Raw genomic sequence first — 55,435 nt, 5'->3', positions numbered from 1 at the left:
GGGGTGGCCGGCGATCCGGCGAGTCTGTCCCGATCATACTAATATACTAGTAAGACGGACAAGCCCTAATGATGGAAGGCCGGACATTTCACCGGGCGGAGAATGCGCGACAAAATCGCGGGAATGCCGTGCCGGCCGGATCCGGCAGGGTGGCCGCGTTGCGCCTGGGCCCGATCTAATATATTAGTGAAGAGGTGATTTCCGGAGACCATGCCCATGACCGCCCAGCAGCCCCGCAAGCGCATCGCCCTCGTCGCCCATGACGCCCGCAAGGCGGATCTCATCGCCTGGATCGGCGCCAACATCGCGGCACTGGACGGCCACGCCTATTGGGCGACCGGCACCACCGGCCAGACGGTGCGCACCGCCCATCCCAACCTGGACGTGACCCCGCTGAAGAGCGGCCCGCTCGGCGGCGACCAGCAGATCGGCGCCATGATCGCGGAGGGACGGATCGACCTGCTGGTCTTCTTCGTCGATCCGATGACCGCCCAGCCGCACGACGTGGACGTGAAGGCGTTGACCCGCCTTGCCACGCTGTACAACATCCCGATGGCCTGCAACGAGGCCACCGCGGACATGATCGTATCCTCGCCGCACTTTGCCGGCGGCTATGTCCCGCGCGCGGCGAGCTTCACCGCCTACGAGACGCGGACGGTGTGAGGGTGGCCGACCGTCTCCCGTTTCGCCGCAGTCGGTTGGTGAATCAGTTGGTGAAATAGTGGGGATTGGTCCGCTGGACGTCGGCGATGCCCAGCTGAAGGTCGGTCAGGTGACGGCGCAGTTCGGCGACGGCACGGTCGGGATCGCGGGCGGCGATGGCCTCGACGACGGCGCCATGTTCGGCAAGGGCCTTCTTCATCCGGCCGGCGACCGGAAGGGTCAGGTGGCGGTAGCGGTCGACCTGCCGCTTCACCTGCTGGGTCACCGTCCAGAAGCCGGGATAGCCGGATATCTCCGCCAGCAGCGCATGGAACTCCTCGTCGGCCTCGTGGAAGCCGTCGAAATTGCCGGCCTCCTCCATTTCCCGCTGCAGTTCCAGGTTGGCGCGCAGGCGGGCGACCTGGCTGCCGGTCGCCTGTTCGGCGGCATAGCGCACCGTCGCCTCCTCCAGCGCGCGGCGGATGGCGATGGCCTCGGGCAGGGCGCTGAGCGGGATGCGGGCGACGAAGGTGCCGGATTGCGGGAACACCTCCACCAGCCCTTCGTCGGCGAGCTTCAGCATCGCCTCGCGCACCGGGGTGCGGCTGACGCCATAGGTATCCGCCACTTCCTTCTCGATCAGCGGTTCGCCCGGCTTGCGGCGCAGTGAAACGATGTCGTCGCGCAGGTCGCGGTAGATGGTGCCCGACACGGTGGCGCCGCGGTTGGCCGGCCTTGCGGTGGCGCTGGCGGGCCGGCGGCGGCGGCGGCGCGCCGGAGCGGTCGCATCCGCCAGAGTCATATCGCCCGCGTTGGAGTCCATGTTCGATCCGTTCCTGTCAGCGGCGTGACGCCGTGCTTACTAATATATCTCTTGCGCTCCTCTTGCGGAAAGTCTTTTGCCGACGGAATTGCACGTCTGTCTTGTGCGGTCGGGAAGAGGGAACGGCACATCGCCCCAGCTTCCCGACCGCCTGCAGCATTACAGCTTCGCCGCCGCGTCGAACACCGCGTGGCTGTAGGCGCCCTCCGGCTTCTTGGAGATCACCGGCGCCGACGCGCCCGACATCAGGATGCCGACGGTGCGGTCGAAATCGGCCGGGTCGAGATAGCCGGTGCCCTTGGCGCCGCCCTCGATCAGCTTGGCGACCTCCTGCATCATGGTGGTCTGGTGTTCCTCGGTCTGGGCGCCGGTGGTGTCGTTCTCCAGCACGATCTTCACCGCCTCAGCCTGGTTCTTGGCGGCATATTCCCAGCCCTTGGCCGAGGCTTTGACGAACTTCGCCAGCTTCTCCACCGTCTTGGGATCGGACAGCGATTTTTCGGTGGCGTAGAGACCGTCCTCCAGCGTCGCGACGCCCTGGTCCTGATATTTGAAGACGGTCAACTCGCTGGCCTTCATGCCGGCCTCGATCAGCTGCCAATATTCGTTGTAGGTCATGGTGGAGATGCAGGCCGCCTGCTTCTGCAGCAGCGGATCGACGTTGAAGCCCTGCTTCAGCACCTTCACGTCGGGGTTGGAGCCGGAGGTGGAATAGCCCAGCTTGCTCATCCAGGACAGGAACGGATATTCGTTGCCGGAGAACCAGACGCCCAGCGTGTTGCCCTTGAAGTCCTTCGGATCCTTGATGTTGGCGTCCTTGCGGCAGGTCAGCATCATGCCGGACTTCTGGAACATCTGGGCGATGTTGACCAGCGGCACGCCCTTTTCCCGGCTGGCCAGCGCCGACGGCATCCAGTCGACGATCACGTCGGCGCCGCCGGCGGCGATGATCTGGGTCGGGTTGATGTCGGGGCCACCGGCCTTGATGGTGACGTCCAGCCCGGCGTCCTTGTAGAAGCCCTTGGCCGCGGCGACGTAATAGCCGGCGAACTGGGCCTGGGTGACCCATTTCAGCTGCAGAGTCAGCGGATCGGCGGCGGCGGCCGGCGCACCCCAGCCGGCGAGGCCGGTGAGCGCGGTGGCGGCGAGCAGGACGGCGGAGGCAAGGGTCTTCATCGCGGTCGATCCTCTTCTGGCTGGGGTTTGATCTGGCTTGAAGGAAGGCGGTCAGCGTTTGCGCAAAGACGGGTGCCAGGCGGTGACATGCCGCTCCGCCAGCGCCAATGCGCCGTAGAGCAGCGATCCGGTGAGTGCGGCGACGGCGATGGTCGCCCACACCACATCCAGATTCATCCGGGCGACCTGGGTGGAGATGCGGAAGCCCATCCCCACCACCGGCGTCCCGAAGAACTCGGCGACGATGGCTCCGATCAGGGCCAAGGTTGAGTTGATCTTCAGTCCGTTGAACAAAAAGGGCAAGGCGCAGGGAAGCCGCAGCATTGCCAGCGTGCGCCAATAGCCGGCGCCGTAAGACCGCATCAGGNGCAGGACCGAAATCAGCACCGTCTGGCGGAAATCGTCCCACAGATCGGCGGCATGGACGGCGAAGGCGGACAGCACCGCACTGGGCGGCGGCAGCAGGATGGTCGGCACCTGGAAGCCGCGGGTCAGGATCTCCCACAGCATCACCAGCGCCAGCCCGAACAGGGCGGGGCCGGCCAGCCGCGCCGGACCGCTGACCTCCGCCAGCAGGGCCAGCACCCGCCACAGCAGCAGGGTGGCGCCGGCCACATAGACCCACAAGCCGCCGGCCTGGGCGAGGCCATAGCCCTGCTTCAGCAACACCAGCGGTGCGGCATAGGCGGCGGCGACCCCGGCCAGCAGGAGCAGGGCCTCCCCCAGCGCGCTGCCGGGCAGGCGGCGGCCGAGGATCGTCGCAATGGTCAGGGCGAACAGGGCCAGCGCCATGGGAAGCTGCGGCAGGAACAGGGGGGTGCCGTCCAGGCCGGCGAAGGGCAGCAGCGGGGCGGCCAGCATGACGAGCGGCCAGGGCGCCATGGTCGGACGCTTCATCGTGCACCTCCCCGGCCGCCCGGCACCAGCGCCCGTTCGGCGAGGCCGACCGCGGCCACCAGCGTGACGCTCAGCAATGCTGCCATCACCAGGGCGCTCCAGATCTGCACGGTCTGGCCATAGTAGGAGCCGGACAGCAGCCGCGCGCCCAAGCCCGCCTGCCCGCCGGTCGGCAGTTCCGCGACGATGGCGCCGACGACGCTGGCGGCGACCGCGATCTTAAGGCTGGTGAACAGGTAGGGCAGGGAGGCCGGCAGGCGCAGCAGCCGGAAGGTCTGNGGCTGGCGCAGGTCGTGGCTTCGGCGGAGCGCAGCCCTTTCACCATGCCGATGGTGATCGGGAAGAAGCACAGATACATGGCGATGATCGCCTTGGGCAGCAGGCCGGTGAAGCCCATATTGCCGAGGATCACCACGATCATCGGCGCAATCGCCAGGATCGGCACGGTCTGCGAGGCGATGACCCAGGGCATCAGGCTCGATTCCAGCGTGCGCGCCTGGACGATTCCCGCCGCCAGCGCCACCCCCAGAACCACCCCCATGCCGAAGCCGGCCAGCGCCGCCCCGGCGGTGACGCCGGTGTGGTAGAGCAGGTTGCGGATGCTGGTCACCGGATGGCCGGTCAGGGAATTGTAGAGGTCGACCGCCACCTGATCCGGCGTCGGCAGGATCGGCCGCTTCATCGCCAGCGTGGCGCGGATCAGGTCGGCGGTTGTCCAGCTTTGGCCGGCGCGGTTCAGCGCATCCGTCGCCATCGGCGCGTTCAGCCAGACGGCGCCCGCGTACCACAGCACCAGAACCGCCAGCGCCATCACGGCGACCGGAAGGGTGGTTTTAGTCGTCATAGCTGTGGCCCTCCATCAACCCTTCACGGACGCGGTGGGCGATCCGCTGGAACTCCGGGCTTTCGCGGATGTCCAGCGTGCGCTCGCGCGGCAGCTCGCGGTCGCAGTCGATGACGTCGAGGATGCGGCCGGGACGCGGGNTGCCGCAGCCGCTGGGGCCGATCAGCGAAATGAAGTCGCCCTTTGAGATGCACAGGCTGACGTCGCTCAGCGCGTAGACCGGATGGTCGGCGGCCTGATAGGTCAGGGTCAGGTTGCGGATGTCGACGATGGTGCGCGGCGCCGGTTCGGCGGCCGGCGGAACCAGAGTGAGCGGTGCGGGCTGGGCGGCTGGCACGGCGTTCGTCCCTTCGCGTTGGCGTCTCTCGCGGGGGACTGGAGCAAGAAGCGAGCCAGCCCGGCCGATGGGGCTGGCATCGCGTGGCAGAACGTTGTTTTCACTGCGGGAAAACCTGTCTGATGGGACAGGAACTGACGGGACGGACAATCTGCGGACCGGGCGCTGTTCCGGCAGGCGCACAATTTTCGGGCCGAGTCTGTCCGGCTGGTCAATTTTCAGGCATTGGCGGAAAAAGACCCTCTCCCGTCGCGGGAGAGGGCATTCACACAATTCCAGGCATCGCTCAGCTTCTGAGACAAAAGGAACTTTGCGTCATCCCCGCGAATGCGGGGATCCAGGAAACTCCGCAGATCAGCGGTGGATGTGGCTGGATTCCCGCCTTCGCGGGAATGACGGCCGACAAAATTGCTTTTCGCCCTCTCCCGTTGCGGGAGAGGGTTTGCCGTCAGCCTACCTCGACCATCAGGCTGGTCGGGTAGCCGGCGTCCTTCATGCGGGCGATCAGGGTCTCGACATGGGTCTGGTTGCGGGTTTCCAGAACCACGTCGACCTCCGCCATCTTCACCGGCACATTGTGGAACAGGCGCTGGTGGTGGACCTCGACGATGTTGGCGCCGGCCTCGCCCAGCAGGCGGGTGACGCGGGCCAGTGCGCCGGGGGCGTCGGTGATGCCGATGCGCAGGCGGACGATGCGCCCTTCATAGACCAGCCCGCGCATCAGAACCTGCGCCATGATGCGGGAATCGATGTTGCCGCCCGACAGCACGATGCCGACCCTGCGGCCGCGGTAGCGCTCCGGTTCCTCCAGCACGGCGGCCAGCGCCGCGGCACCGGCCCCTTCGGCGACCTGCTTCTGCACGGTGGCGAGGCGGTAGACCGCTTCCTCCAGCCGGGCTTCCCCCACCTCCACCACGTCGTCGACCAGGGCGCGGATGATCGGCAGGGTCAGGGCGCCGGGCGCCTTCACCGCGATGCCCTCCGCCACCGTGGCGCCGCCGCAGGTGATCGGCTGGCCGGCCAACGCCTGCCGCACCGCGGGGTAGAGGCTGCACTGGACGCCGACGATCTCAAGGTCCGGCCGCAGCGCCCTGGCCGCGGTCGCCATGCCGGCGATCAGCCCGCCGCCGCCGATGGGGACCACCAGCACGTCGAGATCCGGCACATCCTCCAGCAGTTCCAGCGCCGCGGTGCCCTGGCCGGCGGCCACCAGCGGGTCGTCGTAGGGATGGACGAAGGTCAGCCCGTCGCGCGCGGCGAGGTCTTGGGCGAAGGCGGCGGCCTCGCTCAGCGTCTCGCCATGCAACTCGACGGTGGCGCCGAGAGTCTCGGTGCGCTCCACCTTGGTGAAGGGGGTGAAGGCGGGCATGACGATGGTGGAACGGATGCCGAGCCGCGTGGCGTGGCAGGCCACCGCCTGGGCATGGTTGCCGGCGGACATGGCGATGACGCCGGCGCGGCGCTCCGCCTCGCCCAGCGACAGCAGCTTGTTCAGCGCGCCGCGCTCCTTGAAGGAGGAGGTGGCGTGCAGGTTCTCCAGCTTCACATGCAGCCGGCATCCCGCCATGTCCCCCAGGCGGGGCGCCTCTACCGTGGGCGTCCGGGGCAGGTGCCCCGCGATGCGCGCCGCCGCGGCGCGCACGTCCTCCAGAGTTATGGTCATTCGTTGCGTGTCCCGGTGTTGCGTGGTGTGAGTGTCAGCACCTCCGCCCCTGCCGAGATCAGCGTGCCACGGTCGCCGGCCAGACGCAACGCGCCGCCGTCGCGCCACATCTCCACCAGATCGCCCCAATGGCGGGACCAGATGTTGCCGGACTGGCCGGTGGCGATCACGAAGCGCGAATTGTCCAGGTCGGCCAGATCGTAGACCGCGCGGAAGCCGGCGCCATGGACATGGCGGAACGGATTCGTGGAACTGCGGATGGTCGTCGATCCGCGGTTGACGGTGAAAAAGTCGCCGTCGGTCTCCACCGACACATCCGCCATCCCGCCGATCACCGGCAGGCGGCCCAGCATCCGGTGGGAGAGATCGGCCTTGTGGTCGTCGCCCCAGCGCCAGCTCTTCGGGCGGGAGCCGTGGCGCTCGGCCAGCGTCGCCACCGCGGTCTCCAGCGACCGGCCGATCATGTCGGCGCAGCTTTCCTTCTGCGCGGTGGTGACGTCGTCGCACCAGTCCGGCCGGTCGTGGATGACGCGGCGCAGCGCTTCCGGCCGCAGATCCCAGTAGGCGGCGAAATCGGCGCCGAGTTCGTCGGCGAAGACCGCCCGCACCAGCTCCCGCAGCCACATGGTGAAGATCAGCGGTTCCGGCCGCTCGCGGTCCATCCGCCCGTCCCAGCCGCGCAGCAGCGCCGCCGCGTCGCTCGCAAGTCCCGGAGGCGTCGGGTATTTCAGCAGCTCCGGCAGGAAATCGCGGGCCGGCAGCGAGATGATGTCCATCTGCTGGCGCGCGACATCCTCGACGGAATGGCGCCCGGCGCCCAGCATTTCGACGATGCGCTTGGCGCGCGACGGGTCCGGCCAGTCGGTGGCGAGGCGGTAGGGATAGTCGTGCCCGACCACCGCGTTGTTGGCGTTGACGAACTGGCCCGACGGCGGATTCACCGCCTGCGGCAGCGCGTAATAGGGCAGGAAGCCGGTCCAGTCATACTCGCCGGTCCAGCCCGGAACCGGCACGCGCCCGTCGCCCTTGCGGCGGATCGGCACCCGGCCGGGGGTGATGAAGCCGACCTCGCCGGTCACGTCGGCATAGACGACATTCTGCTGCGGGGCGACATGCAGGCGCAGCGCGTCGCGCGCCGCTTCCGCTGTTGCGGCGTGGTTCAGGCGGTAGAGCGCCTCGGCACTGGTGTCGTCGTCGGCAAGGCCGGGGAAGGACAGCGCCAGCACAGGGCCGCCGGGTGCGGCCCCGCCGGCCGGCGGGGCGTCCAGGTCGGAGATGACGGGGCCGTGGCGCGTGCTGCGCACGGTCAGCGTCTGCGACGGCTCGCCGGCAATGGCGATGGTCTCCGCCCGCGTCTCGAAGGGTTCGCTGCCGTCGGGGGTCAGGTAGCGGCTCGGATCCTGCGGGACGGGCTTTTCGACGAACAGGTCCTGGGTGTCGCTGTGGGTGGTGGTGAAGCCCCAGGCGACCTTGCCGTTGTGGCCGAGGATGGTCAGCGGCACGCCCGGCACGGTGGCCCCGGCGCTGGTGAAGCCCGGCGTCACGATGCGGGCGAGATACCAGAGGATCGGCGCCTCCAGCCCCAGATGCGGGTCGTTGGCGAGGATCGGCTTGCCGGTGGTGGTGCGCGCACCGGTCAGCACCCATTCGTTGGACGCGGTGTCGAAGCCCATCTGCGGCAGGGCCGCCAGGGTGCGGCGCACCATGTCCCGCATGTCCATGCCGCGCAGCTCGCCGGCCAGCGTGGTGGGCGCACCGGGGAGGTCGGACGGGAACAGGTCGTCGATCTGCTGCGGCGACAGCCGCTCCAGCACGCGGGAACGGAACAGCTCGTCCCGGTAATTGGCGGACAGCTGCAGCGCCATCAGCTTCGCCCAGACCAGGCTGTCGGCAACGGTCCAGGGCTCCGGCGTGTGGCGCAGAAGCTGGAATTCGAGCGGCAGCGCTTCGGAGCGCGTTTCGAGATAGGCGTTCACGCCCTCGGCATAGGCGTCGAAGGCGGCGCGGGCGTCGGGCGACAGGGTGGCGGCCATCGCCTCTGCCGAGCGACGGACCCCCAGCGTGCGCATCAACCGGTCGCTGCGCAGCGCGAAGTCGCCGTACTTGACGCCGATCAGCTCGGCCAAGCGGCCGGCGCCGGCCCGGCGCATCGTCTCCATCTGCCACAGCCGGTCCTGGGCATGGGCATAGCCGAGCGCACGGTAGGCGTCGCGCTCGGTCGCGGCGAAGATGTGGACGACGCCCCGGTCGTCGCGGACGATCTCCGCCGGGGCGCCGCTGCCGGGGATGGCGACGGTGCCGCTGGTCTGCGGCTGCTGCGCCCGCATCCACAGATAGGTGCCGAGCAGAGCCACCGGCGGCAGCAGCACCAGGACTCCCGCCACCGCCGCGACCTTGCCCCAGCGCCCGCGCGGCAGCCGCAAGCGCGGCCGGTTCGGCGGAGGCGGGGCATAGGGCGGCTGCGTGCCGTAGGCCGGCTGACCGGCATAGGGCGGAATGGGGGGCGCAACGGGCTGTTGCGGATAGGGAACGCCGGGATGGGACACGCCCGGATACTGGACCGGTGGCTGCTGCGTCGGGTGCGGCGGATAGCCGGCGGGGGGAGGCGCGGCAGGTGGCGGGGCGGGGCGGGACAGCGCACGCGCCAGGGCGGCGCGGAGATGGAAAGCGCAGGTCTCGCCGGCGCGGATCAGGGAACGGCGCAGCATCACGGTCCGTGGGAGAGAATGGGGCGGCGGCGGGCGGGGGCAGCCGGGGGCTCGTTCGGGTGGCGGATGCTAGTTCCCGGCCGCGGGCGCGTCCAGGGCTGCATGGGTGGAGTGGAGCGCTTTTTCGGACCTGCACCCACGAGGCCGCGTCTCAGGCTGCCGAAGTCAGGATTTCCCGCAGCATCGGGGCGGACACCGGCTTGTGGACCAGGCGGTGGCCGCTGCGCTGGACCTCGGCGATGCGGGCGGGGTCGGTGTCCCCGGTCAGCACCACGGCGGGAACGCGCACGCCGCAGACGCCATAGATGTCGCGGATCGCCTCCACGCCTGTCCTGCCTTCGCGCAGGCGGTAGTCGGCGACGATCATCGCCGGCTGGCGTCCCAGGTTCAGCAGCGATTGGATCGCCTCGTCGGCAGACACCGCGGCGACCACGTCGTATCCCCATTCCTCCAGCATCGCCCGCATGCTCAGCAGGATGATGGTGTCGTCGTCGACCACCACGATCAGGCCCTTGGCGCGCGCCGGCTCCACCGGCAGGCGAACCGGCTTCGGGATCGGGCGCGGCACCGCCGCCGGCAGGTCGAGGAAGAAGCCGCTGCCCCGCTCCGGCGTGGAACGCACGGTCACGCCATGCTCCAGCAGCCCGGCAAGCCGCCGCACGATGGCGAGGCCGAGTCCCAGGCCCTTGCGCCGGTCCCGCTCCGGGTTGGCGAGCTGGGTGAACTCCTGGAAGATGTCCTCGGTCTTGTCGGCGGGAATGCCGATGCCCTGGTCCAGCACCGCCAGCCGCAGCCCGCCGCCGCGATGCAGGCAGCCGATCAGGATTTCCCCCCGTTCGGTGTAGCGGATGGCGTTCTCGATCAGGTTGCGCAGGATGCGCTCCAGCAGGGCGGGATCGCTGCTGATCCAGGCCGAGGTCGGGACATGGCGCAGCGTCAGACCGGATTCGCCGGCGCGGATGCGGTATTCCTCCGCCAGCCGGTCCAGCAGCGGGCCGAGCGCGAAGTCGGTGACGCTGGGCTTCACCACCCCGGCATCCAGGCGCGAGACGTCCAGCAGGCTGTCCAGCATCACCCGCAGGCCGGTCAGCGATTCGGTCATGCTGGCCAGAAGCGGGGCGGTCGGGTGGCCCTCCAGCTTGTCCGACAACGCATGGGCGAAGAAGAACAGCGACTGCAGCGGCTGGCGCAGGTCGTGGCTGGCGGCGGCCAGGAACTTCGTCTTGGCGCGGTCGGCGCGCTGGGCGTCGTCGCGGGCGTGCACCGCCTCGATCCGCGCGGCCTCCGCCTCGTCGCGGGCGCGCAGGATCGCCTCCTCCGCCGCCTTGCGGGCGGTGATGTCGCGCATGATCCCGGTGTACATGCGCCGCTTGCCGACATGCCATTCGCCGACCGACAGGTCGAGCGGGAAGGTGCTGCCGTCCTTGCGCAGCCCTTCCACCTCGCGGCCGATGCCGACGATCCGCCGCTCTCCCGTGCGGTGGTAGCGGTCGAGATAGCCGTCATGGGCGGTACGGTAGGGCTCCGGCATCAGCATGTTGACGTTGCGGCCGATCACCTCGTCGGCGCGGTAGCCGAAAGTCTTCTCCGCGGCGTGGTTGAAGGACTGCACGATACCGTGGTCGTCGATCAGGATGATGGGGTCGACCGCGGTGTCGACGATGGCGCGGTAGCGCGCCTCCTGCTCCGCCGAACGGTCCGCCTGCTGCCGGCGGTCGAGCAGCGAGGACAGCAGGGCGAGGCACAGAAGCAGCAGCGTCCCCAGCCCTGTCATCACGGCCAGAAGGGTGGAGGACAGCGCGTGTCCCTGGTCGGTGACGATCATTTCCGGTTGGTGCGCAGCCCGGTGGGCGGGCGCCAGGGCCGGTCCGCCGGCACCCAGCTCCGTCACCGGCTCCATGCCCGCGGCGGCCATGCCGGTATAATGCATCGCCACCACGCCCAACCCCAGCAGGACGGCGCCGGCGGCGCGCTGCAGCGGGCGCCGGGTGCGGAAGGCCAGCCACAAGGCCACCGTCGAGGCGACGATGGCGATGACGATGGAGACGGCGACCAGAAGGAGGTCGTAGGACAGTTCCATGTCCATGCGCATGCCCGCCATTCCCACATAGTGCATGCTGACGATGCCGAGACCGGTGAGTGTTCCGGCGACGCCGAGGGTGAAGCGGCGCGGCCGGTTGCGGGCCACCGCGAACAACCCGGCACCCGATACCGCGACCGCCAGCAGGAAGGACAGCGCCGTCAGCCCGGCATCGTAGCCGATCGGCACGTCGCTGCGGTAGGCCAGCATGCCGATGAAGTGCATCGACCAGATCCCGGCGCCCAGCGCCAGCGCCGCACCGGCCAGCCGCCGCACGTCGCCGCGCATCTCCCCATGGCCGCCGCTCTGGAGACCGCCGTCGCCGACACGGGCGTGATTTGCCAAATCAAGGGCGACGTAACCGCCGAACACGGCGATGACGTAGGATAAGGCGACGAGCAGTGGATCGTATTGGCCGGGCACGGGAGTCGTGGTGGGTTGTACGGACTGGTCGGGTTTGTAGCGATATCGTTTGCATATGTGCGGAGACAATTGAGGGGACAGTGCCAGCCCCTTCCTACGAACGAAAGGCTCGCCTTGGTGGTAGACTGCGACCTACGACGTCCGTCGGGATATGACGGATGAACGGGCCCTCCTCTTCCGGGAGGCCGAACGCCCCCGGCCCATCCGACCGGCCGACTCCTTTGCGCTCCCGTTCCGGCTCGGCGGCAGGCCGCCTTCTGCGTCCGGTGGGAACCCTGGCGGCCCTGCTGTACTTCCTTCTGGATGCGCTGGCCTACTGGGTGGTGCGGCCGGTCCTGCACCGGATCGCGCAGCTTCCGGTCTTCGCCCGCATCGGCCGCCGGATCGGCGCCTGGATCGCCGGGCTGGCCCCCTATCCGTCGCTGCTGCTGGTCCTGGTGCCGCTGGCCCTGCTGGAGCCGGCGAAGCCGGTCGGGGCCTGGCTGTTCGCCATCGGGCGGCCCTGGTCCGGCGCCGCCGTGATCGCCGGGGCGGAGCTGGTGAAGATCACCCTGGTGGAGCGGCTGTTCCACATCGCGAAGCCGAAGCTGCTGACCATCGGCTGGTTCGCCCGCGGCTACGGCCGGGTGACCGCATGGCTGTCCTGGCTCAAGGAGACCGCCCCTGTCCGTGCCGCCCGCCGCCTGCTGCGCGGGCTGCGCCGGATCGCGCGCCGCTTCTCCCTGATGGTGCGGCGGGCAGCGGGGAGGTGACGGATCGGACCGGAGAATCAGGCCAGCAGCGCCAGCACCAGCGCTCCGCCGATCAGCAGACCGCAGGCTCGACGGTAGAGCGCCAGGGCGCGGCCGATGTCGGTCGGAGTCGCGGCGGTGCGGCCGGCGCCGAGCCAGACATCCTCGATGCGGGTGGCGCCATAGACGCGCGGGCCGCCCAGCCGCAGGTCGAGCGCGCCGGCCATCGCCGCCTCCGGCCAGCCGGCGTTGGGGGAGCGGTGGCGGTGGGCGTCCTGCCGTACGGACCGCCACGCCTGCCGCGGGTCGGCCCCCTCCATCATCCGGGCCGCCCCGACCAGCAGCAGGGCGGTCAGGCGGGAGCCCGGCAGATTGACCAGATCGTCCAGCCGCGCCGCAGCCCAGCCGAAGGCCTCGTGCCGCGGCGTGCGGTGGCCGATCATGCTGTCGGCGGTGTTGATCGCCTTGTAGAGCGCCAGTCCCGGCAGGCCCCCCACCAGCAGCCAGACGGCCGGCGCCACCACCCCGTCGGAGAAATTCTCCGCAAGGCTTTCGATGGCGGCGCGGGCGACCGCCGGCTCGTCCAGCGTGGCGGGGTTGCGGCCGACGATCATCGACACCGCCTTGCGCGCCCCCTCCAGCCCGCCGCTGCGGAAGCCGTCGGCGACCGCCGCCACATGGTCGTGCAGGCTGCGCTGGGCCAGCAGGGTGGAGGCGAGCGCCGCCTCGATCAGCCAGCCGAAGGGCAACAGCCGGCAGGCCCAGGCCACCGCCACCGCCACGCCGCCCACCGTCAGCAGCAGCACCGCCAGCGCCAGCACGCCGAACGCCTTGCGCCGGGCGAAACCGTCATTCTCACGGTTGAGTGCGCCGTCGAGCTGCGCGATAAGCGCACCGATCCACACCACCGGGTGGCGGATGCGGGTATAGAGTGGGTCCGGATAGCCGGCCACCGCCTCGATCACGAGCGCGGCGGCGAGCAGGAAGGGATGAAGCGGCACGGCAGGGACGTTCCAGTGGATGGGGCGGCCGGCAGGCCGCGCGAGGGTGGAAGCAAGGAGGCGCGATCATGGCCGAAGACGGCACGGCGACCAAGCCGCGCGTGACGGGTGGGGGCGGGGCGGGGGAAGGCGGCGTGCTGCTGCATGGCGGCGACCTGGACGGGGCCCGCACCGCCTTCCCGGCGGCGCCCGAGCCCTGGGTCGACCTGTCCACCGGCATCAACCCCTGGCCCTATCCGCTTCCCGCGGTCCCGCCGCAGGCCTGGACCCGGCTGCCCGGCCGGGCGGAGGAGGAGGCGCTGCGCGTGGCAGCCGCCGCTTGCTACGGCGCGCCGTTGGCGGAACTGGTGGCTGCCGCGTCGGGTTCGCAGGCGCTGATCCAGCTGCTGCCTCGCCTGCTGCCGCCCGGCCGGGTGGCGGTCATCGAGCCGACCTATGCCGAGCATGCCCGCTGCTGGTCGCTGGCCGGTCATGAGGTGCGCAGTGTGGAGGGCACGGACATCCCGATCACGGATGCCGTTGACGTTCTGGTCATGGTCAACCCCAACAACCCGGACGGCCGGCTCCTGCCGCCCGAACGGCTGCTGGAGCTGGCGGCGGCGCAGGCGGCGCGCGGCGGCTGGCTGGTGGTGGACGAGGCCTTCGCCGACATGGAGCCGGAGCAGAGCGTCGCCCGCTTCGCCGGACGGCCGGGGCTGGTGGTCCTGCGCTCCTTCGGGAAGTTCTTCGGGCTGGCTGGCCTGCGGCTGGGGATCGCGCTGGCGCCGGCCGGGCTGGCGCGGGCATTGCGCGATGCCGCCGGTCCCTGGGCGGTATCCGGCCCCGGCCTGTCCATCGCCACGGCGGCGTTCGCCGATGGGGAGTGGATCGCGCGGACGCGCGGCAAGCTGGACGACGCGATGGCGCGGCTGCGCCGGCTGCTGTCCGATGCCGGCCTGACGGTGGTCGGCGGCACCGCGCTGTTCTGCCTCATCGAGGATCGGCGGGCGCCCGACCTCTATCGTGCGCTGGGGGAGGCCGGGATCCTGGTGCGCCGGTTCGACCGGCGGCAGGATTGGCTGCGCTTCGGCCTGCCCGGCCCGGAGGAGGCCTGGCAGCGACTTGGCGTCGCACTCGGCAGCCATGGAAACCGGGGGCAAGGCGGGGACAAGGTCGGGACGATTCAATCAAGCAAAAAGTCAGCATCTTGAACAATCGCCGAAAATTTTATACGCTCAACTGTTTTTAGAAGTCCGGCCGGATCACTTCTCCCCCTTCGCGCCGTGCCGGCATTGCAGGGAAACAAAAGTCTATGGGACACTGTGTGCCATGCTGGTTTCGAATAGCATGGCAATGATCTCCGACCGTGGCGTGCAGGACCTGCGGGACTCCGTATTGTTTGCCTACGACCGTTTGCCGGTCGGGGTTTGCATCGCCACGGCATCGGGGATGATCCGCTACGCCAACCCGGCGCTGCACGGGCTGCTCGGCTGCGAACCGGGTGGTCTGCCGGGGCGGAGCCTGTGCGAGTTCGAGCTGGATTGCAGCCTGCCGCAGGCATGGCCGGCGCGGCGGGCCGACGGCACCATTCGCTGGGTGACGGTGGCGGAAGTGCCGCTGCCCGCAGACCCGTCCGCGGATGCCGGCGGTCAGGGCGCCGACGCGTTGCGGATGTTGACGGTGACGGATGTCGACGCCCTTCACCGGCAGGAGACGGTGGCCGGCGACCGCGCCTCCTCCCGCCCTGGGCCTGCCGGGATGCCGGTGGTCGACGCCCTGCTGGAAGCGGCGCCGGTGCCGCTGTTCGTCAAGGATGCGGACGGCCAGTACATCGCGGTCAATGAAGCCTTTTCGCGCCTCACCGGCATCGGCAGGGCCGACATGCTGCGACGGACCACCTTCGCGCTGACCAGCCCCGACATGGCGAGGGAGCATGCCGGCCAGGACCGCGCCGTGATGGAGCGGGAGGGCAGCGTCTGCTATGAGGCGCCGCTCTGCACCGCGGAGGGCGCGATGCGCATGGTCAATCTGACCAAGGCCGCCTTCCGCGACCAGCACGGCAATCCGATGGGCATCGTCGGCGCCATCCACGAGTTGACGGAAACCCGCCCGAACGAGGAGAGGCTGGAAGCGATCCTGGAGCAGAGTCCGATCGGCGTCTCCGTTTCCCGCCGTGAAGACGGGCGGATCATCTTCGTCAACACCCGCTTCGCCGAACTGATCGGCCTGTCGCGGGAACAGCTGATCGGCAGCCGCGCCCGCGACTATTACCTGGACAGCCACCAGCGCCTGCGCGTCCTGGACCGTCTGCGCGGCGGCGGCGGTGTCACCAACATGGAGGTCCAGTTCAAGCGGGCCGACGGGTCACCCTTCTGGACGCTGTTCACCGTCAATCAGGCGGTGATCCAGGGCGTACCGGTCAATCTCGCCTGGATCTACGACTACACCGAACGCCGCAGCATGGAAGAGGCGTTGCGCGACATGGCGTCGCGCGATCCGCTGACCGGCATCTACAACCGACGCTCCTTCATGGAGCTGGCCCGCTCCCAGCTGGCCCGCGCCCATCGCTTTCACGAGCCGCTGTCGGTCTTCGTGCTGGACGTCGATCATTTCAAGCGGATCAACGACACCTTCGGCCATGCCACCGGCGATGACGCGCTGCGCATGGTCGCCGCCGGCTGCCAGGCGATTCTTCGCGAATACGACCTGCTGGGGCGGCTGGGCGGAGAGGAGTTCGTGGTGGTCCTGCCCGGCGCCACCGCCGACGAAAGCCGCGTCGTGGCCGAACGAGTGCGCCGCCATCTCGCCCGCATGCCGATCGAGGCGCCCAACGGCACCTTCCGACTGACGGCCAGCATCGGCATCGCCGGCCTGGAGGGCGCCACCGACACGCTGGAGCGGGCGATCCACCGCGCCGACCTTGCGCTCTACCGGGCAAAGCATCTCGGCCGAAACCGGGTGGCGGTGTTCGAGCCGGGAATGTAGGAGCCCGATCCTAGTCCCGGTCCAGATTGACGATTCCCACCACCCGGTTGCCGGTGCCGAGGAAGGTCAGCTCGTCGAATCCCACCATGCCGGCCAGGGCGATGCCGCGGCCATGGGTGGCGTGCGATTGGGACGCATCGACCGACAGATAGCGGGTGAAATCGAAACCCGGACCCATGTCGGTGACGGTGAAGATGACGCGGCCGTCGCCGCGCTCCACCTGCAGGGTGGCGTATTTGTCGCGGTGTTCGGACGAGGCCAGCCGGGCTTCGATCTCGCGGGCCAGCATACCGCTTGCCTTCAGCCTGCCCTTCGCCTCGAACCCGATGCCGAGATTGCCGTGTTCCACCGCGTTCACGAGGATTTCCGACAGGCCGAAGGTCAGGCTGCGTCCGGTGGTGACGACCGACGACAGGGCGATGGCGAGATCTTGCGCCTCCTGCGGGGTGCGGAAGCGGAAACGCGCCTCTTGCAGCAGCGCGATGGCGTCGGAGCGGCAGCGCAGATCGCCCTGCAGGCTTCTCAGCCGGCCGGTCGTCTCCTCCGCCGCGCGGACGACGGACCGCAGCAGCGCGCCGTCATAGGGCTTGATCAGGTAATAGAACACCCCGGCGCGGATCGCCGCCGCGATCTCCGCGCTGCTGTCGGAGACGGTCTGCACGATGACGGGGATGCCGGCCAGCTCCGGCACGCCCTTCATCCGTTCGTACAGCTCGAGCCCGTCGCCGTCGGAAAGGCGGCGGTCGAGCAGCACCACATGGACCGCCGCCCCGTTGGCCGACAGGATCTCCCAGGCTTGCGCCATGGTCTCCGCCTCCAGCGTCCGGTAGCCGATGCGCGAGAGATAGCCTGCGACGATGGCGCGGGTCATTTCCTCGTCATCGACGACCAGAGCGGTGGCGGCATCGGCCATGGTCGGCTTGGCTCCAGCGGTTTGCGGCAGGGAAGGGTATGAATCCGAAGTATTTCTACTGAATACAGGCCTGCTGCACAATCACCGGCGGCATTGCGCCGCAGAAAGATTCGGGATCCGCGTGGATCGACGGTCAGCCTGCCCGGACCTCCAGCGCCGCCGCCGCCCGCCGGGCGGCCTCCAACTCCTCCGCGACGTGGGCTCCGGCGGCAGGATTCAGCGCGTCCCGGTCGCAGCGGCGGGCGGCGGAAACCAGATGATGGGCGGTCGCGGCCAGCCTGTCGAAGCCGACATTGGCGGCGGAGCCCTTCAGGATGTGCGCCTCCCGCTCGATGGCGGCGCAGTCGCGGCTGTCGATGGCGCCGAACAGCAGGGCGAGATGCATGGAACTGTCGCGGAAGAAGGTCTCCAGCAGCAGGGCGAAGCCGTCCTTGCCCAGGGCGTCGCGCAGTTCCTCGATCTTCTCCGTGTTGACGGCGGCCGGTTCCGGCTCGGGCGGCGCAGAGGGCGGCGCAGAGGGCGGCCCCCCGGCCGGATCGCCGCCGGGTCCGCCATCCTCCTCCCCAGCCGGCTTCACGAAGCGGGTGATGGCATCCAGCAGCTTGCGGGCATTGATCGGCTTGGACAGATAATCGTCCATGCCGGCCTCCAGGCAGATGGCGGCGTCGCCCTGCATCGCGTTGGCGGTCAGCGCCACGATGGGAATGGTTGTGGCAGGGCCGGACAGCCGGCGGATGCGCCGCGTCGCCTCCAGACCGTCCATCACCGGCATCTGGACGTCCATCAGCACCAGATCGTAGCGCCGGGCGGACACCGCCTCCACCGCCTCCTCGCCGTTGGACACCGCCTCCGCGCTGTGGCCGGCACGGCGCAGCAGAGCCAGCGTCAGCTGTTGGTTGACAGGATTGTCCTCCGCCACGAGCACGCGCACCCGCAGCTTGCCGTCGGGCTGCGCCGCCGCGTTGGCCGGTGTCCGGGCGGCGAGGGGGACGACAGTGCCGATCCGCGCGGGCACCGGCCAGTCGGGGCCCGGTTCCTCCCTCTTCGCGTCCTGCCCTGATCGGCCCGTTCCCGATTGCGGCTCCAGCAGGCGGGCGAGGCATTGGCACAGCGTGCTGAAGCGGATCGGCTTCGGCAGATGGGCGTCGACCGGCGCCCGCTCCGGCTCCTGCCCCTCCAGCCTTTGCGAAGAGGCCAGCGCCAGACGGATCCCCGCCAGCGCCGGGTCGACGCGGATGCGCCGTGCCACCTCCGGTCCGGTCAGGCCCGGCATGCGGTGGTCGAGGATCGCGGCGTCGAACGGACGGCCCGCACGGGCGGCGGCGGCCAGCCGGTCCAGCGCCTGCTCGCCATTCTCCGCGGTCTCGATCACGATGCCGAAGCCGTCCAGCTGCCGGGTCAGCAGGTCGCGGTTGACCGCAATGTCGTCGACCAGCAGCAGGCGGCGCCCGGCCCAGTCGCCGGCGGGAGCCGGGGGATGGGCGCTGCCGACGCCGCGCTTGAGCGGGATCGACACCCAGAAGGTGCTCCCGGCTCCCGGCTGGCTCTCCACCCCGATGCGGCCGCCCATCAGCTCCACCAGCCGCTTGCAGATCGCCAGCCCCAGGCCGGTGCCGCCATGGCGCCGCGCGGCGGACGAGTCGATCTGGGTGAACATGGCGAACAGGCGGGGGCGTTCCTCCTCCGGGATGCCGATGCCGGTGTCGCGCACCTCGAACCGGACGCGGACGCCCTCCTCCGCCGGCTGGCCGGGGTCGGCCGGCTCCTCGCTCAGCAGGATGGTGACGCTGCCGCTGTCGGTGAACTTCACCGCGTTGCCGGCAAGGTTCAGCAGGATCTGGCGCAGCCGTCCGGCATCCCCCATCAGGGTGCCGCGCAGGCCGGGCGGCACGAAGCTGGCCAGATCCAGCCCCTTGGCGGCGGCGCGCGGCGCCAGGATCTCCGCCACGCTTTCGACCATCGGCACCAGTTCGAACTCGCCGACCTCCAGATCCAGGCGGCCGGCGTCGATCTTCGAGAAATCCAGGATGTCGTTGATGATGACCAGCAGCGATTCGGCGGAATCGCGGATGGTTTCGGCATAGTTGCGCTGCTCCGCCTCCATCGGCGTGTCGAGCAGCAGCCCCGCCATGCCGATCACCCCGTTCATCGGCGTGCGGATCTCGTGACTCATGGTCGCGAGGAATTCCATCTTGATGCGCTGTCCGTCCTCCGCCCGCTCCTTGGCGACGCGCAGCGTGTGCTCCAGCCGCTTCTCCTCCGTCAGGTCGCGCAGGATGGCGGCGTAGAGCGGCCCGGCCGCGGTCTTCACCAGGGCCATGGAGTAGGCCAGCGGGAAGCTCTCCTCGCCGTCCGCCGCCGGCCTTATCGCCATGGTCTCGCCGCGGACGGCGGTGTCCATCGGGCGGGCGCCCCGCAAGATCTCCGACAGGGTGCGGGCGGTGGCCTCCCGCTTGTCCGCCGGAAGCAGGTCGGTCACCGGCCGGCCGGCCAGCCCGCCCGGTGGGCAGCGGAAGATGGCGTGCGCGGCCGGATTGGCGGCTTCGATCACCCCGTCCGGCCGGGCGGTGACGATGCCCTCCGCCGCGGTGTCGACGATGGCGGACAGGCGGGCGTTCGCCTCCTCCAACTCCTCTCCCTGCCGGCGCTGGGCGGCCAGCGACCGCGCCAGCAGCAGGCCGATCAGCCCGAGCAGCAGGGTCATGCCGCCCGACAGCAGGGTCGCCATCCACAGATTGTCGCGCCAGGCGGCGAGCACGGCGGTCTGCCGCACGCTGACCGTCAGCACCAGCGGCCAGACCGGGGTCGTCCGGTAGGCGACGATCCGCGTCTCGGAGCCGGCGCCGATATCGGTGCCGGAATGGCGGAAAACGCCATACTCCGCCTGGGGCAGGCGCTCGCGGAACAGCGGCGTCGCGGCGAAGGAGCGGCCGATCTCCTCGCCGGCCTGCGGCTGGACGGTCAGCAGCGTGCCGTCATAGCGGTAGAGCGCGATGCGGTCGGCCACCCCGGTGGCGCCGCCGCCCTGGACCGCACGGTACAGCCCCTGGAAATAGTCGGGATTGACGGTGGCGACGACCACTGCCTGCACCATGCCGTCGGCGGCGCGCAGCGCGCGGCTCATCGGCAGAAGCCAGCGTCCGGACCGCTCGGCTCCCGCCGCACGGTCCAGCAGGCCGCGGCCCGGCCGGGGGTCGCCGATGACCAGCCCGCTGCCCTGGCTGGCGGCCTGCAGGCGGAAGGCGTCCAGCTCCGTCAGATAGGCGTCGGCGGGATGCATGCCCTCCGTCGTGACCAGGATGCGGCCGGTGCGGTCGAGCAGGGTCAGCCCCCGCAGGTGCGGCGACCGCCGCAGCCGGTCGGTCAGAAGCGCCGCCAGATCGGGACCGGGCCGGCCATCCTCGCCCGTCCAGTTGGCATCGGACAGGGAATCGACGATCGCCGACAGAGTGACGTCCACCGACTGCACGGTGCGGGTGGTCGACACCTCCAGCGCGGCGGCGAGGCTGGCGAGATTGACCTCGGCGGTGTCGAGCGCCGCCTTGCGTGCGGTGATCAGCTGCTGTCCCTGGTTGATCAGAAGGGTGAAAACGGCCAAAAGGGCAAAAGCGATGATTCCGCCGCGCTTTTGGAAAAGACCCTTCAGATCCGCTTTTGCTGGGGGCGAGGACAGGGCTTGCGTTCCGGACGGTCAGGTGTGGTCGAACGGTTTGGGTCGGACAGGCGCGGTCATCCGCAGTTGGCCCGGTGCCCGGCCGATGTCGCCGCTCGCGACAATAGCAGGTGCCCGGACCATACGCCAAGCATCCACTGCCGTTTGCAACTGGCCGATGCTAAGATGCCGCCCCGGCTGCATGGGATCGCGCCGCTGCGACGAAGAACAGGATCGAGTGGTTAACGAAAGGTGTGACATGACGACGCAGTTTCTTTGGGCTGTCTGCTGCACAGTTCTGTCTCTTCTGGCTGTGGGGAACACCGCTCCGGCAATGGCACAGGACGGGAGACTTCAGAAAATTGCAGTGCAGAAGCAACTTCGTGTCTGCTCCTGGCCTGATTACTACGCCATCTCGTTCCGGAATCCGCGGACCGGCGCGCTTGAGGGGCTGGACGCCGAACTGGCGCAGGCCTTCGCCGCCGATCTCGGCGTGCAGTTGACGGTGGTGGAAAGCAGTTTTCCCCGTTTCATCGACGATCTGCTGACCGACCGCTGCGACATCGGCATGTTCGCCATCGGCGCCACCCCGGCGCGGGCCCAGCGCGTGGCCTTCAGCCAGCCCTATCTGCGCAGCGGCATCTACGCGGTGACCACCCAGACCAACGACACCATCCGCCGTTGGGAGGATTTGGACCGCGGCGGCAATGTGGTGGTGGTGCAGAAGGACACCTACATGGACGGCTACGCCCGCAACGCGATGAAGTCCGCCCGCATCGTCGCCGTCACCCGTCCGCAGGAGCGCGAGGAGGAGGTGCAGGCCGGCCGTGCCGACGCCTTCCTGACCGACTATCCCTATGGCCAGCGCATGCTGGCCTTCCATCCCTGGGCGCGGCTGATCGTGCCGGACACGCCGGTCCAGCCGACGCCCTACGCCTATGCGGTGGCACCCGGCGACGCGGCGTGGCTGGAGCGGGTCAACAGCTTCGTAGCCGCCATCAAGGCCGACGGCCGGCTGGAGAGCATCGCCGCCCGGTACAAGCTGACCCCCATCGTGGCGCGGGACTGAACCGCGCGATAAGAATGCGTCCGCGGGAACGATCCGGATTAGGATGGGTGGCGTGGTCCAGAATCGCCTTGGGGAACCGTCGATGATCCTGATCGGACAGTATGACTCGCCCTTCGTCCGCCGCGTTGCCGTCGCTTTGCGACTCTACGGCATGGCCTACGAACACCGGCCCTGGTCAGTCTTCTCCGATGCGGCGGACGTCGCGCGCTTCAACCCGTTGAAGCGGGTGCCGACGCTGGTGCTGGACGACGGGGAGGCGCTGATCGAGAGCGGCGCCATCCTCGACCATCTCGACGAGGCCGCCGGGCCGGACCGGGCCCTGATCGCCCGCCAGGGTGCGGAGCGGCGCCGGGCCCTCAAGCTCTGCGCGCTGGCGACCGGGCTGGCGGACAAGGCGGTCAGCCTCGTCTACGAACGGGTGCTGCACAAGGAGCGGTCGGATTTGTGGATGGAGCGCTGCACCGGCCAGATCGGCGCCGTCCTCGACGTTCTGGAGGCCGACCGGGCCGCCGCGGCGGGGCCCTGGTGGTTCGGCGGGCGGATCGGTCATGCCGACATCGCCGCCGGCTGCGCGCTGCGCTTCGTCGGCGAAGCGCATGCCGCCGTCTTCGACCGTGCCCGCTGGCCGGCGCTTGCCGCGCATTCCGACGCCTGCGAAGCGATGGCGGAGTTCCAGGCGGTGGTGCAGCCCTTTTCGATCAGCGCGTGAACCGGCGCCCTCCGTCCCATGCGTCGGCATGGGATAGGGAGGGGGGGCTTGCTTGCCTATCGCAGCGCCTACCGGTGCCCGCTGATCTCCGCATGCAGCGGCTTGGTGTCCTCGAACGTCTTCTGCTGTTCGGGGGTGGCGTCCTTCTGGTGCTTCTGCTTCCATTCGGAATAGGGCATGCCGTAGACGGCGATGCGGGCGTCCTCGTCGGACAGCGCGACGCCGCGCTCCTTGGCTGCCGCCGCATACCATTTGGACAGGCAGTTGCGGCAGAAGCCGGCGAGATTCATCAGGTCGATGTTCTGCACGTCGGTGCGCTTGCGCAGATGCTCGACCAGACCGCGGAAGGCCGCGGCTTCCAGTTCGATGCGGGTCTGGTGGTCCAGATCGGCCATGGGATCTCTCCTCCGGTTTTCTTGTTCTGTTAAGAGTGGGGTGGCCGGTGCAGCGTGACCATCCGGCCATGGGGATGAAAATCGCGCGAGCCGCCGCCGCCGGCGATGGTGCGGACCACCGCCTCGCGGTCGGTGGCGACGAAGCCGGCCAGCACGTCCACGCCATAATCGAACAGGCGCGGGGTCAGCGGCGTGCCGGGACCGATCATCGCCACCCGCGCCCCGGCCGACACCCGCAGCAGGCGGGGCAGGGTGCGGTTGGCGAAGGCCGACGCTGTGATCGCCACCGCTTCCGCACCCGGCAGAAGCCAGTCGCAGGCGGCCTCCGGATGCTCGCCCTCCTGCGGGGTCATGTCGATCACCTGGGCGCGCGGCATCCGGCGGGCGACCTGCGGGAAGCCGCCGACCACCACCACCCGACCCTCCACCGAAGCGAACAGGTCCAGCCCGTTGCCGGGGACTCCGGTCACATCCGGCCGGTTGTAATGGGCGTTCAGCGCCGCCACACCCACCGAAATCTCCAGCGGATCCCAGGACTGCGCCGCCATGGCGGCCAGATCGCGCAAGCTGCGGCCGTTCCAGCGCCCAGGGGCGTCGTCCGCCGCGGGCGCCTGCCGGGCGGCGACGCCCAGCCCCTCCCCGGTTTCCACCAGGACCCACTTGTCGCCGGTGACGACGCGGCGGACCTCGGCGTCGGCGACGCCCTGCACCAGATCCGGGTACATCCGCTGCGGCCCCCACCAGCGCCACAGCGCGTCGGCGGTCGGCGACAGCAGGTCGCAGAAGCCGCCGGTGGCGGTCTGCCACTCGTTGAGATAGCGGCTGCCGATGCTGGTCAGCACCGGGATGCCCTCCGCGATGGCCGTCAGCATCTCGTCCGACAGGCCGTCGCCGTGCGATTCCAGCCCGGCGAACTTGTTGACCACCAGCAGGTCGACGTTCGAGGCGACCGCATCGCGGATGGCCTGGCTGGCCTCCGCCACGCCGGTGGGATCGACGCGGCAGGATTGCGATTCCCGGCCCAGCCGCTGGGTGATGTCATAGGCGCGGCCGGTCGCGACGTCGACCAGCTCCATCCGCTCCGCGCAGTCGTCGCCCGGCCCGTGGTTGCGCTGGACCAGCCCGCCGACGCGGAAGCCGCGCCGCTTCAGCTCCGCAACGAAGCCGTCCAGCAGCGCATCGACGCCGTGCGAGCCGGGGCCGTGGATGACGGCGCCGGGACGCAGGGGCGGCGGGGAGGCGGGGTGAAGCGGCATCGGGTGGACCCTTTCGCGGAACGGCGGGGAGGGGAGAGGACGGGCGCCTCAGCCGCCCCGGCGGATGCGGTAGACGAAGACGGTCTGGTGGACCTCGTCCGGCTGTGTCTCGTGCGCCAGCAGCACGTTGTCGGTCGTGTTGCAGAAATGCTTGAAATCGATGACGGAGGCCGGATCGGTGGCAAGGACCACCAGCTCTTCCCCCGGTTCCATGCGGTCCAGCAGCGCCCGTGTGCGCAGGATGGGCAACGGGCAATGCAGCCCCTTCACGTCAAGCTCTCTCGCCGGCACCGCGCCCGCTCCACCATCGTTGAGGACGAAATCCTTACTCCGCCTGTGACTGTAGCCGGTTCGCGCCCGCTTCTCCAGACCCCGAGATTTTCGTCACGCCGGGCTGTTGTACGCCCCGATGACGGGATTTCGACGAAAGGAGTGCGGTCATGGCGAAGCGGCCAGATGACAGGATCGGCGACAAGGTGGTGGTCATCACGGGCGCGTCCAGCGGCATCGGGCGGGCGACCGCGCTGGAGTTCGCGCGCCAGGGCGCCGCGGTGGTCCTTGCGGCCCGGCGGATGGCCGCCTTGCACGAGGTGGCGGAGGACTGCGTGGCGGCCGGCGGCCGGGCGATGGTGGTTCCGACCGACGTCACCGACCGGCGCGCCATGCAGCATCTGGCCGACCGCGCCATCGAGGCCTTCGGCGGCATCGACATCTGGGTGAACAATGCCGGCGTCATCGCCTTCGGCCGTTTCGAGGACATCCCCGACGATGTGTTCGAGCAGGTGGTGCGCACCGATTTCTTCGGCACCGTCCATGGCTGCCGCGCCGTGCTGCCCCATTTCCTCGACCGCGGCGAGGGGATCGTCATCAACACCGCGTCGATGGTGTCCAACATCGGCCAGCGCTATGCCACCCCCTACACCGCGGCGAAGTTCGCGGTGCGCGGCTTCACCGAATCGCTGCGGCAGGAACTGGTGGACGAGCCGGGCATCCATGTCTGCATGGTCATGCCGGCGTCGATCGACACGCCGCTGTGGCAGCATGCCGCCAACTACACCGGCCGGGCGGTCAAGCCGCTGACCCCCATCCATCCGCCGGAGGAGGTCGCCGCCGCCATCCTGGCGCTGGCCCGCAACCCGGAGCGCGAACGCTTCGTCGGCACCGAGGCCCGCATCGCCGCCGTCAGCAACGCCATGGCGCCGCAGTTGACCGAGCGGGCGCTCGCCCACACCATCGAGCGGGACATGTTCCAGAACCGCTCCGCCCCCGCCACGTCGGGCGGCGTGATGACCGCCATGCCGGAACATCAGGGCGCCAGCGGCGGCTGGATCGAACCGGAGCCGCCGCGTCGCCCCTTCTCCTGGACCAACCTGACGCTGTTCCTGCTGCCGGTGGTCCTGGCCAGCCGGCCGCTGGGCAACGGAGGGGCGCGGCACGTCTGGTGACGCGGCATCCGTTGTTTCGGCAGCCTGCTTGATTCCGCGGCCTTGATCCCATGGCCGGGAGCCGTTATACGCTCGCCCCTTTTCCGGTGCGGCAGGTGGCCGCAGCGGTCATCCGGGCAGGAGGCGGGACATGACGGCGTGCGGACTCGATTTCGGCACCTCGAACACGACGCTGGGTGTGCAGGACGTCGGCGGCTTCCGGCTTCTGGCGCTGGACGGCGCGCGCACCACCCTGCCGACGGCGGTGTTCTTCGATTTCGAGCATGACCGGACCACCATCGGCCAGGAGGCCGTCGACGCCTATGTGTCGGGGGTGGAAGGGCGGCTGATGCGCTCGATCAAGTCGATGCTCGGCACCGACCTGATCGACGCCGATACGGCGCTGCGCAAGGGCCGTATCAGCTTCCGCGCGGTGATCGGCACCTTCCTCGATCTGGTGAAGGCGCGGGCCGAGCAGGCGCTGGGCGGAGAGCTGGGCGATGTGGTGGTCGGGCGCCCGGTCCATTTCGTCGACGGCGACCCGGCCGGCGATGCCGCGGCGGAGGAGACGCTCGGCCAGATCGCGCGGGCCGCCGGCTTCCGCAACGTCTCCTTCCAGTTCGAACCCATTGCCGCCGCGCTCGATTACGAGCAGCAGGTGGCGGGGGAGGAACTGGCGCTGATCGCCGACATCGGCGGCGGCACGTCGGACTTCTCGGTCGTGCGCATCGGGCCGGAGCGGCGCGGCAAGGCCGACCGGGCCGGCGACATCCTGGCCAACGACGGCATCCGGGTCGGCGGCACCGACTTCGACCGCGATCTCAGCCTCGCCACCGCGATGCCGGAGCTGGGGATGGGCAGCGCCATGAAGCGCGCCGGGCTGCTGGCCCCGCGCAGCATCTATTTCGATCTGGCGACCTGGTCGAAGATCAACTTCCTTTACACCGCCAAGGCGATGGCCGAGCTGGAGCGGCTGCAGCGCGATTCCGCCGAGCCGGGGAAGATCGAGCGCCTGATCGGCGTCGTCGAGCACCGCCAAGGCCACGCGCTGGCGATGGCGGTCGAGCGCACGAAGATCGCCCTGTCCGACCATGAAGCGACGGAGCTGGCGCTGGACTGGGGCGACGGCGATCTCTCCCTGGCGGTGGACCGGGAGGCGCTGAACCGCGCCACCGGATCGCTGGCGGCGCGGATCGGAAGCCGCATCCGCGACTGTCTGGCCGACGCGGGCGTGACCGCCGACCGCATCGACGCGGTGTTCCTCACCGGCGGCTCCACCCTGCTGCCGCAGGTGCGCGCGGCGATCCTGGCCGAGGCGCCGGACGCGCGGGTGGTGGAAGGCAACATCTTCGGCTCCGTCGGCCTGGGGCTGACGGTGGAGGCGCTGCGTCGGTATGGGTGAGGGGGGCCGGAGTTAGCCCCCCTCACCCCTCACTGCACCACGATGCGCGGCGCGGCGCGCCCGCCGGTGCCGCCGCCGATCTTTTCCCACAGGCGGGTGGCGATGCGGCGGTAGGACTGGGCGTGCTCGGACTCCGGCTGCGACACCACGATCGGCTGGCCCTGGTCGGAGGTCTCGCGGATCGACAGGTGCAGCGGGATCTCGCCCAGGAATTCCATGCCCAGATCGTCGGCTTCCTTGCGGGCGCCGCCGTGGCTGAAGATGTCGGTGCGGTGGCCGCAGTTGGGGCAGCAGAAATAGCTCATGTTCTCGATGATGCCCAACACCGGCACATCGACGCGGCGGAACATGTTCAGCCCCTTGCGGGCGTCCAGCAACGCGATGTCCTGCGGGGTGGAGACGATCACCGCGCCGGCCAGCGGCACCTGCTGGGCCATGGTCAGCTGGGCGTCGCCGGTGCCCGGCGGCATGTCCACCACCAGGATGTCGAGCGTGCCCCAATTGACGTCGCGCAGCATCTGCTGCAGCGCGCTCATCACCATCGGGCCGCGCCAGATCATCGGCGTGTCCTCGGCCACCAGGAAGCCCATGGACATCACCTTGACGCCGTAATTCTCCATCGGCTCCAGGCGCTTGCCGTCGGGGCTGTTGGGGCGGCCGGCGATGCCCATCATGCGCGGCATCGACGGGCCGTAGATGTCGGCGTCGAGCAGCCCGACCTTCAGCCCGTTGGCGGCCAGCGCCAGCGCGAGGTTGGCCGAGGTGGTCGATTTGCCGACGCCGCCCTTGCCCGAGGCGACGGCGACGATGGCCTTCACGCCGGGAACCAGCGGCTTCTGCGGGTCGCCCTGCGGTGCAGCGCCATGGGAATGCCCGTGCGAATGCCCGCCGTGCGAATGGCCCTGCTGCGGTGCGGCCTGGGGCGCTGCGCGGTGGGCGGTCAGCACGGCGGTGACCGACAGCACGCCGGGCAGGGCGTCCACCGCCTTTTCGGCGGCGTGGCGCAGCGGCTCCGCCTGGGCGCCGCGCTTGGGGTCGACTTCGATGGAGAAGGCGACATGGCCGTCACGCACCACGAGGCCCGACAGCATGCCCAAGCTGACGATGTCGCCGCCCCGGTCCGGGTCGACGACGGACTTCAGCGCCTGCATGACTTGAGCTTCGCTGATCTGCGCCATGGTTGAAAACTCCGCTATCTTCCCGATATTGGCGGATATCCGTTGGTGGAATCCTTGCCGAAGGGTATGGGGGACTATAGGACCGACGGAGGACATCGGTAAAGGGAGGCGCGGGGCCATGCCAGTGCGCTTCCACATCATGGGACGAATCGCAAAGTAAGGGGGACTCACTCGGATGCCGTGGAACAATCAAGGTGGGGGCGGCGGTGGCGGCCCCTGGGGTCCCCCGCCGGGCAACAACGGTCCCGGCAACCCGTGGGGCCGGCCCCAGGGCGGGGGAAATGGCGGCGGTGGCGGCGGCCCGCAGCCTCCCGACCTTGAGGATCTCCTGCGCCGGAGCCAGGACCGCCTGCGCCGCGCCATGCCCGGCGGCTTCGGCAGCGGGCGGGGCGTGGCCCTGGTCGTGGGCGTCCTGGGGCTGATCTGGCTCGCCAGCGGCATCTACCGCGTCGAGGCCGACGAGCAGGGCGTGGTCCTGCGCTTCGGCGAATGGACCCGCACCGAACAGCCCGGCCTGCGCTACCGCCTGCCGTCGCCGATCGAGACGGTGCTGCTGCCGAAGGTCACGCGCGTCAACCGGATCGAGGTCGGCTACCGCTCCTCCGCGGCCGGCGGGCGCAACGACCGCGACGTGCCGGACGAGTCGTTGATGCTGACCGGCGACGAGAACATCGTCGACATCGACTTCACGGTGTTCTGGGTCATCAAGGACGCCGGCAACTTCCTGTTCAAGATCCGCGAGCCGGAAGTGACGGTGAAGAAGGCCGCCGAAAGCGCGATGCGCGAGGTCATCGGCCGCACCGACCTGCAGCCGGCCCTGACCGAGGCCCGCCAGCAGATCGAAACCTCGACCCGCCAGCTCCTGCAGACCATGCTGGACGAATATCAGGCGGGCATCGAGATCACCCAGGTCCAGCTGCAGAAGGCCGATCCGCCGCAGCCGGTCATCGACGCGTTCAACGACGTGCAGCGCGCCCGTGCCGACCGCGAACGCGCCCGCAACGAGGCGGAGGCCTACCGCAACGACATCATCCCGCGTGCGAGAGGCGAGGCTGAGCGTCTGGTGCAGGAGGCGTCGGCCTATCGCGAGCAGGTGGTCAGCCTGGCGCAGGGTGACGCCGAGCGCTTCCGCAAGGTGTACGAGGCCTATGCGCTGAACAAGGACGTCACCGCCCGGCGCATGTATCTGGAGACGATGGAGGAGATCCTCCGCGGCCGGAACAAGATCATCGTGGACGGGGCGGCGCAGAACGTCGTGCCCTACCTCCCGCTGAACCAGCTCGCTCCGAACGCCACGCCGCTCCCGCAGCAGGCACCGCGCCAGGCTCCGCCGGCCAGTTCCGGCGGCAACCAGGGCGGGCCGCGGCCCGGCACGCAGACGCAGCCACAGCCGCTGTCGTCGCTGCCGCAATCCCAGCAACTGTCCGGCCAGTGAGGAGGATCGCATCATGAACCGCACCCTCGCCATCGCCGGCATCGGCATCGTCGCCCTCGGCATCATCGCGTCGTCGTCCCTGTTCACCGTCAACGAGGCCCAGCAGGCGATCGTCCTGCAGTTCGGCGAACCGCGCCGGATGATCCAGGAGCCCGGTCTGCAGGCCAAGATCCCCTTCATCCAGGAGGTCCGGCTTCTCGACCGCCGGGTGCTCGACCTCGATCCGCCGGTGGAGCAGGTGATCCTGGCCGATCAGAAGCGCCTGGACGTCGACGCCTTCGCCCGCTACCGCATCCAGGACCCGTTGCGCTTCTACCAGACCGCCGGGACCGAGGCGGTGGCCGAAACGCGCCTGAACTCCATCGTCAACTCGGCGCTGCGCCGCGTTCTCGGCAACGTCACGGTGCTGGCCGTCCTGTCGGACGAGCGCGCCCGCATCATGACCGACATCAAGGGGCAGGTGAACGACGAGGCCAAGCGCTTCGGCATCGAGATCGTCGACGTTCGCATCCGCCGTGCCGACCTGCCGGAGGAGACCAGCCAGTCGATCTTCGCCCGCATGCGCTCCGAGCGCGAGCGCGAGGCGTCCGAGGCGCGCGCCCAGGGCCAGGAGCAGTCGCAGCAGATCAAGTCCCGCGCCGAGCGCGAACGCACGGTCATCATCGCCGAGGCCCAGCGCGACGCGCAGATCCTGCGGGGCGAAGGCGACAACACCGCGCTGAAGCTGATCGCCGAGGCGACGTCGCAGGATCCCGGCTTCTATGGTTTCTACCGCTCGCTGGAAGCCTACCGGAAGTCGCTGAACGGCAACGACACCACCATGGTGCTGTCGCCGAACGGCGAGTTCTTCCGCTATTTCGCCGGTCCGGGTCCGCAGGCGGGGGGCGCTCCCCAGACTGCNATTGCGGGAGCGGACAATGGACACAGTGCGTTCAATGACCGCTGGTATAAGGCCGAAGGTCCGCATTCGAGCAGCAGGCGGCCGGGTCGGGGGGTCCCCCGATCCGGCCGTTGCTTTGTGGGGCGGAAGGGGTGCCACGGGATTCAAAAGAATGAGGGGCCCCGTGATTTCCGCTGGTGCCGACTGGACCGGCGCGCCATCTTGCGGCCATACTCTTGGACCAACACATATACGGCCCAGAACTGGGCGGCCGCTCCCGTCCATGGAACCGGCCGGACGTCTGGTAGGGAGAGCACGTTGATTCGCACACCCAAATTCGAACCCGCCGCGCGGGGCGCCGTGGCAGGGGCCCAGCCGCGTAAGGCGGGCGTCCGGCCGCTGGTCGCCGCCATCGTCTGGGGCATGGCATCGGTCATCGGCGGCGGCGCCGTCGTCGGCGCCTTCACCGCCGCGCCGGCCCAGGCCCAGGCGGCGACGCCCAACCGCAACGCACCCGGCAGCTTCGCCGATCTGGCGGAAAAACTGCTGCCGGCGGTCGTCAACATCTCCACCAGCCAGAGCGCGCCGCAGCGTCCGCAGGGGCCGCGGCCGGAGATCCCGCAATTCCCGCCGGGCTCGCCCTTCGAGGAGTTCTTCCGGGACTTCTTCGACCGCCAGCAGCAGCAGGACCAGCCGCAGCGCAAGGCGACCTCGCTGGGCTCCGGCTTCATCATCGACGCCAAGAACGGCTATGTTGTCACCAACAACCATGTCGTTCAGGACGCCGACGAGATCACCGTCATCCTGCAGGACGACACCAACATCAAGGCGGAGGTGGTCGGCAAGGACAGCAAGACCGACCTCGCGCTTTTGAAGATCAAGACCAGCCACCCGCTGGTCGCCGTTCCCTTCGGCGACAGCGACGCCATGCGCGTCGGCGATTGGGTGCNCGGAGGATGCCGGCCTGCCCCGCGCCAGCTTCGCCATTCCGTCCAACCTGGCCAAGCAGGTGGTGGCGCAGTTGAAGGAGTTCGGCAAGACCCGCCGCGGCTGGCTGGGCGTGCGCATCCAGGCGGTGACGCCGGAGATCGCCGAGAGCCTTGGCCTGCCCGGCCACAAGGGTGCGCTGGTCGCCTCCGTCACCCCGGATGGTCCGGCCGCCAAGGCCGGCATCCAGGCCGGCGATGTGGTGACGAAGTTCGACGGCAAGGAGATCGACGAGATGCGGCGCCTGCCGCGCGTCGTCGCCGAAACCTCCATCGACCGCGCCGTCCCGGTCGAGGTCTGGCGCAAGGGCAAGGCCCAGACCGTGCAGGTCAAGGTCGGCGAGCTGGAAGCCGCGGAGGAGCAGGGCCTGCTCGCCGCCAACCCGGACGAGAAGCAGCAGCCGAAGGACAAGGCCCCGGCCCAGAAGCCGACCGAATCGCTCGGCATGAAGCTGACCGTCATCACCCCGGAACTGCGCCAGCAGTTCGAGATCAAGCCCGACCTGAAGGGCGTGGTCATCACCGAGGTTGCCGGCAGTTCCACCGCCGCGGAGAAGGGTCTGCGCGCCGGCGACGTCATCCTGGAGGTCGGGCAGGAAGAGGTCCGCAAGCCGGAGGACGTCACCGCCAAGGTCCAGAAGGCAAAGGAGCAGAGCAAGAAGTCCGTCCTGCTCCTGGTCGACCGCAAGGGCGACCTGCGCTTCGTGGCGATCCCGCTCAGCTGACCCGGCTGCGGGCGAAGGACAAGGGCGTCGGCGGGAGACCGCCGGCGCCCTTTTCGTTTGCATGGGGTCGACTGTGCCCGGAGGGCGCGCCGCCCGCGTCTATGTCCGATCCAGCATCATCGCCACCGCGACCGTGCCGGCCAGCAGGGCGCAGAGGACGGCGACGATGGCGAGGCTGCGCAGGAACTGGCGGAACTCCCCCTGTTTCCAGGCGCTGCGCCCCAGAAGTGCCAGATAGCCCGCCACCGCGGCGGCGATGATCTGCCAGCCCATTCCAGTCCCGACCCCGCACAGCGCGTTCTCAGCCCATCCCCGCTGTCGGGGCGGCCACATGGAAAAACGCACGCGCGGCCGCTCCCGGTCAAGCCGTACGACCATGGCCGGAGTGGTCCTTATATCGAATGGTGGGGGGCTCCATTCGGATTATCTGTTGGCATCACCACGGCAGGAGCCATGACTTCAACTTCGCGTGAGAAAAATGCGGCATAGCTCGCTTAGGGGCTGAGGCCATACGCAAATAAGTGGTGGTTAACAAAACAGTTAATTCGTTCGCGCGTTTCAATGTTCGCCGCTGTGATATCTTTGGATACTGAAATCTTGGCGGGGCTTTGCGCATATGTCCAATGCGTTCTTCTTTTAACTCAGGAGAGTGGTACCGTAGGACGCGACACGGGGGTAACCTCCCCCTAAATAACGGCCTGCCGAAGCTGTCGAGGGGTAATCGGCCAGTCGCCAATGCGTCGGGATCTTCCTTCGTGCAGAGGCCACTATCGGCCACACCATCGGCCATCACCTGATGATGCTCGGTTCAGAATTGCGGGAGCGGACAATGGACACAGTGCGTGCATTTCTCATCGATTCGAACAAGCTGTTTCGCGAGGGGCTGAAGCGCCTGCTCGACGATTCGCCTTTCCAGATCCAGGCCGAGGCGGGAAACCTGCGCGAGGCGCTGGGGTCGGTCGAGAATGGTCTGAAGCCGCAGCTCCTCCTTCTCGACCTGCAGAATGGTGGTGACGAAGAGGCGGAAGGGATGCGCCGCCTGCGCGCCCTGCTGCCGGATACCCGCATGGTCATCCTGACCAGCGACCTCTGCACCCGCCGCCTCGCCAATGCGCTGGAGGCGGGTGCCGACGGCTATCTGATNGCGCCCAGGCCGCAATCTGGGCGCTGAACAACGGTATCGGCGGCGAGTTGGCGGGTGCCGGCGCGGTCGCGGCTGCGGCGAACCAGTAACCCGCCTGTCCATTGCGCTCACCTGCCCCTCCCCCGCCATCCCGGGGGAGGGGTCTTCCCTTTTGCTTCCGCCCTCTATTTCGCGAACAGCTGCGACATGTCGGCGAAGGCCTTGAACTCCAGCGCATTGCCGGCGGGGTCGAGGAAGAACATGGTGGATTGTTCGCCCACCTGGCCCTTGAAGCGGGTGTAGGGCTCGATCACGAACTTCACCCCGGCCGCCTTCAGCTTTTCTGCCAGCGCGTCCCAGTCGGCGGGCTGCAGCACGACGCCGAAATGCGGCACCGGCACATCGTGGCCGTCGACCGGATTGCGGTGGGCCGGGGCGGCGCTGGGATCGCGTGGCTTCAGATGGGCGACGATCTGGTGGCCGAACAGGTCGAAATCGATCCACTCGTCGCTGCTGCGCCCCTCAGGGCAACCGAGCACGGTGCCGTAGAAATGGCGGGCGGCGGCCAGATCGTCGACCGGGAAGGCGATGTGGAAGGGCGTCAGCGTCGTCTTCGGCGTCGTCATGGGGGTATGGCCTTTCGGGACCGGTTGGCACTTGGCTGTTGGTGTTCCCAGCAGACCCGATCCCTCCGGACTTGACAAACGAGTTCTCGGGCGGAGATTTATGAGTTCAACTCATGAGTCGGTTCGCCCCATGCCAGACCGCGTCCTGCCGTCGCTCAACGCCGTCCGCAGCTTCGTCGCGGTGGCCCGCCATCTCAGCTTCACCAAGGCGGCCGACGAGCTGGCGGTGACACAGGGTGCCGTCAGCCGCATGATGCAGACCCTGCAGGCCGATCTGGGTGTGGAATTGATCCGCCGCGTCGGCCGCGGCATCGAATTGACGCCGACCGGGGCCGCCTTCTATGGCGAGGCATCGGCGGCGCTCGACCGCATCGCGGCGGCGGCGCGGGCGGCCCGCGCGCAGGATGGCGGGGTTCTGCGGGTCAGCGCGCTGCCCACCCTGACCCAGCGCTGGCTGATCCCGAGGCTGAAGCGCTTCCAGGCGGAAAATCCCGACATCCAGGTCGAGGTCGGCATCGGCGAGCATCGCGTCGATTTCGCCAAGGAGCGGATCGACGTCGCCATCCGCTATGGCGTGGAGGACTGGCCCGGGGCGGAAATGGCGACGCTGATGCCGGAGACGATGGGCGTCTTCTGCGCGCCCTCGCTGCTGGAGCAGGGGCCGCCGCTGCGCCGGCCGGCCGATCTGGCGCAGCACCGGCTGCTGCAGCACACCACCCGGCCCGATTCCTGGCGCGTCTATCTCTCCGCCTTCGGCCTGACCGTGCCGGAGGCCGCGCTGTCATTGGCCTTCGAGCATTTCTTCATGATCATCGAAGCGGCGTCGGCCGGCATGGGGGTGGCGCTGCTGCCGGTCTTCCTGGTGGGTGACGACGTGGCATCGGGCCGGCTGGTCCAGCCGATGCCGGAGACCCTGCGCCCGCGCGGCTGCTACCTGATCGCCCACGCACCGGGTGCGGAGCGGGCACGCCGCGTCCGCCGCTTCAAGGAGTGGCTGCTGACCGAGGTGAAGTAGCGTCCTACTCCAGCGTTCCCGCCGGCTCGTGCCGGTCCTCCGCTGTCGTCAGGATGGTCTCCACCGCAATGCGCAGGCCGGCGACCACCTGCTCGATCGCCATTGACGGAACGCCGGGGTGGCGCACCGCCTGCTCGGGGGCCAGCGGGATGTGCAGGAAACCGACGCGCAGGGCCGGGCGCCGCACAGCCCGCAGATGACAGGCGCCGTAGAACAGGTGGTTGCAGACGAAGCTGCCGGCGCTGTGCGACAGGCCGGCGGGGATGCCCGCATCGCGCAGGGCGGCGGCGATGGCCTTCACCGGCAGGCTGGCGAAATAGGCGGCCGGGCCGCCCGCCACCACCGGCGCGTCCACCGGCCGGTTGCCGGCAGTGTCGGGGATGCGGGCGTCGTCGAGGTTGACGGCCACCCGTTCCAGCGACAGCTCCGCCCGGCTCTGCGCCTGCCCGACGCCGAGCAGGGCCACCGGGTCCGTCTCCGCCACCGCGCGGTCGAGCGCGTCGAGCGACGCGCCGAACACGCAGGGCATCAGCCTTGCCGCGACGCGGTGGCCGCGGCACTCCCAGCCGTCGAGCCGCCGCACCGCTTCCCAGGACGGGTTGACGGCCTCGCCGCCGAATGGCTCGAAGCCGGTGAGCAGGATCGTCGGCATCGAACCCCCTCAGGTCAGGCCGGGTCCTTTTCCCAGGACGGCGTCGGCAGAGTCATGCCGTGGTTGCCGCGGTAGGCCGCGACCTCCGGTGACGACCAGCCCTCCAGAAGGGCCGGGTCCAGACGGTAGACCTCGACGCCCAGCGGGCGGCAGACCTCCAGCGGGTCGCGGGCGTCCGGTCCCCACAGCGGCACGCTGAGATCGCCGCCGGGGCAGGTCGACAGGGCGCAGAGCAGGTCGATCTCTGCGAAGAATTCCAGGAAGTCGCCTGTCTTGGCCGGGCAGGCCTTCATGAAATACTTGTCCTCGGCGTTCAGCCCGGTGACCTGGAAGACGTTCAGCACGTCATGCACGTCGAACTCGGTCAGGCCATAGGGGGCGACGGCGCGGGTCAGGTTGGAATGGCAGTGGTGGTGGAAATCCTCGCCCGTCAGCATGCGGTTGACGTAGGGATCGCAGCGCGTGCCCAGCAGGTCGTGGACCCGGCCGCCATACTCGTCGATGCCGTAATCGGCCAGCGTGTCGTGGGTGATGGTCGCCAGCGGCCGCAGATAGGGCAGCGTCGACCACAGCCGGTCGAAATTGCTGACATGCGCCTGCTGGAGCTGCCGCGTGCGCGAGGCCCAGAAGCGTTCGCGCGGGTTGTGGCGGTTCCAGATGTTCAGGTCGGCGACCTGCGGCCCCTCGACGGTGACGATGCGGAAGACATGGCCCGCCGGCACGGTCCAGGCGCGGCCGGAGCGGATCGGCACCACGAATTGGTCCACCAGTTCCCGCCCTTCCGTCTGCGCCCCGATGCGCCCGTAAAAGGCGCGGTCGACGTCGAGCGCGGATCCTTTGCTGGCCTGATAGGCGGCGGGATAGCTGGGCATCCTGGTCTCCTCGGCGGTTCTCCGGCGTCAGGCCGGACGGCGATCATGGCGAGAGAGCCGCACCGCGTGCAACAGCTCTTCGCGCACCCGCTCCACCGCCGGCGCCCAATCGCCGGGGCGGTCCTGCCGGAACAGCCGCAGCGTCGGATACCAGGGGCTGTCGTCGCGGTCGAGCTGCCAGCGCCAGCAGCCGCTGAAGCGCGACAGCACCCACACCGGCACGCCCAAGGCTCCGGCGAGATGGACGACGGCGGTGTCCACCCCGATCACGAGGTCGAGCTGCCGGACGATGGCCGCGGTGTCGGCGAAGTCGGTGACGTCCGCCATCGGATCGAAGATGGCCGCGCCGTTGACCTGTCCGAGCTGCGCCGCCGCAGGCCCTTTCTGCAGGCTGACCCAGGACACGCCCTCCACCGCCAGCAGCGGGGCCAGCCGGGCGAGGGGCAGGCTGCGGCGGGCATCGGTGCGGCTGGCGGCGGCATGGCCCAGCCGCGGGTCGCCGGCCCAGACCAGACCGACCTTCAACCCTTCCGTTGCCGGCAAGGTTCCGGCCCAATGGGCGACCGCCTCCTGCGGCGGGTGCAGATAGGACGCTGTTGCCGGAATGCGATCCGGCGCCAGCTCCAGCCGCTGCATCAGCGACATCAGCGGAACCCAGAAATCATAGCTGTCCGGATGGGGCAGGGCTGTCACCACCGCATCGACGCCCTCCATCCCCGCCAGCAGCCGGGCCAGCGGCTCCCGGCACCGCACCACCACCCGCCGCGCGCCGCGCGCCTTCACCAGCGGGATCAGGCGGATGAATTGCAGGGTATCGCCGAACCCCTGCTCTTCCACCACCAGCAGGGTCTTGCCGGCGATGTCCTGTGTGGTCCATTCGGGTTTGGGGCAGGCGGGCCGGGTCAGGGCCAGCTCCTGCGCCTGCCAGCGCGCTTCGTAGGCTTGCCAGCCCTCCGCGAACCGGCCGTGAAGCAGCAGTGCCTCCGCCAGATTGTAGCGCACGCTGGGCATTGCCGGGGCGAGGGTGGCGGCACGTTGCAGCAACGTCAGGGCGCGGGCATGGTCGCCGCGGTCCTGATGGGCATTGGCCATCGCCAGATAGCCGGTGTAGAGGCCAGGCGACAGCGCGCCCGCCCGGCGGCAGGCATCGAGCGCCGCCAGGGGATGGCCGTTCTCCTGCAGGATCGCGCCGATGTTGGCATAGGCCTCCGCCAGATCGGGACGGCGCAGCACCGCCTCGATGCAGGACGCCACCGCCTCGTCGGGCCGGCCGAGCCGGCGCAGCGCCGCCCCACGGTTGGCATAGGCGTGCGCAGCCCTTGCGGGTTCCAGCCGCGGATCGCCCAGCAGCCTGTCATAGACCGCGACCGCCTGCGCCCAGCGCCCGGTGCGGTGCAGGCGCAGGGCCGTCGCCATGGCATCCTCCAGGGCGGTGTGGTCCGGGGCGGCGGGTGCGGTCATCTGCGCAGGACCCCAAGCCCGCTCAGGATGTGGGGCGGAATGCTGCCATGGTCGGCGATGATGTTGGCGTCGTCGGCGGACATGCCGAGATGGACCAGCCGGTTGATCACCTGCCAGCGGCTGATCTTGTTGCCCTCATACAGGGTGAGGGCGTCCTTGATGATCTCGATCTTCGAGGTCCGGGAAATGGTCTTCGACATGGCCGCCTCCGCAATGGCCGGCGGAGACCGCCGGCGTCGATGGAGGGGTTACACGGCGCCGTCCCCGATTCCTGGCGCGGGATATCCTGGCGCAGGATCCGCCGGACACGCAGTCGGGCCGAAAGCCGCCGCCTCGTTGCCAAGGGGCGGTTTCCTGCAAGAGGAGGTCATGGCTTTCGAGGGGCGCGCCGGCCCCGTTCAGGCCGCGGCGGCGGCCAGGACGCGGGTCTGGCGGGCGACCTTCTCGAAGGCCCGTTCCTCGATCTGGCGGATGCGTTCGCGGCTGACGCCATAGCGGATCGACAGGTCCTCCAGGGTCAGCGGGCTGTCCGACAGGCGGCGGCAGGTCAGGATGTCGCGCTCGCGGTCGTTCAGCACGCTCATCGCCTGGTGCAGCAGGGCGCTGCGCTGGCGGGCCTCGCCGCGTTCGACCAGCGACTCCTCGACCGACGGCCGTTCGTCGGCCAGCAGATCCTGCCATTCGCCCGAATCGCCGTCGGCGCTCATCGGGGCGTTCAGCGAGGCCATGGGCGCCGACAGGCGGCGGTTCATGGCGACGACATCGTCCTCCGGCACCGACAGGTCGGTGGCGATGCGGGACACGCTGTCGGGCTGCAGGTCGCCGCTGCCGTATTCGCCCAGCTTCCGCTTCAGGCGGCCGAGGCTGAAGAACAGCTTCTTCTGCGCGGCGGTGGTGCCGATCTTCACGAGGCTCCAGGACCGCAGGATGTAATCCTGGATCGAGGCCTTGATCCACCACATCGCGTAGGTGGACAGGCGGAAGCCGCGTTCCGGCTCGAATTTCTTGACGGCGGTCATCAGGCCGAGATTGCCCTCGGCGATCAGGTCGGACAGCGGCAGGCCGTAGCCGCGATAGCCGCCGGCGATCTTGACGACGAGACGGAGATGGCTGGTGACCAGCTTGTGGGCCGCATCGACGTCGCCATGCTCGGTCCAGGCCTTGGCCAGCATGTACTCGTCCTCGGCCGTCAGGACCGGGTAACGGTGCGTGTCGTTGATGTAGCGGGACAGCGATTCGCCGGAATCGGGCGAACGGAGGGCGATGGCGGTGCTCATGTCACATCCTCGTGCAAAGCGATATGACGGATACGGGACTCCCGGAACGGCGAGCCCAGGCCTCTCCGGCGGAGCAGGCGGGGATATAGTACAAAATCGGTGCTGAAAGTCAAGCAAGGCGGTCGGGTATCGGGCCGGGCGTAGCCGCCGATTGAGCTTCCTCAGTGCGCGGCAAGCGGAAGCATGGCAGGACCGAGCGGTCGCCGGGCACCATCGCAAGGGAACCGCATGCCATGAAGATCGCCGTCGGTACCAAGGATTTCGAGACCATCGCCACCCATGGCGGCCGCACCCGCCGCTTCCTGGTCTATGAGGTGGAGGCCGGGACCGACCCGGTCGAGACCGGCCGGATCGAACTGGCGGAGGAGGAGGTCCTGCATCTCTGCGGCGACGGCCGGCCCCACCCGATCGACGCCGTGCGGGTGGTCGTCACCGGATCGTCCGGCGCCGGATTCGTCGCGCACATGAAGCGCCGCGGCATCGAACCGGTGACGACGACGGAGACCGATCCGGTCCGGGCCATCCGAGGCTGGTTCGCCGGCACGCTGGCGCCGGCCCCTGAGCCGGAACATCCTCACGAGCACCATGACGGCGACGGGCACCGCCACTGAAAGCGGGCAGACAGAAGGATCAGACCGGGAAGCTGACGCTGGCGGTGGTGCCGGCGGCGTCGCTGTCGGTGGACAGCGTGTCGCCCAGCTGGCCGGCCAGCGCCTCGGCCAGCATCAGCCCGTCCTCGGCGGTGGTGTCGAAGCCGGCCGGCAGGGCGCGGCCGTTGTCCTCCACCGTCAGGCGGGCGCGGCCGCTGCCGCCCTGCTGGCGCACGGTGATGCGGATCCAGCCGTCGTCGGGGAAGGCGTGGTGCAGGCAACTGGTCACCAGCTCCGCGATGATCAGGCCGAGCGGCATCGCCTCGTACAGGCCGATCTGGATGGAGTCTGAGTCCACTGTCACCGGTACGCGGGACAGGGCGCCCGGCGTGCCTTCGCGCACCGCTTCGCACAGGGCGGTGACGTAGCGGCCGAGATCGACATGGGTGCCGGCGCCGCTCTCGTGCAGTTGGCGATAGAGGATCGCCAGCGCCTCGATGCGGACCATGGTCTGCTCGTAGGCGGCGCGGGCATCGGGGTCGCGGATGCGGCCGGCCTGGAGCTTCAGCAGGCTGATCACCAACTGCAGGCTGTTCTTGGCGCGATGCTGGAGTTCCCGAAGCTCGGCTTCCAGCTCCTGGATGCGCGCCGTCAGCCGGTCGGCCGGGGAGGCCCCGGACGCGACGCCGTCGCCCGGCTGGTCCGGAGGAGAGTAGGCGGTTCGGGACCGCGGGAGCATCGGCATGGGAACGGACTCGGCTCGGTCATCACAGATAAGCATCGTCGAAAACAGTCGTCAATCTAAGCGCTTGTCAGGCCGGCCCCATCGGTTCTGAGGGAGTAACCCGCCGCGCCTAACCGTTAAGACCGAGGCGTCGTGACGGTCTTGCCGCACTGCACAGGCTCCGGATGGCCATGCGTATGGGTGCGGGCGGGTGCCCGCCGAAAGAAAGGTTGTATCCCTCGGTTGCACTGGCAAGAGTGGCGCAATGACGATGCGCAAGATGTTGGTGTGGGGTCTGCTGCTGACCGCCCTGTCGGGCGGCTGCGCTGCCGTGGTCGGGGCCGGTGGCGGCTCCGGAAGTTCCGAATTCGTCGCCGCAAGTCCAGTGCCGCTCGACCGCGGCAGGCCGGAGAAGGCGGTGGTCGGGTCGTTGCGCTTCATGGGCGGCCTCGAGATCGCCGGGGGCGAGCAGGTCGGCGGACTGTCCGGCCTGTGGGTCGACCCGGAGGGTGGGCGCTTCGTCGCCGTCGGCGACACCGGGCTGGTGGTGGACGGCCGGCTGCAGTCCGACGCCGCGGGGCGCCTGGCCGGGGTCGCCGAGGTGCGCGCCCGCCCGCTTCCGGTGGAGGAGGGGGTTTCCCCCCGCAAGCGCCGCACCGATTCCGAGGATCTGACGCGTCTGGCCGACGGCAGCTGGCTGGTCTCGCTGGAGCGCGACCACCGCATCCTGCGCTACACCGCCGGCGACCACGGACCGGAAGGGACACCGACGCCGCTCCCCCTGCCGTCGGGAATGCAGGAAGCCTCGGAGAATGGCGGGCTTGAGGCGTTGACCCGTTTGTCCGACGGCCGGCTGCTGGTCCTGGAAGAGGGCAGGAACGACGGCCGGCAGGAACGCCGCGCCTGGATCGCGGGCGCGGTTTCCTCGAAGGACGCAGTGCCGCGCAGTGCGGCGGACTGGCAGCCGCTCGCCTACCGCGCGGCACCGCGTTTCCGGCCGACCGGGGTCGCTCCGCTGCCCGGCGGCGGCGCTCTGGTGCTGGAACGGCGGGTGTCGCTTCTGGGCGGCTGGTCGTCGCGTCTGGTGCGGGTGGCGCCGCAACAGTTGAGGGCTGGCGCCGTCATCGAGGGAGAGGAGCTCGCCCGGCTGGAAGCCCCCCTGCTGAACGACAATTTCGAAGGCATCGCCACGCGGCCCGGACCGGCGGGGGGAACGCTGGTCTACCTGATTTCCGACGACAATTTCAGCTCGCTCCAGCGCACCTACCTGCTGCAGTTCCTTCTGGACGGGCCGTCCTCCTGACCTGCCATCCGTGTCCGACCAAAGTCGGACGGGGCGGATCCCGCGGCGGGTTTGACAGCGCGCCAGCCTTGCGGCTAGCTGCTCCAGATGCTTGCAGGAGAAACAATCATGGCGGCGAGCGATAAGCCGGGGGTGGGGCAGGCCGCCGCACCGGAGGTTCCGGCTTCTGCTGCCGGACTGAGGCGTGCGGCGCTGCTGACCCTGCTGGCGATGCTGGCCTTCGCCGCCAACTCCATCCTGTGCCGGCTGGCCCTGACCCAGACCGCCATCGACCCGGCGTGCTTCACCCTGGTGCGGATCGCCTCCGGTGCCGCCAGCCTGTGGTTGATCGCCCGCGCGACCGGTCATGCGAAGCCCGGTGCTGGAAGCTGGCGCGGTGCGGCGGCGCTGTTGACCTATGCGGCGGCCTTCTCCTTCGCCTATCTGACCATGACCGCAGGGACCGGGGCGCTCCTGCTGTTCGGGGCGGTGCAGGCCACCATGATCCTGGTCGGGCTTTCCCGTGGCGAACGGCTGGTGCCGCTGCAATGGGGAGGCCTAGCTCTGGCGCTTTGCGGCCTGGCGCTGCTGCTGGCGCCGGGGCTCTCGGCCCCCGATCCGCTCGGGGCGCTGCTGATGGTGGCGGCCGGTGCGGCCTGGGGCGCCTATTCGCTGCTGGGGCGGGCCAGCCGCGATCCCATCGCCACCACCGCCGGCAATTTCCTGCGCGCCGTTCCGATGGCGGCGGTACTGGCCCTGCTGGCGGCGCTGGCCGGGCCGTTCACCGGCGGCGGGTTGCGCTGGGATGCTGGCGGGCTGCTCCATGCCGTCCTGTCGGGAGCGCTGGCGTCTGGGGTGGGTTATGCGATCTGGTACGCCGCGCTGCCGGCCCTGACCGCCGCCCGTGCCGCCTCCGTCCAGTTGAGCGTCCCGGTCATCACCGCGCTGGCCGCGGTGCTGGCGCTGGGCGAGCGGATCACGCCGACGCTGGCAATCTCTTCCGTCGCGGTGCTGGGCGGCATCGCGCTGGTGATCGTCGGCAAGCGGCGGGCCTGAAGGAAAAAGGTCGCCACCGCGAGTTTCACAGGGCGAACGTCTGCGTCCTTTCCAGCGCAATGATATCGGCGGACCGGCTGCGCAGGCGCCCCGGCGGGAAGAGGACGGTGGCGATGGTGCCGCGCCCCAGCACGCTGGAGAGCACGAAGCGCCCATCCTGCATCTCCACCAGCGACTTGACCAGCCCCAGCCCCAGCCCGGTGCCGGCATAGCGCCGGGTATGGGAGTTGTCGACCTGATGGAACGGCTCCATCACCTGCCCCAGTTCGGGGGCTGGAATGCCGATGCCGGTGTCGCTGACCCGCAGGCGCAGACTGCGCGCCGCCCGATCCGCCTCCACCGCGATCCGGCCGCCGGGCGGCGTGAACTTCACGGCGTTGGACAGCAGGTTCAGCAGGATCTGCCGCACCGCGCGGGCGTCGGCGTAGAGGTTGGGCAGGGAATCGTCCAGCTTCGCTGTCAGGGTCACGCCCTTTTCGAGTGCCAGCGGCTCCATCTGGCGCAGGCACTCGCCGATCAGATCCCCGACCGCCAGTTCCTCCTGGTGGAGGACAAATTTGCCCGACTCGATCTTGGTGGTGTCGAGGATGTCGTTGATCAGACTCAGCAGATGCTGGCCGGACCGGCGGATGTCGCCGACATATTCGGTCTGCTTGGGCGTCATCGCGCCGAAGATCCCGCTTTCCAACGCCTCCGCGAAGCCGATCACCGCATTCAGCGGGGTGCGCAGCTCATGGCTCATGTTCGCCAGGAACTGCGTCTTGGCCCGGTTGGCGGCGTCGGAGACCCGCTTGGCGGCGATCAGCTCCGCCTCGATCCGGTGGCGGGCGGCGATGTCCTGGATCAGCCTTTGCTGGCTGTCGCGCAACGCACGCTCGCTGCCCTGCAGGTCGGCCATCGCCCGTTCGCGCCGCCCCGCCTCGCGCATCAGCGCCAGCATCATCAGCCCGAGCAGAAGCGTTCCGGCGACACCGGCGGCGGACAGCATGATGGCCTTGGACCGCCAGGGGGCCAGCACCGCGTCGCGCGAGGACGACACCGTCACCACCAGCGGCATTTCGGCGGAGGCGCGGTAGCTGAGGATGCGCCGCGGCCCGTCGTCCGGGCTGTCCAGCAGTTCGGTGCCGGCCGGTGCCTCCTTCAGCAGCCGGGCGAACAGCGGCAGATGGCGGGCCGAACGGCCGATGTGGGTGTCATGGTCGGGAAAGCGGGCCATCACCGGCCCGTCCGCATGGTAGAGCGTCACCACCGCGTCGCGGGGAAGTGCGAGAGTGCGGTAGAAGCCGCGGAAGGCCGTCGGCTCCAACACCGCGACCACGACCCCGGCGAACCGACCGTCGGGCGCGGTCAGCCGCCGGCTCATGCCGATGAACCAGGTGCCGGAGGTTCGCCCCTGCATCGGATTGCCGACGAAGACCCCGTCCGCTCCGCTGGCAACCAGCCCGTCGCGGTGGGCCATCAGGTAATCGCGGTCCGAAAGATCCAGGGTGGCGGGGCTCAGCGTCTGGGTATCGTGGACCAGCCTGCCGTCGGCGGCGACCACCAGCACGGCACGGACCAGCGGCGACTGGCTGGCCTGACGGCGCAGCAGGGCATGCACGTCGGCATCGCCCCGCTCCCAGCTGTCGCCGCGGACGGCCAGCACCTCCGCCACGCCGGCCAGGATTTTCGAAACTCCGGAAAAGCTGTCGGTCGCATGGCGTTCCAGCACCAGCGCCATCGCCCCGTTCTCTTCGCGCGCGCGGGCGATGGTCTCGGTTCGCTCATGCAGGAGGTCGTAGCCGATCATCGCATTGAAGCCGACGATCAGCGACAAACCGAAGGCGCCCATTCCCCCTTTGAGACGCGAGATCAAGCGACGGCCCGCCATGTCCGGTCATGGATCGACCGATGCTACACCGCGACCCCCGGTGCCGGAAGTCGCCTTTTCGTGGAAGAAGGGCGGTCCTTTCTCTCTTAAAGCCGAACGGTGGAGCTGGAGTAGCGCTCTGCAGTGGAGTGGCTGATGGAGTTCAGTGCCGCCGCTGCGCCCAGCGCGATCACCGCCGCGGCGGCGAAGCCGAGGATCATGGCCTTCATCTCAGGTCTCCCTTGTTCGGATTCGGCGAATTTGGATTTTCAGCATAAAAGCAAAGCGGCACGGACGGCGCAATCGGCGCTTTCCCGGAGCCGGGCTCCCCGGCTCGGAGCCGGTGTCACAGCTCGTCCGGATCCACCACCGAGAGCAGGATCACGTCGCTGTCGATCAGCACCTTGCCCGCATGCTCGAAATTCACGGTGATGCGGTTGCGGATGGCCGACTGCACCTGTCCCAGCCCCCAATCGGGCTGGTCCGGGTGGCGCACCCAGGCGCCGGGCACCAGCGAATCGTCCATGTCGCGTCCCATCCGTCAGTCTATTGTACATAGGAAATGCGACCGCCTGTGCGGCGGCGCTCCGAGAGTATAGAATCGTCGGCACCGCGCCGTCGCCGCTCCTTTTTCGCCCGGAGACCGTCTCGTGACCGAATCGCCTTCCCGCCCCGTCAGCGTCGACATCCGCGTCCTGGAACTGCTGGCGTCGAAGCTGTGCCACGATCTGGTCAGCCCGGTCGGCGCCATCCGCAACGGCCTGGAACTGATCGAGGAAATGCAGGAGGACGAGGAGGGCGGCGGTTTGGCCGGCGGCTTCCTGGGCGAGGCGGTGAAGCTCATCGACCATTCCTCCGGTCAGGCGGACCGCCGGCTGCGGGTGTTCCGGCTGGCCTATGGGGTGGCCGGACGTGACCAGAAGGGGTTCGGCGACGCCCGCAACGCCGCCGCCGGCTATGTCGAGGGCGGCCGCACCCGGCTGGACTGGCCGGAGCGGGTGCCGCACGACATGACGGCCCAGCGCCGCGGCGTGGTGAAGCTGGTGCTGAACCTCATCCTGATGGCGGACGAGGCGCTGACCCATGGCGGCCTCGTGTCCGTCGCGGCCGATGGCGACGAAACGGCCGGCCGCATCGTCGTGACCGCCGCCGGCCGCCCCGGCACCCTGAACCCGGATGCCGCCGCGGCCCTGGCCGGCACGGCGACGCCCGAGGCACTGACGCCCCGCACCATCCACGCCTATCTTGCCGGACGGCTGGCGGAGAGCGACGGCTTCCGCATCGCCGTTGCCACCGAAAGCAGCGAGAGGCTGGTCTTCACCGCGGAGTGGTGAGGGCCCCCCTGCCCCGGAGGGGGGCCCTCACAGCTGCTTGAGGATGCGCGTTTCCACCACGACCTGCTCCACCCCGCCGGTGGTCTGGTGGGACGTGGTGCGCAGCGTGACGGCGAGATTCTGGCGTGCGGCCTCCGCCAGCGCAGCGTTCAGCTTTTCCACGGCGGTGCGCACGGATTGAGCGAGTTCGGCGTCGGTCATCGATCCTCCTTGTGACAATCTGTCCCCCATCCCAACGGTGGAAGCTTCCGGAAGACTCCCTATCGGAAGAGGTAAGGTTCTCTTAATCAGTGTTTGACAGGCTCCCGCTCTACCTGGACTGGAGCGCAACCGGCGGCCTTTCGATGCCGCCCGTTCGAGCCGCAGGCCGGTGCGGACCATAAACATTGGGCCTGGGGAATGCGACATGGATGATCTGCTGTCCGAGTTTCTGACGGAGACCAACGAAAACCTCTCGGTCTTGGACGTCGAGTTGGTCCGGTTGGAGCAGAATCCCAACAATCCGGAACTGCTGTCGAACATCTTCCGCCTCGTTCACACCATCAAGGGAACCTGCGGCTTCCTCGGCTTGCCCCGCCTGGAAAAGGTGGCGCACGCGTCGGAGAACGTGCTGGGCAAGTTCCGTGACGGCGAGCTGACGATCAATCCGGAAGCGGTTTCGCTGATTCTGCAGGCTCTGGACACCATCAAGAGCCTGCTGGCGGTTCTGGAGGCGACCGAGGCGGAACCGCCCGGCGACGACCTTCCGCTGATCGAGCGGCTGAACCTGTGCGCCGAGGGCAAGCTGGGCGGGCCATCTCCGGCCGCCGCGGCCCCGCCGCCGCCCCCGCCGCCGCCGACCGCCCCCGCGGTCGCCGCCGCGGAAGAGCGGCCGGTGACGCTGGACGAGCTGGAGGCCCTCTGGAATTCCACGCCGGGCCCGAACGACACGCCCGCTCCCGCCGCCGCTCCGGCGGCCGGCACGGCGGTCGCCACCCGCGCGCCCGAGCCGGTCGAGGAGCCCGCCCCGTCGCAGGACCTCGTCGTTCCCGATGCCGAGCCGGCCGCCGCCAAGGTGCCGGCGCCGGTCGCCCCGATGGCGGGCGGTTCGGCCGGCGGCACTGCTGGCGGTGCCGATGCGGGCGCCGAGGCCGCGACCAAGGAATCGGCGGTCGCCGCGCAGACCATCCGCGTGAACGTCGACCTGCTCGAAAACCTGATGACCATGGTGTCGGAGCTGGTGCTGACCCGCAACCAGCTGCTGCAGATCCTGCGGTCGCAGAAGGAGAGCGAGTTCGCCGCCCCGCTGCAGCGCCTGAACCATGTGACGTCGGAGCTGCAGGAAGGCGTCATGAAGACGCGCATGCAGCCCATCGGCAACGCCTGGGCCAAGCTGCCGCGCCTGGTGCGCGACCTGGCGCATGAACTGAACAAGAAGATCGACCTCCAGATGCTCGGCGCCGACACCGAGCTGGACCGCCAGGTCCTGGAGCTGATCAAGGATCCGCTGACCCACATGGTGCGCAACAGCGCCGACCATGGGCTGGAGATCCCGGCGGAGCGCCTGAAGGCCGGCAAGACCGAGACCGGCCGCATCACGCTGAACGCCTATCACGAAGGCGGCCACATCATCATCGAGATCCAGGACGACGGTAAGGGCCTTGCCATCGACCGGATCAAGCAGAAGGCGATCCAGAACGGGATGGCGTCGGAAGGCGAGCTGGCCTCGATGACCGACCAGCAGATCATCCAGTTCATCATGAAGCCGGGCTTCTCCACCGCCGCCAAGGTGACCAACGTGTCGGGCCGCGGCGTCGGCATGGACGTGGTGAAGACCAACATCGAGAAGATCGGCGGCACGATCGAGATCAAGTCGGCCCAGGGCAAGGGCTCGACCTTCGTCATCAAGATCCCGCTGACGCTGGCCATCGTCTCGGCCCTGATCGTGGAATGCGCCGGCGAGCGTTTCGCCATCCCGCAGATCAGCGTGGTCGAGCTGGTGCGCGCCGCCTCCGACAGCGAGCACACCATCGAACGCCTGAAGGGCACGCCGGTGCTGCGCCTGCGCAACCGCCTGCTGCCGCTGGTCTCGCTGCAGCAACTGCTGCGGCTGGACGACAATGAGGACGCCAAGAAGCCGGCGGACGAGACCTTCATCGTCGTCACCCAGGTCGGCACCTACACCTTCGGCATCATGGTCGACCGCGTGTTCGACACCGAGGAAATCGTGGTCAAGCCGGTGGCGCCGATTCTGCGTCACATCGAGATGTTCTCGGGCAACACCATCCTGGGCGACGGCTCGGTCATCATGATCCTGGATCCCAACGGCATCGCGTCGGCCACCGGCGAGATGGCGATGGGCGAGGCCGCCGGGAAGGAGACCACCGCGGTCCAGACCCAGCGCCAGGAGGACAAGATGGCGCTTCTGCTGTTCCGCGCCGGCGAGGGCGCGCCCAAGGCGGTGCCGCTGTCGCTGGTCGCCCGCCTGGAGGACGTCGATCTGGCGTCGGTCGAACTGTCCAACGGACTGCCGGTGGTCCAGTACCGCGGCAAGCTGATGCCGCTGGTGCCGATCGATCCGAACTTCATGCTGGGCAGGGAAGGCCGCCAGCCGGTCCTGGTGTTCGCCGACGGCGACCGTTCGATGGGCCTGATCGTCGACGAGATCGTCGACATCGTGGAGGAGAAGCTGAATGTCCAGCTGGCCGCGGAGCGTCCCGGCCTGATGGGGTCGGCCATCATCGCCGGCAAGGCGACCGAGGTGATCGACGCCGGCTTCTTCCTGACCCAGGCCTACAAGGATTGGTTCGGCTCCACCACCCAGGAGGGGTTCGAGGAGGAGAAGCTGCAGCGCGTGCTGCTGGTGGACGACAGCCCCTTCTTCCGCAATCTGCTGACTCCGCTGCTGTCGGTCGCCGGCTACGACGTGACCGCGGTGGAGAATGCCGGCGACGCGCTGGCGCTGTGCGAGGCGGGCGAGGACTTCGACGTCATCGTCTCCGACATCGAGATGCCGGGCATGAGCGGCTTCGACTTCGCCGAGGCGGTGCGTCACGGCAGCCGGTGGCAGCGTGTGCCGATGGTGGCGCTGTCCAGCCATGCCAGCGCCCGTGACCTCGACCGCGGCCGGATCGCCGGTTTCAACGACTATGTCGCCAAGTTCGACCGTGACGCGCTGCTCTTTGCGCTGCAGCAGACGCTGACCGAACAGAAAGGTGCCGCATGAGCAACGCCAAGCTGCCGTCCACCGTCCGGAAGTCGAAGGGCGACGATCTCGTCGTCTCGGGCAACCAGGACTATGTGACCATGACGATCGCCGACCAGATGTTCGGCATCCCGGTCCTTCAGGTGCAGGACGTGCTGGGCCATCAGCGGATCACCCGTATCCCGCTGGCCCCGCCGGAGGTCGCCGGATCGCTCAATCTGCGCGGCCGCATCGTCACCGCCATCGACGTCCGCCTCCGGCTCGGCCTGACCGGCCGGCCGAAGGACAAGCCCGGCATGTCGATCGTCGTCGATCTGAGGGGCGAGCTCTACAGCCTGATGGTCGACTCGGTCGGCGAGGTGCTGAGCCTGACCAAGGAGGACTTCGAGCGGAACCCGGCGACGCTGGATCCGCGCTGGCGCGAGGTCTCAACCGGAATTTACAGGCTGAACGGCCAGTTGATGGTTGTGCTGGACGTGCCCCGTCTGCTCAACTTCACGACCATCGAGACGGCCTGACGGTCCGCGGCGTCTTCCCATCGGGGAAAGGCGCCGCTCCCTCCGGCCGGCTTTTTCGCCGACGAACAGATGACCTGAGGCCCTGCCGCAATGAAATCCTGCCTGGTGGTCGACGACAGCCGCGTGGTCCGCAAGGTCGCACGCAAGATCCTGGAAGAGCTGAACTTCACCTGCGCCGAGGCGGAGGACGGCAAACAGGCGATGGAGGCCTGCGCGGCGCAGATGCCCGATGCCATCCTGCTGGACTGGAACATGCCGGTGATGACCGGAATTGAATTCCTGCGCCGGCTGCGCAAGATGAGCGGAGGGGAGCAGCCCAAGGTGGTGTTCTGCACCACCGAGAACGACCTCGCCCATATCCAGGAGGCGCTGTCCGCCGGAGCCAACGAGTACATCATGAAGCCGTTCGACAGCGACATCATCCAGACCAAGTTCGCGCAGGTCGGGCTGTTGTGATCCTTGCCGCGCTCTCCCGCCGTGACGGCATGTCTTGACCGGGGTGGAGTGCAACCGGATGGTTGGCAGCCTATCCGGGTTCGGGAACCCGCCGCGTTGAACCAGTCGAGTTGAAAGGCGAATCGCCGATATGTCGGACAGTTTTGGCAGAGGCCCCCTCACCACCGCGCGACCGGCCAATCCGGATCCCGTCCGGGTGATGGTGGTGGACGACTCGGCCGTCATCCGCGGCCTGCTGACCCGCGCGCTGGAAGGGGACCCGGACATCCGTGTCGTCACCTCGGTGGGCGACGGCCAGATGGCGGTCAATTCGCTCCAGCGCAACTCGATCGACGTCATCGTGCTGGACATCGAGATGCCGGTGATGGACGGCCTGACCGCCATCCCGAAGCTGCTGGCGGTGGCGCCGCAGGTGAAGATCATCATGGCCTCCACGCTGACGCTGCGCGGGGCCGACGTGTCGATCCGCTGCCTGTCGGCGGGTGCCGCCGATTACATTCCGAAGCCGACCTCCACCCGCGAGATCGGCGGGGCCGAGGATTTCAAGCGCGAGCTGGTCGCCAAGGTCAAGGCGCTGGGTGCCGCCGCCAGGCGAGCCGGGTCGCGCTCGCGCGGTGAAATCCGTCCGCTGAGTCCGGCGACCCCGGTCGGGCTGCTGAAGCGGGAGGTCGGGCCGATCGTCACCCGCCCGGCACCGGCCGGTGCCATGGCGGTGAAGCCGGACGTGATCGCCATCGGCAGTTCCACCGGCGGTCCGCAGGCGCTGTTCGAGGTGCTGTCGCACCTGAAGACCGGCGTCAGCCAGCCGATCCTGATCACCCAGCACATGCCGGCGACCTTCACCACCATCCTGGCCGAACACATCACCCGCCAATGCGGGATCGATGCGCGCGAGGCCAAGGATGGCGAGCCGATCGTCCAGAACCGCTGCTACATCGCTCCCGGCGACTTCCACATGCTGGTGGCGCAGCGCGGCGGGGCCAACGTGATCGTGCTCAGCAAGGATCCGCCGGAGAATTTCTGCCGCCCCGCCGTCGACCCGATGATGCGGTCGATCCTGAAGGCCTATGGCGGCCGCAAGATCCTGGCCTGCATCCTGACCGGCATGGGGCAGGACGGGTTGAAGGGCTGCACCGACGTGGTCAACGGCGGCGGCACCCTGATCGCCCAGGATGAGGCGTCGAGCGTGGTCTGGGGCATGCCGGGGGCCGTTGCGCAAGCCGGCATCTGCAACTCCATCCTGCCGCTCAAGGAAATCGGTCCCCATATCCGCAAGCTCGCTTCGAGGGCAGCATGAGAGTCGAAGATTTCGACATGTTCTCCACGCTGCTCAAGCAGCGTTCCGGCCTGGTCCTCACCCGTGACAAGGCCTACCTGCTCGAATCCCGGCTGATGCCGGTGGCGCGCAAGTGGAACATGAAGGGCTTGGAGGAGCTGGCGACCACCGTCCGCACCCGCAAGGACGAGGCGCTGCTGCGCGACATCACGGAAGCGATGACGACCAACGAGTCGTCCTTCTTCCGCGACCAGAAGCCCTTCGACCAGTTCAAGCAGCTGGTGCTGCCGAAGCTGATGGAGGCGCGGGCTGCCAAGCGCAGTCTTCGCATCTGGTCGGCTGCCTGTTCGTCGGGGCAGGAAGCCTATTCGTTGTCGATGATCCTCAACGACGAGGCGGCGAAGCTGGCCGGTTGGCGCATCGAGATCGTCGGCACCGACATCTCGGCCGAAATGGTGGAACGGGCGAAGTCCGGCGTCTACACCCAGTTCGAGGTGCAGCGCGGCCTTCCCATCACCATGCTGGTCAAGCATTTCAAGCAGAATGGCGACAAGTGGCAGATCAGCCAGCAGCTGCGCCAGATGGTGTCTTTCCGCGAATGGAACCTGCTGGGCGACCTGTCGGCGCTGGGCCAGTTCGACATCGTCTTCTGCCGCAATGTGCTGATCTATTTCGATCAGCCGACGAAGGCCAAGGTGTTGGAGTCCATCTCCCGCCAGATGCCGCAGGATGGCGTGCTGTATCTGGGCGGTGCGGAAACGGTGCTGGGCATCACCGACAAGTTCAAGCCGGTGGAAGGCCAGCGCGGTCTGTACAGCCTGGGCGGCTTCTCCGCCGCCGGCGCCAGGGTGGCGTGACCCCCGCGATCCTCGTCTTGACGACCCTCATCCCCGCGAAGGCGGGAATCCAGGCTTTCTGCTCAGGCACTTGAAAAGGCTGGATCCCCGCCTTCGCGGGGATGACGGCCAGCCAGAGATGGCATCGGCCCTCAAGCCGAGGGCGTGATCGACTTGATGGGGCCGCGCGGATTGCCGGACATCTCGGCGATCTTGCGGTCTTGAGCCTCGATGAAGGCGCGGATGGAGTTCTCGCGGTCGAACTGGTCGATGTCGGTGGTCGGCACCTTGCGGTTCGAGGTGCGCGCACCGTCCTGGTAGATCACATCGAACAGTGCGAAGGCATTTTCAACGGGCTGTTTCTTCTGACGGGCCATGGCCTGTCCTCCGTGTGGTCGCGGTCGGCCGTGGGATCGGCCTTGCGGTCAAGCATTGTTGGTATCGGTCTTGGTCTCGGTGTCCGTATCGGCGTCGGTCGCCTGGACATCGTCCTGCGGCTCCGTCCCGTCCGGCTCGGTCTGCTCGCCGGCGCGGCGGGCGGCGACGCCCTCTTCGCGACGCTGCAGCCTTTCCTGCTTCTTCTGTTCCTTGGCCCGGTTACGCTCGGCCCGCTGCTGGTTGTAGTTCGGTTTGAAAGCCATAGCGGTTCTCCTCTGGGCAGCTCCCGGCGGGGCATAGGCCCGGCGTATGGGCGGCGCTGAATGCGCAACACGGAAAAAGGGCACCGGTTTCCCGATGCCCCTTTTTCCGCAGGTCGGCGGTCAGGCGGTCAGACCGCCTTCAGATTTTCCGCCGAGGTCTTGCCGCGCTTGGGATCGCGCTGCTCCTCGTAGGAAATCTTCTGGCCATCGACCAGGCTGCGCAGCCCGGCGCGTTCGACAGCGGAGATGTGAACGAACACATCCGGGCCGCCGCTTTCCGGCTGGATGAAGCCGAAGCCCTTGGTGCTGTTGAACCATTTGACGGTGCCGACGGGCATGTCTGTCTCCCATAACGCGAAGGGCGCCGCACCACCGGTGCGGCGCATCAGACTGGATGTGGGATTGGCGGCCCCCATATGCCCGCAAAGGCAAGCCCGCGAAGGCGAAAAGAGGGGGGCTGAGCGTGGGGGCGGCTGAACGCCCCGCAGTCCGTAGCAGAATGACCTGCCTGACATGGGAACGCCCGGTCCGGCTTTCAAGGTGAAAGACGTCCGGGCGTTCGATTGTGAGAGCGACAGTGCCGACAGATTTTCCGTGGCGGTCAGCCGGCGGCCTGCTGTTGCGGCACCCGCGGCGGCGGCGGGGGATTCGCTTCCGAGATTTCCTCTTGCGGGTCGCGCAGCACATAGCCGCGGCCCCATACCGTTTCAATATAGTTGTCGCCCTGGGTGGCCGCGGCCAGCTTCTTGCGCAGCTTGCAGACGAAGACGTCGATGATCTTCAGTTCCGGCTCGTCCATCCCGCCATAGAGATGATTCAGGAACATCTCCTTGGTCAGCGTCGTGCCCTTGCGCAGGCTCAACAACTCCAGGATGCCGTATTCCTTGCCGGTCAGGTGCAGCGGCGACTGGTCGACCTCCACCGTGCGGGTATCGAGGTTGACGGTCAAACGGCCGGTGCGGATGATGCTGTCCGAATGGCCCTTCGACCGGCGGACGATGGCCTGGATGCGGGCGATCAGTTCGCGCTTGTCGAACGGCTTGGTCAGGTAATCGTCGGCGCCGAAACCCAGCCCCTTGATCTTGTTGTCCATCTCGGTCAGGCCGGAGAGGATAAGGATCGGGGTGGTCACGCGGGCGGCGCGCAGGCGGCGCAGAACCTCGTACCCGTCGATGTCAGGCAGCATCAGGTCGAGAATGATGATGTCGTAGTCATAGAGCTTGCCGATCTCCAGCCCGTCTTCACCCAGGTCGGTAGAGTCGACGATGAATCCTTCCGTGTTCAGCATCAGCTCGATGCTTTTGGCGACGGAGGAATCGTCTTCAACCAGCAGAACCCTCATGGCGATATCCCGACGTTTGATGGCGCGCTTTCGCTACCCGACCCCGTGGTTGGTCTCCGATCCTTAATGATCGATTTCAACCATCCCGTTTACACAAGTTAACAGACGATTCAGCTTAACGCCAGTGCCAAGCGCTTACACAACGTTAATCCTTCCATCGCAAGATGCGATCATGGTGGTTAACGTCGCCTCCGTCCACAGAACTACCACTTAATAGGAGCGCGTCCCGTCTTGGGGATGTCGGTATCCGACCCATGCCGTTCGATTTCGACCAGCTGATCCGCGACATCGACTCGATTCCTGATTGCAGCCGCTATGGCCGCGTCACCGCCGTGTCCGGCCTGATGGTCGAGGTCGGCGGCATCGAGAAGGAATTGTCGGTCGGCGGCCGCTGCATCGTGGAGACGCGCGACCGCCGCCGGATCCCCTGCGAGGTGGTCGGGTTCCGCCAGGGCCGGGCGCTCGCCATGCCCTTCGGCGCGCTCGATGGCGTTGGGTTGGGCTGCCGGGCGCTGGTGGCGGGCGACCAGGCGATGATCTACCCAACCGATGCCTGGCTCGGCCGTGTCGTCAACGCGCTGGGCGAGCCGGTCGACGGCAAGGGGCCGCTGCCCAAGGGGCCGCAGGGCACGCCGATCCGCAACAACCCGCCCAACGCCCATTCCCGCGCGCGGGTGGGAGAAAAGCTGGATCTGGGCATCCGCGCCATCAACGCCTTTCTCACCTGTTGCCGCGGCCAGCGCATGGGCATCTTCGCCGGATCGGGCGTCGGCAAATCGTCGGTCATGTCGATGCTGGCGCGCTTCTCCGCCGCCGAGGTCGCGGTGATCGGCCTGATCGGCGAGCGCGGGCGCGAACTGCAGGAATTCATCACCGAGGATCTGGGCGAGGAGGGTCTGGCCCGCAGCGTCGTCGTCTGCGCCACTTCGGACGAGGCGCCGCTGATGCGCAAGCAGGCCGCCTACATGACGCTGGCGGTGGCCGAGCATTTCCGCGACCAGGGCCGCG

General features: G+C 68.7%; 49 protein-coding genes and 7 pseudogenes. 24 read left to right on the top strand and 32 right to left on the bottom strand.

Going from position 1 to position 55,435, the window contains the following annotated elements:
* Positions 1 to 216 precede the first annotated feature (216 nt).
* Positions 217 to 663, top strand: a complete 447-nt coding sequence (locus A6A40_RS24695; protein ID WP_108548539.1) for a methylglyoxal synthase — start codon at positions 217 to 219, stop codon at positions 661 to 663.
* Between the two features lie 43 nt (positions 664 to 706).
* On the opposite strand, the gene A6A40_RS24690 is transcribed toward A6A40_RS24695, so the two are convergent.
* The 9 genes and pseudogenes from A6A40_RS24690 to A6A40_RS24655 form a co-directional block, all read right to left on the bottom strand.
* Positions 707 to 1,465, bottom strand: coding sequence for a GntR family transcriptional regulator (locus A6A40_RS24690; RefSeq protein WP_108548538.1), 759 nt, complete (start codon positions 1,463 to 1,465; stop codon positions 707 to 709).
* 159 nt (positions 1,466 to 1,624) lie between these two features.
* A complete protein-coding gene (locus tag A6A40_RS24685; protein ID WP_108548537.1) occupies positions 1,625 to 2,641 on the bottom strand; it encodes an ABC transporter substrate-binding protein in 1,017 nt (338 codons plus the stop codon).
* Positions 2,642 to 2,692: 51 nt separating this feature from the next.
* A pseudogene (locus A6A40_RS31760) lies at positions 2,693 to 3,008 on the bottom strand (ABC transporter permease); the annotation flags it as partial.
* 526 nt (positions 3,009 to 3,534) lie between these two features.
* Positions 3,535 to 3,816: pseudogene (locus A6A40_RS31750) on the bottom strand (ABC transporter permease); the annotation flags it as partial.
* Position 3,817: 1 nt separating this feature from the next.
* Positions 3,818 to 4,079: ABC transporter permease subunit (locus A6A40_RS32345; protein ID WP_335645211.1), on the bottom strand; the 262-nt coding region annotated here is incomplete at its 3' end.
* Positions 4,080 to 4,371: 292 nt separating this feature from the next.
* Positions 4,372 to 4,522: pseudogene (locus A6A40_RS31745) on the bottom strand (ABC transporter ATP-binding protein); the annotation flags it as partial.
* Between the two features lie 645 nt (positions 4,523 to 5,167).
* Positions 5,168 to 6,382 (bottom strand): threonine ammonia-lyase, encoded by a 1,215-nt coding sequence (locus tag A6A40_RS24665; protein ID WP_108548534.1) that lies wholly within the window; start codon positions 6,380 to 6,382, stop codon positions 5,168 to 5,170.
* Positions 6,379 to 9,090, bottom strand: coding sequence for a penicillin acylase family protein (locus A6A40_RS24660; protein WP_108548533.1), 2,712 nt, complete (start codon positions 9,088 to 9,090; stop codon positions 6,379 to 6,381). Before A6A40_RS24660 ends, A6A40_RS24665 begins: the two co-directional genes overlap by 4 nt.
* Before the next feature lie 151 nt (positions 9,091 to 9,241).
* Positions 9,242 to 11,593 carry a hybrid sensor histidine kinase/response regulator gene (locus A6A40_RS24655; RefSeq protein ID WP_108548532.1) on the bottom strand — a complete coding sequence of 784 codons (2,352 nt, stop codon included), beginning with the start codon at positions 11,591 to 11,593 and terminating at the stop codon, positions 9,242 to 9,244.
* A 158-nt stretch (positions 11,594 to 11,751) separates the two neighbouring features.
* On the opposite strand from A6A40_RS24655, the gene A6A40_RS24650 reads away from it, so the two are divergent.
* Positions 11,752 to 12,345, top strand: coding sequence for a hypothetical protein (locus tag A6A40_RS24650; protein WP_108548531.1), 594 nt, complete (start codon positions 11,752 to 11,754; stop codon positions 12,343 to 12,345).
* A gap of 17 nt (positions 12,346 to 12,362) precedes the next feature.
* Here A6A40_RS24650 and cbiB read toward each other — a convergent pair whose 3' ends face one another.
* The gene (gene cbiB / locus A6A40_RS24645; RefSeq protein WP_108548530.1) at positions 12,363 to 13,325 is read right to left on the bottom strand and encodes an adenosylcobinamide-phosphate synthase CbiB; all 963 of its coding nucleotides are present in this window, start codon (positions 13,323 to 13,325) and stop codon (positions 12,363 to 12,365) included.
* A 68-nt stretch (positions 13,326 to 13,393) separates the two neighbouring features.
* Between cbiB and cobD the strand changes: the two genes are divergently transcribed.
* Together cobD and A6A40_RS24635 are read left to right on the top strand one after the other, a co-directional pair.
* Positions 13,394 to 14,515: a threonine-phosphate decarboxylase CobD gene (gene cobD / locus A6A40_RS24640; protein ID WP_108548529.1), complete on the top strand. Its 1,122-nt coding sequence runs from the start codon at positions 13,394 to 13,396 to the stop codon at positions 14,513 to 14,515.
* A 118-nt stretch (positions 14,516 to 14,633) separates the two neighbouring features.
* Positions 14,634 to 16,289 carry a sensor domain-containing diguanylate cyclase gene (locus tag A6A40_RS24635; RefSeq protein ID WP_108548528.1) on the top strand — a complete coding sequence of 552 codons (1,656 nt, stop codon included), beginning with the start codon at positions 14,634 to 14,636 and terminating at the stop codon, positions 16,287 to 16,289.
* Positions 16,290 to 16,299: 10 nt separating this feature from the next.
* On the opposite strand, the gene A6A40_RS24630 is transcribed toward A6A40_RS24635, so the two are convergent.
* Positions 16,300 to 17,202: an ATP-binding response regulator gene (locus A6A40_RS24630; RefSeq protein ID WP_108548527.1), complete on the bottom strand. Its 903-nt coding sequence runs from the start codon at positions 17,200 to 17,202 to the stop codon at positions 16,300 to 16,302.
* A gap of 133 nt (positions 17,203 to 17,335) precedes the next feature.
* Complete coding sequence (locus tag A6A40_RS24625; RefSeq protein WP_236784015.1) at positions 17,336 to 20,800, bottom strand: response regulator; 3,465 nt, start codon at positions 20,798 to 20,800, stop codon at positions 17,336 to 17,338.
* Between the two features lie 421 nt (positions 20,801 to 21,221).
* Here A6A40_RS24625 and A6A40_RS24615 point away from each other — a divergent pair, with 421 nt between their 5' ends.
* Together A6A40_RS24615 and A6A40_RS24610 are read left to right on the top strand one after the other, a co-directional pair.
* The gene (locus tag A6A40_RS24615) at positions 21,222 to 21,923 is read left to right on the top strand and encodes a substrate-binding periplasmic protein (protein WP_236784014.1); all 702 of its coding nucleotides are present in this window, start codon (positions 21,222 to 21,224) and stop codon (positions 21,921 to 21,923) included.
* A gap of 82 nt (positions 21,924 to 22,005) precedes the next feature.
* Positions 22,006 to 22,632, top strand: a complete 627-nt coding sequence (locus A6A40_RS24610; RefSeq protein ID WP_108548524.1) for a glutathione S-transferase family protein — start codon at positions 22,006 to 22,008, stop codon at positions 22,630 to 22,632.
* A 68-nt stretch (positions 22,633 to 22,700) separates the two neighbouring features.
* Here A6A40_RS24610 and A6A40_RS24605 read toward each other — a convergent pair whose 3' ends face one another.
* The 3 genes from A6A40_RS24605 to A6A40_RS24595 are packed head-to-tail and all read right to left on the bottom strand — an operon-like array spanning position 22,701 to position 24,553.
* Positions 22,701 to 23,027: a DUF1244 domain-containing protein gene (locus tag A6A40_RS24605; RefSeq protein ID WP_108548523.1), complete on the bottom strand. Its 327-nt coding sequence runs from the start codon at positions 23,025 to 23,027 to the stop codon at positions 22,701 to 22,703.
* Positions 23,028 to 23,056: 29 nt separating this feature from the next.
* On the bottom strand, positions 23,057 to 24,283 hold the full coding sequence (locus tag A6A40_RS24600; protein WP_108548522.1) for a DUF2478 domain-containing protein: 1,227 nt from the start codon (positions 24,281 to 24,283) through the stop codon (positions 23,057 to 23,059).
* 48 nt (positions 24,284 to 24,331) lie between these two features.
* Positions 24,332 to 24,553 carry a sulfurtransferase TusA family protein gene (locus A6A40_RS24595; protein ID WP_236784013.1) on the bottom strand — a complete coding sequence of 74 codons (222 nt, stop codon included), beginning with the start codon at positions 24,551 to 24,553 and terminating at the stop codon, positions 24,332 to 24,334.
* Positions 24,554 to 24,723: 170 nt separating this feature from the next.
* On the opposite strand from A6A40_RS24595, the gene A6A40_RS24590 reads away from it, so the two are divergent.
* Both A6A40_RS24590 and A6A40_RS24585 read left to right on the top strand, forming a co-directional pair.
* Positions 24,724 to 25,728, top strand: coding sequence for an SDR family oxidoreductase (locus tag A6A40_RS24590; protein ID WP_108548520.1), 1,005 nt, complete (start codon positions 24,724 to 24,726; stop codon positions 25,726 to 25,728).
* A gap of 130 nt (positions 25,729 to 25,858) precedes the next feature.
* Positions 25,859 to 27,109, top strand: coding sequence for an Hsp70 family protein (locus A6A40_RS24585; RefSeq protein WP_108548519.1), 1,251 nt, complete (start codon positions 25,859 to 25,861; stop codon positions 27,107 to 27,109).
* Between the two features lie 29 nt (positions 27,110 to 27,138).
* Here the strand turns inward: A6A40_RS24585 and apbC are convergent, their stop codons facing one another.
* Positions 27,139 to 28,287 carry an iron-sulfur cluster carrier protein ApbC gene (gene apbC, locus A6A40_RS24580; protein WP_108548518.1) on the bottom strand — a complete coding sequence of 383 codons (1,149 nt, stop codon included), beginning with the start codon at positions 28,285 to 28,287 and terminating at the stop codon, positions 27,139 to 27,141.
* A gap of 175 nt (positions 28,288 to 28,462) precedes the next feature.
* On the opposite strand from apbC, the gene hflK reads away from it, so the two are divergent.
* The 4 genes and pseudogenes from hflK (at position 28,463) to A6A40_RS31730 (ending at position 32,313) form a co-directional block, all read left to right on the top strand.
* On the top strand, positions 28,463 to 29,722 hold the full coding sequence (hflK, locus tag A6A40_RS24575) for an FtsH protease activity modulator HflK (protein WP_108548517.1): 1,260 nt from the start codon (positions 28,463 to 28,465) through the stop codon (positions 29,720 to 29,722).
* Between the two features lie 13 nt (positions 29,723 to 29,735).
* Positions 29,736 to 30,622 (top strand): annotated as a pseudogene (hflC, locus tag A6A40_RS24570) (protease modulator HflC); the annotation flags it as partial.
* A 403-nt stretch (positions 30,623 to 31,025) separates the two neighbouring features.
* Positions 31,026 to 31,551: pseudogene (locus A6A40_RS31735) on the top strand (trypsin-like peptidase domain-containing protein); the annotation flags it as partial.
* 60 nt (positions 31,552 to 31,611) lie between these two features.
* On the top strand, positions 31,612 to 32,313 hold the full coding sequence (locus A6A40_RS31730) for a PDZ domain-containing protein (protein ID WP_335645210.1): 702 nt from the start codon (positions 31,612 to 31,614) through the stop codon (positions 32,311 to 32,313).
* A 99-nt stretch (positions 32,314 to 32,412) separates the two neighbouring features.
* Here the strand turns inward: A6A40_RS31730 and A6A40_RS31025 are convergent, their stop codons facing one another.
* Positions 32,413 to 32,586: a hypothetical protein gene (locus A6A40_RS31025; protein ID WP_167562529.1), complete on the bottom strand. Its 174-nt coding sequence runs from the start codon at positions 32,584 to 32,586 to the stop codon at positions 32,413 to 32,415.
* Between the two features lie 523 nt (positions 32,587 to 33,109).
* Between A6A40_RS31025 and A6A40_RS24560 the strand changes: the two are divergent.
* A pseudogene (locus A6A40_RS24560) lies at positions 33,110 to 33,456 on the top strand (response regulator); the annotation flags it as partial.
* A 165-nt stretch (positions 33,457 to 33,621) separates the two neighbouring features.
* Here the strand turns inward: A6A40_RS24560 and A6A40_RS24555 are convergent.
* Entirely contained in the window at positions 33,622 to 34,062 is a 441-nt protein-coding gene (locus A6A40_RS24555) for a VOC family protein (RefSeq protein ID WP_108548516.1), read from the bottom strand.
* A gap of 130 nt (positions 34,063 to 34,192) precedes the next feature.
* Between A6A40_RS24555 and A6A40_RS24550 the strand changes: the two genes are divergently transcribed.
* Entirely contained in the window at positions 34,193 to 35,077 is an 885-nt protein-coding gene (locus tag A6A40_RS24550) for a LysR substrate-binding domain-containing protein (protein WP_108548515.1), read from the top strand.
* A 4-nt stretch (positions 35,078 to 35,081) separates the two neighbouring features.
* On the opposite strand, the gene pcp is transcribed toward A6A40_RS24550, so the two are convergent.
* The 5 genes from pcp to rpoH all read right to left on the bottom strand — a co-directional run bounded on the left by pcp (position 35,082) and on the right by rpoH (position 39,339).
* Positions 35,082 to 35,729: a pyroglutamyl-peptidase I gene (pcp, locus tag A6A40_RS24545; RefSeq protein WP_108548514.1), complete on the bottom strand. Its 648-nt coding sequence runs from the start codon at positions 35,727 to 35,729 to the stop codon at positions 35,082 to 35,084.
* Between the two features lie 14 nt (positions 35,730 to 35,743).
* Positions 35,744 to 36,601: an urea carboxylase-associated family protein gene (locus A6A40_RS24540; RefSeq protein WP_108548513.1), complete on the bottom strand. Its 858-nt coding sequence runs from the start codon at positions 36,599 to 36,601 to the stop codon at positions 35,744 to 35,746.
* Between the two features lie 27 nt (positions 36,602 to 36,628).
* On the bottom strand, positions 36,629 to 38,062 hold the full coding sequence (locus A6A40_RS24535) for a tetratricopeptide repeat protein (RefSeq protein ID WP_108548512.1): 1,434 nt from the start codon (positions 38,060 to 38,062) through the stop codon (positions 36,629 to 36,631).
* On the bottom strand, positions 38,059 to 38,262 hold the full coding sequence (locus tag A6A40_RS24530) for a hypothetical protein (protein WP_108548511.1): 204 nt from the start codon (positions 38,260 to 38,262) through the stop codon (positions 38,059 to 38,061). Before A6A40_RS24530 ends, A6A40_RS24535 begins: the two co-directional genes overlap by 4 nt.
* 198 nt (positions 38,263 to 38,460) lie before the next feature.
* Positions 38,461 to 39,339, bottom strand: coding sequence for an RNA polymerase sigma factor RpoH (gene rpoH / locus A6A40_RS24525; RefSeq protein ID WP_108548510.1), 879 nt, complete (start codon positions 39,337 to 39,339; stop codon positions 38,461 to 38,463).
* A 233-nt stretch (positions 39,340 to 39,572) separates the two neighbouring features.
* Between rpoH and A6A40_RS24520 the strand changes: the two genes are divergently transcribed.
* On the top strand, positions 39,573 to 39,950 hold the full coding sequence (locus A6A40_RS24520; protein WP_108548509.1) for a NifB/NifX family molybdenum-iron cluster-binding protein: 378 nt from the start codon (positions 39,573 to 39,575) through the stop codon (positions 39,948 to 39,950).
* Between the two features lie 19 nt (positions 39,951 to 39,969).
* Here the strand turns inward: A6A40_RS24520 and A6A40_RS24515 are convergent, their stop codons facing one another.
* Entirely contained in the window at positions 39,970 to 40,674 is a 705-nt protein-coding gene (locus A6A40_RS24515) for a sensor histidine kinase (RefSeq protein WP_108548508.1), read from the bottom strand.
* 244 nt (positions 40,675 to 40,918) lie between these two features.
* On the opposite strand from A6A40_RS24515, the gene A6A40_RS24510 reads away from it, so the two are divergent.
* On the top strand, positions 40,919 to 41,956 hold the full coding sequence (locus A6A40_RS24510) for an esterase-like activity of phytase family protein (protein WP_108548507.1): 1,038 nt from the start codon (positions 40,919 to 40,921) through the stop codon (positions 41,954 to 41,956).
* Between the two features lie 210 nt (positions 41,957 to 42,166).
* Entirely contained in the window at positions 42,167 to 42,991 is an 825-nt protein-coding gene (locus A6A40_RS24505) for a DMT family transporter (protein WP_167562536.1), read from the top strand.
* A gap of 25 nt (positions 42,992 to 43,016) precedes the next feature.
* Here A6A40_RS24505 and A6A40_RS24500 read toward each other — a convergent pair whose 3' ends face one another.
* The 3 genes from A6A40_RS24500 to A6A40_RS24495 all read right to left on the bottom strand — a co-directional run bounded on the left by A6A40_RS24500 (position 43,017) and on the right by A6A40_RS24495 (position 45,366).
* On the bottom strand, positions 43,017 to 44,822 hold the full coding sequence (locus A6A40_RS24500; RefSeq protein WP_108548506.1) for a sensor histidine kinase: 1,806 nt from the start codon (positions 44,820 to 44,822) through the stop codon (positions 43,017 to 43,019).
* Between the two features lie 125 nt (positions 44,823 to 44,947).
* Entirely contained in the window at positions 44,948 to 45,070 is a 123-nt protein-coding gene (locus tag A6A40_RS32150) for a hypothetical protein (protein WP_257792306.1), read from the bottom strand.
* Between the two features lie 116 nt (positions 45,071 to 45,186).
* The gene (locus tag A6A40_RS24495) at positions 45,187 to 45,366 is read right to left on the bottom strand and encodes a DUF3553 domain-containing protein (RefSeq protein ID WP_108548505.1); all 180 of its coding nucleotides are present in this window, start codon (positions 45,364 to 45,366) and stop codon (positions 45,187 to 45,189) included.
* Positions 45,367 to 45,490: 124 nt separating this feature from the next.
* Here A6A40_RS24495 and A6A40_RS24490 point away from each other — a divergent pair, with 124 nt between their 5' ends.
* Entirely contained in the window at positions 45,491 to 46,174 is a 684-nt protein-coding gene (locus tag A6A40_RS24490) for a histidine phosphotransferase family protein (RefSeq protein WP_108548504.1), read from the top strand.
* A 27-nt stretch (positions 46,175 to 46,201) separates the two neighbouring features.
* Here the strand turns inward: A6A40_RS24490 and A6A40_RS31020 are convergent, their stop codons facing one another.
* Positions 46,202 to 46,375 (bottom strand): hypothetical protein, encoded by a 174-nt coding sequence (locus A6A40_RS31020; RefSeq protein ID WP_167562528.1) that lies wholly within the window; start codon positions 46,373 to 46,375, stop codon positions 46,202 to 46,204.
* 205 nt (positions 46,376 to 46,580) lie between these two features.
* Between A6A40_RS31020 and A6A40_RS24485 the strand changes: the two genes are divergently transcribed.
* The 5 genes from A6A40_RS24485 (at position 46,581) to A6A40_RS24465 (ending at position 52,465) form a co-directional block, all read left to right on the top strand.
* The gene (locus A6A40_RS24485) at positions 46,581 to 49,379 is read left to right on the top strand and encodes a hybrid sensor histidine kinase/response regulator (protein WP_108548503.1); all 2,799 of its coding nucleotides are present in this window, start codon (positions 46,581 to 46,583) and stop codon (positions 49,377 to 49,379) included.
* A complete protein-coding gene (locus A6A40_RS24480; protein WP_042694693.1) occupies positions 49,376 to 49,876 on the top strand; it encodes a chemotaxis protein CheW in 501 nt (166 codons plus the stop codon). The genes A6A40_RS24485 and A6A40_RS24480 overlap by 4 nt, the downstream gene beginning before the upstream one ends.
* Before the next feature lie 90 nt (positions 49,877 to 49,966).
* Positions 49,967 to 50,332, top strand: coding sequence for a response regulator (locus A6A40_RS24475; protein WP_085092289.1), 366 nt, complete (start codon positions 49,967 to 49,969; stop codon positions 50,330 to 50,332).
* Between the two features lie 130 nt (positions 50,333 to 50,462).
* Positions 50,463 to 51,629, top strand: coding sequence for a protein-glutamate methylesterase/protein-glutamine glutaminase (locus A6A40_RS24470; protein WP_108548502.1), 1,167 nt, complete (start codon positions 50,463 to 50,465; stop codon positions 51,627 to 51,629).
* Positions 51,626 to 52,465: a CheR family methyltransferase gene (locus A6A40_RS24465; protein WP_108548501.1), complete on the top strand. Its 840-nt coding sequence runs from the start codon at positions 51,626 to 51,628 to the stop codon at positions 52,463 to 52,465. The genes A6A40_RS24470 and A6A40_RS24465 overlap by 4 nt, the downstream gene beginning before the upstream one ends.
* Before the next feature lie 131 nt (positions 52,466 to 52,596).
* Here the strand turns inward: A6A40_RS24465 and A6A40_RS24455 are convergent, their stop codons facing one another.
* The 4 genes from A6A40_RS24455 to ctrA form a co-directional block, all read right to left on the bottom strand.
* A complete protein-coding gene (locus tag A6A40_RS24455) occupies positions 52,597 to 52,821 on the bottom strand; it encodes a hypothetical protein (protein WP_108548499.1) in 225 nt (74 codons plus the stop codon).
* A gap of 48 nt (positions 52,822 to 52,869) precedes the next feature.
* The gene (locus A6A40_RS30820) at positions 52,870 to 53,085 is read right to left on the bottom strand and encodes a hypothetical protein (protein ID WP_158279372.1); all 216 of its coding nucleotides are present in this window, start codon (positions 53,083 to 53,085) and stop codon (positions 52,870 to 52,872) included.
* Between the two features lie 128 nt (positions 53,086 to 53,213).
* Positions 53,214 to 53,423 (bottom strand): cold-shock protein, encoded by a 210-nt coding sequence (locus A6A40_RS24445; RefSeq protein ID WP_012977930.1) that lies wholly within the window; start codon positions 53,421 to 53,423, stop codon positions 53,214 to 53,216.
* 263 nt (positions 53,424 to 53,686) lie between these two features.
* Positions 53,687 to 54,427 carry a response regulator transcription factor CtrA gene (gene ctrA / locus A6A40_RS24440; protein WP_108548498.1) on the bottom strand — a complete coding sequence of 247 codons (741 nt, stop codon included), beginning with the start codon at positions 54,425 to 54,427 and terminating at the stop codon, positions 53,687 to 53,689.
* 254 nt (positions 54,428 to 54,681) lie between these two features.
* Between ctrA and fliI the strand changes: the two are divergent.
* Positions 54,682 to 55,435, top strand: a pseudogene (gene fliI / locus A6A40_RS24435) (flagellum-specific ATP synthase FliI); the annotation flags it as partial.

The sequence above is a fragment of the Azospirillum humicireducens genome (assembly GCF_001639105.2).
GTDB classification, from domain to species: domain Bacteria; phylum Pseudomonadota; class Alphaproteobacteria; order Azospirillales; family Azospirillaceae; genus Azospirillum; species Azospirillum humicireducens.
Note: the sequence above shows the minus strand (reverse complement) of the source record. Positions and strands in the feature narration are given on the sequence as shown.

What these genes read in the sequence shown, in the direction of transcription:
- A6A40_RS32150 (WP_257792306.1), bottom strand. Translation starts at nt 45,070, where the DNA reads ATGAAGGCCATGATCCTCGGCTTCGCCGCCGCGGCGGTGATCGCGCTG.
- A6A40_RS24695 (WP_108548539.1), top strand. Translation starts at nt 217, where the DNA reads ATGACCGCCCAGCAGCCCCGCAAGCGCATCGCCCTCGTCGCCCATGAC.
- A6A40_RS24600 (WP_108548522.1), bottom strand. Translation starts at nt 24,283, where the DNA reads ATGCCGCTTCACCCCGCCTCCCCGCCGCCCCTGCGTCCCGGCGCCGTC.
- A6A40_RS24515 (WP_108548508.1), bottom strand. Translation starts at nt 40,674, where the DNA reads ATGCCGATGCTCCCGCGGTCCCGAACCGCCTACTCTCCTCCGGACCAG.
- apbC (WP_108548518.1), bottom strand. Translation starts at nt 28,287, where the DNA reads ATGGCGCAGATCAGCGAAGCTCAAGTCATGCAGGCGCTGAAGTCCGTC.
- A6A40_RS24630 (WP_108548527.1), bottom strand. Translation starts at nt 17,202, where the DNA reads ATGGCCGATGCCGCCACCGCTCTGGTCGTCGATGACGAGGAAATGACC.
- A6A40_RS24455 (WP_108548499.1), bottom strand. Translation starts at nt 52,821, where the DNA reads ATGGCCCGTCAGAAGAAACAGCCCGTTGAAAATGCCTTCGCACTGTTC.
- A6A40_RS24605 (WP_108548523.1), bottom strand. Translation starts at nt 23,027, where the DNA reads ATGGCCGATCTGGACCACCAGACCCGCATCGAACTGGAAGCCGCGGCC.
- A6A40_RS24485 (WP_108548503.1), top strand. Translation starts at nt 46,581, where the DNA reads ATGGATGATCTGCTGTCCGAGTTTCTGACGGAGACCAACGAAAACCTC.
- A6A40_RS24685 (WP_108548537.1), bottom strand. Translation starts at nt 2,641, where the DNA reads ATGAAGACCCTTGCCTCCGCCGTCCTGCTCGCCGCCACCGCGCTCACC.
- A6A40_RS24480 (WP_042694693.1), top strand. Translation starts at nt 49,376, where the DNA reads ATGAGCAACGCCAAGCTGCCGTCCACCGTCCGGAAGTCGAAGGGCGAC.
- rpoH (WP_108548510.1), bottom strand. Translation starts at nt 39,339, where the DNA reads ATGAGCACCGCCATCGCCCTCCGTTCGCCCGATTCCGGCGAATCGCTG.
- A6A40_RS24690 (WP_108548538.1), bottom strand. Translation starts at nt 1,465, where the DNA reads ATGGACTCCAACGCGGGCGATATGACTCTGGCGGATGCGACCGCTCCG.
- A6A40_RS24475 (WP_085092289.1), top strand. Translation starts at nt 49,967, where the DNA reads ATGAAATCCTGCCTGGTGGTCGACGACAGCCGCGTGGTCCGCAAGGTC.
- A6A40_RS24590 (WP_108548520.1), top strand. Translation starts at nt 24,724, where the DNA reads ATGGCGAAGCGGCCAGATGACAGGATCGGCGACAAGGTGGTGGTCATC.
- A6A40_RS24495 (WP_108548505.1), bottom strand. Translation starts at nt 45,366, where the DNA reads ATGGACGATTCGCTGGTGCCCGGCGCCTGGGTGCGCCACCCGGACCAG.
- A6A40_RS24660 (WP_108548533.1), bottom strand. Translation starts at nt 9,090, where the DNA reads ATGCTGCGCCGTTCCCTGATCCGCGCCGGCGAGACCTGCGCTTTCCAT.
- hflK (WP_108548517.1), top strand. Translation starts at nt 28,463, where the DNA reads ATGCCGTGGAACAATCAAGGTGGGGGCGGCGGTGGCGGCCCCTGGGGT.
- A6A40_RS24585 (WP_108548519.1), top strand. Translation starts at nt 25,859, where the DNA reads ATGACGGCGTGCGGACTCGATTTCGGCACCTCGAACACGACGCTGGGT.
- A6A40_RS24500 (WP_108548506.1), bottom strand. Translation starts at nt 44,822, where the DNA reads ATGGGCGCCTTCGGTTTGTCGCTGATCGTCGGCTTCAATGCGATGATC.
- A6A40_RS24530 (WP_108548511.1), bottom strand. Translation starts at nt 38,262, where the DNA reads ATGTCGAAGACCATTTCCCGGACCTCGAAGATCGAGATCATCAAGGAC.
- A6A40_RS24535 (WP_108548512.1), bottom strand. Translation starts at nt 38,062, where the DNA reads ATGACCGCACCCGCCGCCCCGGACCACACCGCCCTGGAGGATGCCATG.
- A6A40_RS30820 (WP_158279372.1), bottom strand. Translation starts at nt 53,085, where the DNA reads ATGGCTTTCAAACCGAACTACAACCAGCAGCGGGCCGAGCGTAACCGG.
- A6A40_RS24470 (WP_108548502.1), top strand. Translation starts at nt 50,463, where the DNA reads ATGTCGGACAGTTTTGGCAGAGGCCCCCTCACCACCGCGCGACCGGCC.
- A6A40_RS24465 (WP_108548501.1), top strand. Translation starts at nt 51,626, where the DNA reads ATGAGAGTCGAAGATTTCGACATGTTCTCCACGCTGCTCAAGCAGCGT.
- A6A40_RS24505 (WP_167562536.1), top strand. Translation starts at nt 42,167, where the DNA reads ATGCTGGCCTTCGCCGCCAACTCCATCCTGTGCCGGCTGGCCCTGACC.
- A6A40_RS24610 (WP_108548524.1), top strand. Translation starts at nt 22,006, where the DNA reads ATGATCCTGATCGGACAGTATGACTCGCCCTTCGTCCGCCGCGTTGCC.
- A6A40_RS31025 (WP_167562529.1), bottom strand. Translation starts at nt 32,586, where the DNA reads ATGGGCTGGCAGATCATCGCCGCCGCGGTGGCGGGCTATCTGGCACTT.
- A6A40_RS24650 (WP_108548531.1), top strand. Translation starts at nt 11,752, where the DNA reads ATGAACGGGCCCTCCTCTTCCGGGAGGCCGAACGCCCCCGGCCCATCC.
- A6A40_RS24665 (WP_108548534.1), bottom strand. Translation starts at nt 6,382, where the DNA reads ATGACCATAACTCTGGAGGACGTGCGCGCCGCGGCGGCGCGCATCGCG.
- ctrA (WP_108548498.1), bottom strand. Translation starts at nt 54,427, where the DNA reads ATGAGGGTTCTGCTGGTTGAAGACGATTCCTCCGTCGCCAAAAGCATC.
- A6A40_RS31020 (WP_167562528.1), bottom strand. Translation starts at nt 46,375, where the DNA reads ATGACCGACGCCGAACTCGCTCAATCCGTGCGCACCGCCGTGGAAAAG.
- A6A40_RS24540 (WP_108548513.1), bottom strand. Translation starts at nt 36,601, where the DNA reads ATGCCCAGCTATCCCGCCGCCTATCAGGCCAGCAAAGGATCCGCGCTC.
- A6A40_RS24510 (WP_108548507.1), top strand. Translation starts at nt 40,919, where the DNA reads ATGACGATGCGCAAGATGTTGGTGTGGGGTCTGCTGCTGACCGCCCTG.
- cobD (WP_108548529.1), top strand. Translation starts at nt 13,394, where the DNA reads ATGGCCGAAGACGGCACGGCGACCAAGCCGCGCGTGACGGGTGGGGGC.
- A6A40_RS24445 (WP_012977930.1), bottom strand. Translation starts at nt 53,423, where the DNA reads ATGCCCGTCGGCACCGTCAAATGGTTCAACAGCACCAAGGGCTTCGGC.
- A6A40_RS24520 (WP_108548509.1), top strand. Translation starts at nt 39,573, where the DNA reads ATGAAGATCGCCGTCGGTACCAAGGATTTCGAGACCATCGCCACCCAT.
- pcp (WP_108548514.1), bottom strand. Translation starts at nt 35,729, where the DNA reads ATGCCGACGATCCTGCTCACCGGCTTCGAGCCATTCGGCGGCGAGGCC.
- A6A40_RS24635 (WP_108548528.1), top strand. Translation starts at nt 14,634, where the DNA reads ATGCTGGTTTCGAATAGCATGGCAATGATCTCCGACCGTGGCGTGCAG.
- A6A40_RS24550 (WP_108548515.1), top strand. Translation starts at nt 34,193, where the DNA reads ATGCCAGACCGCGTCCTGCCGTCGCTCAACGCCGTCCGCAGCTTCGTC.
- A6A40_RS24555 (WP_108548516.1), bottom strand. Translation starts at nt 34,062, where the DNA reads ATGACGACGCCGAAGACGACGCTGACGCCCTTCCACATCGCCTTCCCG.